Annotated in this window: 54 protein-coding genes (2 of these 54 running past the window's edge); 15 read left to right on the top strand and 39 right to left on the bottom strand. The window is 70.8% G+C overall.

All coding sequences use genetic code 11. The features are described from left to right. Both IEY12_RS09580 and metX read left to right on the top strand, forming a co-directional pair. Positions 1-77: the 3' end of an O-acetylhomoserine aminocarboxypropyltransferase/cysteine synthase family protein gene (locus IEY12_RS09580; protein ID WP_188883212.1), read on the top strand. Its footprint begins 1216 nt before the window's first position; the window shows 77 of its 1293 coding nt (coding positions 1217-1293); its start codon lies off the left edge, out of view; the stop codon is at positions 75-77. Then, a complete protein-coding gene (gene metX / locus IEY12_RS09575; protein WP_188883210.1) occupies positions 74-1261 on the top strand; it encodes a homoserine O-acetyltransferase MetX in 1188 nt (395 codons plus the stop codon). Before IEY12_RS09580 ends, metX begins: the two co-directional genes overlap by 4 nt. Before the next feature lie 12 nt (positions 1262-1273). On the opposite strand, the gene IEY12_RS09570 is transcribed toward metX, so the two are convergent. Both IEY12_RS09570 and IEY12_RS09565 read right to left on the bottom strand, forming a co-directional pair. Further along, on the bottom strand, positions 1274-1468 hold the full coding sequence (locus tag IEY12_RS09570) for a hypothetical protein (RefSeq protein WP_188883208.1): 195 nt from the start codon (positions 1466-1468) through the stop codon (positions 1274-1276). Positions 1469-1512: 44 nt separating this feature from the next. Beyond that, the gene (locus tag IEY12_RS09565; protein ID WP_188883206.1) at positions 1513-3381 is read right to left on the bottom strand and encodes a PAS domain-containing protein; all 1869 of its coding nucleotides are present in this window, start codon (positions 3379-3381) and stop codon (positions 1513-1515) included. Between the two features lie 136 nt (positions 3382-3517). Between IEY12_RS09565 and thrC the strand changes: the two genes are divergently transcribed. Further along, positions 3518-4765 carry a threonine synthase gene (gene thrC / locus IEY12_RS09560; RefSeq protein ID WP_188883201.1) on the top strand — a complete coding sequence of 416 codons (1248 nt, stop codon included), beginning with the start codon at positions 3518-3520 and terminating at the stop codon, positions 4763-4765. A 39-nt stretch (positions 4766-4804) separates the two neighbouring features. Here thrC and serA read toward each other — a convergent pair whose 3' ends face one another. Further along, positions 4805-6388 (bottom strand): phosphoglycerate dehydrogenase, encoded by a 1584-nt coding sequence (gene serA, locus IEY12_RS09555; RefSeq protein ID WP_188883198.1) that lies wholly within the window; start codon positions 6386-6388, stop codon positions 4805-4807. Between the two features lie 220 nt (positions 6389-6608). Between serA and serB the strand changes: the two genes are divergently transcribed. Continuing rightward, positions 6609-7244 carry a phosphoserine phosphatase SerB gene (gene serB, locus IEY12_RS09550; protein ID WP_188883196.1) on the top strand — a complete coding sequence of 212 codons (636 nt, stop codon included), beginning with the start codon at positions 6609-6611 and terminating at the stop codon, positions 7242-7244. 3 nt (positions 7245-7247) lie between these two features. Here serB and IEY12_RS09545 read toward each other — a convergent pair whose 3' ends face one another. The 9 genes from IEY12_RS09545 to IEY12_RS09505 all read right to left on the bottom strand — a co-directional run bounded on the left by IEY12_RS09545 (position 7248) and on the right by IEY12_RS09505 (position 17570). Then, entirely contained in the window at positions 7248-9452 is a 2205-nt protein-coding gene (locus IEY12_RS09545) for a PAS domain-containing protein (protein ID WP_188883194.1), read from the bottom strand. A gap of 44 nt (positions 9453-9496) precedes the next feature. Next, positions 9497-10384, bottom strand: coding sequence for an ornithine carbamoyltransferase (argF, locus tag IEY12_RS09540; RefSeq protein ID WP_188883190.1), 888 nt, complete (start codon positions 10382-10384; stop codon positions 9497-9499). Next, entirely contained in the window at positions 10381-11415 is a 1035-nt protein-coding gene (locus tag IEY12_RS09535; RefSeq protein ID WP_188883182.1) for a [LysW]-lysine hydrolase, read from the bottom strand. Before IEY12_RS09535 ends, argF begins: the two co-directional genes overlap by 4 nt. Then, positions 11412-12548 carry an aspartate aminotransferase family protein gene (locus IEY12_RS09530; RefSeq protein WP_188883179.1) on the bottom strand — a complete coding sequence of 379 codons (1137 nt, stop codon included), beginning with the start codon at positions 12546-12548 and terminating at the stop codon, positions 11412-11414. Before IEY12_RS09530 ends, IEY12_RS09535 begins: the two co-directional genes overlap by 4 nt. Further along, entirely contained in the window at positions 12549-13583 is a 1035-nt protein-coding gene (argC, locus tag IEY12_RS09525) for an N-acetyl-gamma-glutamyl-phosphate reductase (RefSeq protein WP_188883177.1), read from the bottom strand. Beyond that, positions 13580-14458, bottom strand: a complete 879-nt coding sequence (gene lysX / locus IEY12_RS09520; protein WP_188883175.1) for a lysine biosynthesis protein LysX — start codon at positions 14456-14458, stop codon at positions 13580-13582. The genes argC and lysX overlap by 4 nt, the downstream gene beginning before the upstream one ends. A 33-nt stretch (positions 14459-14491) precedes the next feature. Then, entirely contained in the window at positions 14492-14656 is a 165-nt protein-coding gene (gene lysW / locus IEY12_RS09515; RefSeq protein ID WP_123074471.1) for a lysine biosynthesis protein LysW, read from the bottom strand. A gap of 222 nt (positions 14657-14878) precedes the next feature. After that, positions 14879-16330, bottom strand: coding sequence for an argininosuccinate lyase (gene argH, locus IEY12_RS09510; RefSeq protein ID WP_188883173.1), 1452 nt, complete (start codon positions 16328-16330; stop codon positions 14879-14881). A gap of 4 nt (positions 16331-16334) precedes the next feature. Further along, the gene (locus IEY12_RS09505) at positions 16335-17570 is read right to left on the bottom strand and encodes an argininosuccinate synthase (protein ID WP_188883171.1); all 1236 of its coding nucleotides are present in this window, start codon (positions 17568-17570) and stop codon (positions 16335-16337) included. A 354-nt stretch (positions 17571-17924) separates the two neighbouring features. Between IEY12_RS09505 and IEY12_RS09500 the strand changes: the two genes are divergently transcribed. Together IEY12_RS09500 and IEY12_RS09495 are read left to right on the top strand one after the other, a co-directional pair. After that, entirely contained in the window at positions 17925-18437 is a 513-nt protein-coding gene (locus IEY12_RS09500; RefSeq protein WP_188883168.1) for a 2'-5' RNA ligase family protein, read from the top strand. A gap of 41 nt (positions 18438-18478) precedes the next feature. Further along, entirely contained in the window at positions 18479-19372 is an 894-nt protein-coding gene (locus IEY12_RS09495; RefSeq protein WP_188883166.1) for an NAD(P)-dependent oxidoreductase, read from the top strand. A 52-nt stretch (positions 19373-19424) separates the two neighbouring features. On the opposite strand, the gene IEY12_RS09490 is transcribed toward IEY12_RS09495, so the two are convergent. The 11 genes from IEY12_RS09490 to IEY12_RS09440 all read right to left on the bottom strand — a co-directional run bounded on the left by IEY12_RS09490 (position 19425) and on the right by IEY12_RS09440 (position 32926). Next, positions 19425-21635, bottom strand: coding sequence for an ATP-dependent DNA helicase (locus IEY12_RS09490; protein ID WP_229871082.1), 2211 nt, complete (start codon positions 21633-21635; stop codon positions 19425-19427). A gap of 75 nt (positions 21636-21710) precedes the next feature. Next, positions 21711-22271 (bottom strand): dolichol kinase, encoded by a 561-nt coding sequence (locus IEY12_RS09485; RefSeq protein WP_188883163.1) that lies wholly within the window; start codon positions 22269-22271, stop codon positions 21711-21713. A gap of 2 nt (positions 22272-22273) precedes the next feature. Next, positions 22274-24013, bottom strand: coding sequence for a glycine--tRNA ligase (glyS, locus tag IEY12_RS09480; protein ID WP_188883161.1), 1740 nt, complete (start codon positions 24011-24013; stop codon positions 22274-22276). Next, the gene (locus IEY12_RS09475; RefSeq protein ID WP_188883159.1) at positions 24010-24858 is read right to left on the bottom strand and encodes a CBS domain-containing protein; all 849 of its coding nucleotides are present in this window, start codon (positions 24856-24858) and stop codon (positions 24010-24012) included. Before IEY12_RS09475 ends, glyS begins: the two co-directional genes overlap by 4 nt. Before the next feature lie 144 nt (positions 24859-25002). Next, complete coding sequence (locus tag IEY12_RS09470) at positions 25003-25572, bottom strand: DUF7529 family protein (protein ID WP_188883151.1); 570 nt, start codon at positions 25570-25572, stop codon at positions 25003-25005. A 42-nt stretch (positions 25573-25614) separates the two neighbouring features. Next, a complete protein-coding gene (locus IEY12_RS09465) occupies positions 25615-26019 on the bottom strand; it encodes a DUF7555 family protein (protein ID WP_188883149.1) in 405 nt (134 codons plus the stop codon). After that, complete coding sequence (locus IEY12_RS09460; protein ID WP_188883147.1) at positions 26016-27362, bottom strand: ABC transporter ATP-binding protein; 1347 nt, start codon at positions 27360-27362, stop codon at positions 26016-26018. The genes IEY12_RS09465 and IEY12_RS09460 overlap by 4 nt, the downstream gene beginning before the upstream one ends. Then, a complete protein-coding gene (locus IEY12_RS09455; RefSeq protein WP_188883144.1) occupies positions 27359-28447 on the bottom strand; it encodes an ABC transporter ATP-binding protein in 1089 nt (362 codons plus the stop codon). Before IEY12_RS09455 ends, IEY12_RS09460 begins: the two co-directional genes overlap by 4 nt. Continuing rightward, positions 28447-29883 (bottom strand): ABC transporter permease, encoded by a 1437-nt coding sequence (locus IEY12_RS09450; protein WP_188883142.1) that lies wholly within the window; start codon positions 29881-29883, stop codon positions 28447-28449. The genes IEY12_RS09455 and IEY12_RS09450 overlap by 1 nt, the downstream gene beginning before the upstream one ends. Positions 29884-29886: 3 nt before the next feature. Beyond that, a complete protein-coding gene (locus IEY12_RS09445) occupies positions 29887-30924 on the bottom strand; it encodes an ABC transporter permease (RefSeq protein WP_188883134.1) in 1038 nt (345 codons plus the stop codon). A 145-nt stretch (positions 30925-31069) separates the two neighbouring features. Next, complete coding sequence (locus IEY12_RS09440; protein WP_188883132.1) at positions 31070-32926, bottom strand: ABC transporter substrate-binding protein; 1857 nt, start codon at positions 32924-32926, stop codon at positions 31070-31072. Positions 32927-33081: 155 nt separating this feature from the next. Here IEY12_RS09440 and IEY12_RS09435 point away from each other — a divergent pair, with 155 nt between their 5' ends. The 5 genes from IEY12_RS09435 (at position 33082) to IEY12_RS09415 (ending at position 38278) form a co-directional block, all read left to right on the top strand. Then, positions 33082-33252, top strand: coding sequence for a DUF7556 family protein (locus tag IEY12_RS09435; protein WP_176969834.1), 171 nt, complete (start codon positions 33082-33084; stop codon positions 33250-33252). Positions 33253-33291: 39 nt separating this feature from the next. Then, positions 33292-33714 carry a PPC domain-containing DNA-binding protein gene (locus IEY12_RS09430; protein ID WP_188883130.1) on the top strand — a complete coding sequence of 141 codons (423 nt, stop codon included), beginning with the start codon at positions 33292-33294 and terminating at the stop codon, positions 33712-33714. A 155-nt stretch (positions 33715-33869) separates the two neighbouring features. Then, positions 33870-37379 carry a DNA polymerase II large subunit gene (locus IEY12_RS09425; RefSeq protein WP_188883128.1) on the top strand — a complete coding sequence of 1170 codons (3510 nt, stop codon included), beginning with the start codon at positions 33870-33872 and terminating at the stop codon, positions 37377-37379. 277 nt (positions 37380-37656) lie between these two features. Then, positions 37657-37926 carry a DUF7571 family protein gene (locus IEY12_RS09420; RefSeq protein WP_188883118.1) on the top strand — a complete coding sequence of 90 codons (270 nt, stop codon included), beginning with the start codon at positions 37657-37659 and terminating at the stop codon, positions 37924-37926. Between the two features lie 64 nt (positions 37927-37990). After that, positions 37991-38278, top strand: a complete 288-nt coding sequence (locus tag IEY12_RS09415) for a DUF7130 family rubredoxin-like protein (protein ID WP_188883111.1) — start codon at positions 37991-37993, stop codon at positions 38276-38278. Between the two features lie 60 nt (positions 38279-38338). Here the strand turns inward: IEY12_RS09415 and IEY12_RS09410 are convergent, their stop codons facing one another. From IEY12_RS09410 to hemB, 11 genes are all read right to left on the bottom strand, one after another. Continuing rightward, a complete protein-coding gene (locus IEY12_RS09410) occupies positions 38339-38698 on the bottom strand; it encodes a NifU family protein (protein WP_188883109.1) in 360 nt (119 codons plus the stop codon). Between the two features lie 54 nt (positions 38699-38752). After that, a complete protein-coding gene (locus IEY12_RS09405) occupies positions 38753-39079 on the bottom strand; it encodes a DUF5783 family protein (RefSeq protein WP_188883107.1) in 327 nt (108 codons plus the stop codon). A gap of 68 nt (positions 39080-39147) precedes the next feature. After that, entirely contained in the window at positions 39148-39666 is a 519-nt protein-coding gene (locus IEY12_RS09400) for a GNAT family N-acetyltransferase (protein WP_188883101.1), read from the bottom strand. A gap of 143 nt (positions 39667-39809) precedes the next feature. Further along, positions 39810-41246 carry a RecJ family nuclease gene (gene recJ, locus IEY12_RS09395; RefSeq protein WP_188883099.1) on the bottom strand — a complete coding sequence of 479 codons (1437 nt, stop codon included), beginning with the start codon at positions 41244-41246 and terminating at the stop codon, positions 39810-39812. Positions 41247-41296: 50 nt separating this feature from the next. Next, positions 41297-42043 carry a uroporphyrinogen-III synthase gene (locus tag IEY12_RS09390; RefSeq protein ID WP_188883090.1) on the bottom strand — a complete coding sequence of 249 codons (747 nt, stop codon included), beginning with the start codon at positions 42041-42043 and terminating at the stop codon, positions 41297-41299. Then, positions 42040-42795: a uroporphyrinogen-III C-methyltransferase gene (cobA, locus tag IEY12_RS09385; protein WP_188883088.1), complete on the bottom strand. Its 756-nt coding sequence runs from the start codon at positions 42793-42795 to the stop codon at positions 42040-42042. The genes IEY12_RS09390 and cobA overlap by 4 nt, the downstream gene beginning before the upstream one ends. Then, positions 42792-43904 (bottom strand): hydroxymethylbilane synthase, encoded by a 1113-nt coding sequence (gene hemC / locus IEY12_RS09380; protein ID WP_188883086.1) that lies wholly within the window; start codon positions 43902-43904, stop codon positions 42792-42794. The genes cobA and hemC overlap by 4 nt, the downstream gene beginning before the upstream one ends. A 45-nt stretch (positions 43905-43949) precedes the next feature. Beyond that, the gene (gene hemL, locus IEY12_RS09375; protein WP_188883084.1) at positions 43950-45224 is read right to left on the bottom strand and encodes a glutamate-1-semialdehyde 2,1-aminomutase; all 1275 of its coding nucleotides are present in this window, start codon (positions 45222-45224) and stop codon (positions 43950-43952) included. A 77-nt stretch (positions 45225-45301) separates the two neighbouring features. After that, complete coding sequence (locus IEY12_RS09370; protein WP_188883082.1) at positions 45302-46960, bottom strand: ammonium transporter; 1659 nt, start codon at positions 46958-46960, stop codon at positions 45302-45304. A 600-nt stretch (positions 46961-47560) separates the two neighbouring features. After that, the gene (locus tag IEY12_RS15705) at positions 47561-49378 is read right to left on the bottom strand and encodes an ammonium transporter (RefSeq protein ID WP_188883080.1); all 1818 of its coding nucleotides are present in this window, start codon (positions 49376-49378) and stop codon (positions 47561-47563) included. A 314-nt stretch (positions 49379-49692) separates the two neighbouring features. Then, on the bottom strand, positions 49693-50724 hold the full coding sequence (gene hemB / locus IEY12_RS09360; protein WP_188883076.1) for a porphobilinogen synthase: 1032 nt from the start codon (positions 50722-50724) through the stop codon (positions 49693-49695). Positions 50725-50856: 132 nt separating this feature from the next. On the opposite strand from hemB, the gene IEY12_RS09355 reads away from it, so the two are divergent. Beyond that, a complete protein-coding gene (locus IEY12_RS09355) occupies positions 50857-51231 on the top strand; it encodes a hypothetical protein (protein ID WP_188883074.1) in 375 nt (124 codons plus the stop codon). Positions 51232-51293: 62 nt separating this feature from the next. Beyond that, entirely contained in the window at positions 51294-52556 is a 1263-nt protein-coding gene (locus IEY12_RS09350; RefSeq protein WP_188883073.1) for an MFS transporter, read from the top strand. Positions 52557-52718: 162 nt separating this feature from the next. Here IEY12_RS09350 and IEY12_RS09345 read toward each other — a convergent pair whose 3' ends face one another. From IEY12_RS09345 to IEY12_RS09335, 3 genes are read right to left on the bottom strand one after another with little or no spacing between them, the layout of a single operon-like run. Beyond that, positions 52719-53426 (bottom strand): energy-coupling factor transporter transmembrane component T family protein, encoded by a 708-nt coding sequence (locus tag IEY12_RS09345; RefSeq protein ID WP_188883069.1) that lies wholly within the window; start codon positions 53424-53426, stop codon positions 52719-52721. Beyond that, the gene (locus IEY12_RS09340) at positions 53420-54121 is read right to left on the bottom strand and encodes an energy-coupling factor ABC transporter ATP-binding protein (protein ID WP_188883065.1); all 702 of its coding nucleotides are present in this window, start codon (positions 54119-54121) and stop codon (positions 53420-53422) included. Before IEY12_RS09340 ends, IEY12_RS09345 begins: the two co-directional genes overlap by 7 nt. 12 nt (positions 54122-54133) lie before the next feature. Beyond that, on the bottom strand, positions 54134-54715 hold the full coding sequence (locus tag IEY12_RS09335) for a biotin transporter BioY (RefSeq protein ID WP_188883058.1): 582 nt from the start codon (positions 54713-54715) through the stop codon (positions 54134-54136). 101 nt (positions 54716-54816) lie between these two features. Between IEY12_RS09335 and IEY12_RS09330 the strand changes: the two genes are divergently transcribed. After that, positions 54817-55416, top strand: coding sequence for a conditioned medium-induced protein 4 (locus tag IEY12_RS09330; RefSeq protein ID WP_188883055.1), 600 nt, complete (start codon positions 54817-54819; stop codon positions 55414-55416). A gap of 64 nt (positions 55417-55480) precedes the next feature. Here the strand turns inward: IEY12_RS09330 and IEY12_RS09325 are convergent, their stop codons facing one another. After that, positions 55481-55687 (bottom strand): hypothetical protein, encoded by a 207-nt coding sequence (locus tag IEY12_RS09325; protein WP_188883053.1) that lies wholly within the window; start codon positions 55685-55687, stop codon positions 55481-55483. 75 nt (positions 55688-55762) lie between these two features. On the opposite strand from IEY12_RS09325, the gene IEY12_RS09320 reads away from it, so the two are divergent. Continuing rightward, positions 55763-56410 carry a CRISPR-associated protein Cas4 gene (locus IEY12_RS09320; RefSeq protein ID WP_188883052.1) on the top strand — a complete coding sequence of 216 codons (648 nt, stop codon included), beginning with the start codon at positions 55763-55765 and terminating at the stop codon, positions 56408-56410. On the opposite strand, the gene IEY12_RS09315 is transcribed toward IEY12_RS09320, so the two are convergent. Beyond that, a protein-coding gene (locus IEY12_RS09315) for an L-threonylcarbamoyladenylate synthase (protein WP_188883048.1) crosses the window boundary here: on the bottom strand, positions 56407-56439 show its final stretch. The gene runs 561 nt beyond the window's last position; 33 of the gene's 594 nt are visible here — the last part of the coding sequence; the start codon falls outside the window, past its right edge; it ends in the stop codon at positions 56407-56409. The genes IEY12_RS09320 and IEY12_RS09315 overlap by 4 nt on opposite strands.

Here is a 56439-nt window from a genome sequence, read left to right as displayed (position 1 = left end):
GTCTCTCCGTCGGCATCGAGGACCCCGCTGACGTCCTCGCGGACGTCGAACACGGCATCGAGGAGGCGTCGCGATGAGCTACGGCCGCCGCGACGACGTCGCGAATGTCGGCTCGTTCGCGTTCGAGCGCGGCGGCGAACTCGACCTCGACGTCGCCTACGCGGAGTACGGCGAGCGCGAGAACCCCACCGTCCTCGTCTGCCACGCGCTCACGGGGAGCCAGTACGTCGCCGGGCCCGCCCCCGAGGGCGTCAGCGGGCAGGCCGCCGGCTGGTGGGACGCCCTCGTCGGCCCCGGCAAACCCATCGACACCCGCGCCTACCACGTCGTCTGCGCGAACGTCCCCGGCTCCTGCTACGGCACCACCGGCCCCGCGAGCGAGGGGCCCGACGGCGAGCCCTACGGCCCCGACTTCCCGTCCGTCACGGTCGGCGACTGGACGCGCAGTCAGGCCCGCCTCCTCGACGAGCTCGGCGTGGAGACGCTCTACGCCGTCGTCGGCGGGAGCGTCGGCGGCATGAACGCCATCGACTGGGCGAAACGCTACCCCGAGCGCGTCGAGCGCGTCGCCGCCATCGCCACGAGCCCGCGCCTCGACGCGCAGTGTCTCGGCCTCAACACCGCCGCGCGCCGCGCCATCACGAACGACCCCGACTACGGCGACGGCGACTACTACGGCGGCCCCGAACCCAGCGGCGGCCTCGCCGTCGCGCGCCGCATCGGCCACGCGATGTACCTCTCGAAGGCCTCGATGCGCGACCGCTTCGGCCGCCGCGTCGCCGAACGCCAACCCGAGGAGCGAACCGACCCGAGCGCGAAGGGCTTCCCCTACCGGGACGTCGCCTCCTACCTCGACTACAACGCCGAGCGCTTCACCGAGCGCTTCGACGCGAACAGCTACCTCTACCTCCTGCGCGCGCTCGACGAGTACGACCTCGCCGAGGACTACAACTCGGACGCCGAGGCGCTCGCGGACTACGCGGGCGACGCGCTCGTCGTCTCCTTTACCGGCGACTGGCACTTCCCCGTCGAGGGCGGCGAGACCATCGCGGAGGCCTTCGAGGCCGGCCCCGCCGCTGTCTCCCACCGCGTCGTCGAGAGCGAGTACGGCCACGACGCCTTCCTCGTCGAACCCGACCGGGTCGGCCCGCCCGTCCGCACCCTCTTGGAGCGCGGCGCGAACGCCGTCACGACGACGCGCACCCGCGACACCACGCCCGACTACCCGCGCGTCTGCACGGGCCTCCTCCCGGACGCCTGAGCGGCCGGTCGCTCACCAGTCGGGTTTGCGCTCGCCCGCGTCCGCCGCGCGCCGGGACAGCAGGACGCCGACGAGCGCGACGAGCGCACACGCCGCGAGCGCGGCGGGACGCGCGAGCCCCGACCGTGCGTAGAGGAGGCCGGCGCCACCGAGGCCGAGCGCGACACAGCACGCGGCGGCCACTCTGACGCGACGCGTCGTCTCCATGTCAGTGCCATCGCCGCGCGCCGACATAAGCGCCCGGCACGCGCTCAGCCGTCGCGGCGCAACTCGACGGTGAAGACGCTCCCCTCGGGGTCGTTGTCCGCCACCCGGACGTCGCCGCCGTAGCGCTCGACGAGCGTCCGAACGAGGTAGAGGCCCAGTCCGCTCCCCTCGCTCTCGAGGCCCTTCTCGCCCTCCCTGAAGACCCGTTCCTTCTGGTCGTCCGGTATCCCGGGGCCGTTGTCCGCGATTCGGACCCGAACCGTCTCGTCGTCCGCGCTCGCGGAGACGGTGACCTCGGGGACGTCCTCGTCGTTGTGGACGACGGCGTTCGTCAGCACGTTCCGGAACACGGACTCGAGCATGTCGTCCGCGCGCACCTCGACGTCCGGAAGCGCGCCCTCGACGGAGACGACGGCGTGCTCGTGGCTCGCGCGCAGGTCCGCTATCTGCTCCTCGAGGACGGGCCGAACCGCCACCGGGGCGTGGCACGTCTCCGAGCGGAGTAACACCCGCGTGACGTCCCCGGCGGTCCGCGTGATGTCGATGGCCTCGCGTCCCGCTTGGACGATCCGGCGGCGGTACGCCTCCCCCTCCTCGCCGACGTGGCCGTCGAGCAGTTCGCCGTACTCGAGCACGAACTGGAGGGCGTTCCGGACGTCGTGGCGGACGATCTGGTTGAGTACCTCGAGGCTGTCGCGCTGGCGTTCGAGCGTCCGCTCGTACTGCTTCCGGTCGTCGATGTCGAGGTGGATGCCGACGGCGCGAACCGGCTCGCCGTCCGCGTCGCGCTCGACGATCTCGCCGACGTCGCGGATCCACTTCCAGTCGCCGTCCGCCGTCCGCATCCGGTGTTCTGTCTCGTAGTACTCGCTCTCGCCAGCGATATGCGCCTCGAGCGCGTCGCTCGCCGACTCGATGTCGTCCGGATGGACGCGGCTCTCCCACGCGTCGAGGTGCGGGTCGATGTCGTCGAGCGAGTGGCCGAGCATCCGCGCCCAGTTCTCGTTGAACTCCACCGCGTCGGTCTTCATGTCCCAGTCCCAGACGCCGATGTTCGCGCCCTCGACGGCGAGTTCGAAGCGCTCCGTGAGTCGCCGCAGTTCCTCCTCGCGGCGCTTTTGCGCCGTGATGTCCGTCGAGACGCCGCAGACGGCGGTGACCTCGCCGTCGTCGCCGTAGACGGGTGACTTCCGCGTGAGCCGAACCGTCTCCCCCTCGGTCGTCGGAATCCGCTCCTCGACCTCGATTCGCTCCCCCGTCTCGATGACGCGACGGTCGTCCGCTCGCGCCCGCTCTGCGGTCTCCGGCGGGAAGAGGTCCTCGTCGGTCAACTCGTCGAATGCTGTGTCCCCGACGCCGAGGAGGTCCCGGCATGCCTGATTCATCAGGCGGTACCGCCCGTTCGTGTCCTTCAGGAACGCCGCCTCCGTCATCGTCTCCAACACGGTCTCGAAGCGCCGCGCCGTCCGCTCGAACGCACGCTGCTGTGCCTTCCGCTCCGTGATGTCGCGTCCGACGCCGACGAGCTGCGTCACCCGACCGTCCGCCATGACGGGGGTGAGCTTCGTCTCCCAGTCGCTCCGTCCGCCCGGCAACTCGAGGGTCTCCTCGTACTCGATGGCTTCCTGACGCTCGACGCAGCGCCGGTAGTTCGCCGCGACGGCCGCGCCCTGCTCGTCGCCGAGGAGCCCGCGCGGGGTCTGCCCGCGTAACTCGTCCTCGGAGAGACCGGTTCGGCGCCGATGCGCGGCGTTGTTCCGACGGAAGACGAACTCGTAGCCGCCGTCCGTCCGCTCGACGTCCACGAGGAAGACGGCGTCCTCCATCTCCCGGAAGATCACCTCGTAGACGTTCGCCCCCTCCCCGCCGAGCGCCGGCCACGCTCCGTCGTCCGCCTCGGACTTCCCCGCCATCGTGTTCGATTGGTAGCATGTGTTGTACGTTGATAACTATGTTCCTCGGTGGTTGCGCCGATTCCGACCCGTCGCTCGGCCGGCCACCGAGGGAATCTCCGTCCCCTATTTGGTCGTCCGCGTGTGACCCACACGTATGGCTGACCTGACTCTCGGCGGCGAACCGCCCGCGGTCATGACGGACGGCGTCTGGCTCGCGTGTATCGAATGCGGCGAGACCGTCGCGCCCTACGACGACGTCGTCTACCGCTGCCCGGACTGCGACGGCCTCCTCGAAGTGCGCTACGAGGAGTACCCGACCTTCGAGGCGTTCGAGGGGACGGGGGTCTGGCGCTACGCGGACGCCCTCCCCCTCGCCGAAGGGGTCTCCATCAAGGAGGGGAACACGCCGCTCTACACCGTCCCGGAGATCGAGGCCGACGTCGGCGTCGCGGACGTCCGCGTGAAACACGAGGGGATGAACCCCACCGGCGCGTTCAAGGACCGCGGGATGACGGTCGGCGTGAAGGTCGCCGACCGCCTCGGCGTCGACCGCCTCGCCTGCGCGTCCACGGGGAACACGTCGGCGGCGCTCGCGTGCTACGGCGCGCGCGCCGACACCGAAGTCCTCGTCCTCCTGCCCGCAGGGAAGGTCGCCGCCGGGAAGGTCGCGCAGGCCTCCCTGCACGGCGCGCGCATCCTCGAAGTCGAGGGCAACTTCGACGCCTGCCTCGACATCGTCGCGGACCTCGCCGACCGCGGCGAGGCCTACCTCCTCAACTCGATCAATCCCTTCCGACTCGAGGGCCAGAAGACCATCGGCCTCGAGATACTCGAGCAATCGCTCGCCGAGACCGGCGAGTGGCCGGACCGCATCGTCCTCCCCGTCGGGAACGCCGGGAACACGGCGGCGCTCTACAAGTGCTTCCGCGAGCTCGTCGAGGCCGGCGCGATGGAGGAGGAGGAGATGCCGGCGCTCACGGGCGTGCAGGCCGAGGGCGCGGCGCCGATGGTCGAGGCCGTCCGCGAGGGCAATGACGAAGTGCGGCGCTGGGAGGACGTCGAGACCATCGCGACCGCGATCCGCATCGGCAACCCCGTGAACGCGCCGAAGGCGCTCCCGGGCGTGAAAGCCACCGGCGGCACCGCCGTCGCCGTGTCGGACGAGGAGATCACGGACGCCCAGCGCGCCCTCGCGCGCGACGGCGTCGGCGTCGAACCCGCGTCCGCCGCCTCGGTCGCGGGCCTGCGGAAACTCCGCGCCGAGGGCGAGATCGAGGCGGACGAGCAGGTCGTCTGCCTCACGACCGGCCACCTGCTGAAGGACCCGGACGCCGCGGCCGCCGCCGGCGGCGACATGACGTCCGTGCCCGCCGACACCGAGGGCGTGCTCGACGTCCTCTAAGGGCGCGAAAAACGAGTCATTCGGGGCGCGACGCGCGCCTCAGTCGCCGTTCAGCTCGATCTCCTTGATCTCGGTGATGCGCGAGTCGGATTCGAGGTCCGCGCGCGCCGCGTCCGGGAGGTCGTCGTCGAGGTTGTAGACGGTGAGCGCCTCGCCGCCGTCGGTCTCGCGGGCGTTGAACATGCCGGCGATGTTCACGTCGTACTCGCCGAGCACCGTCCCGATGTAGCCGATGACGCCGGGTTCGTCGCGGTTGCGCGCGATGAGCATGTGGCCGTGCGGGATGGCGTCGACGCGGTAGCCGTCGATGGAGACGAGACGCGGGTCGTCGCCCGCGAAGAGCGTCCCGGAGACCGAGAGCTCGTCCTCGCCGTCGCTGACGGTGACGGTGACGAGGCTCTGGAAGTCCGCGGAGGAACGGCTCTTCGTCTCCGTGACGTCGATGCCGCGCTCCTCGGCGACGCGCGGGGCGTTCACCGCGTTCACGTTCCATTCGAGGGGCTCGAAGACGCCCTTCTGCGCGCTCGCGGTGACGAGGTCGACGTCCTCGCCGGCGATGTCGCCCGCGTAGGAGACCTCGATGGAGTCGATGCGCTCGTCGAAGAGCTGCGCGGCGACCTTCCCCGCCGTCTCGGCGAGGCCGATGTACGGCTGGATGCGGGGGAACGCGGACTCGTCGACGGAGGGCGCGTTCAGCGCGTTCAGCACGGGCTCGTCGTTGAACGCCGCGACGACCTGCTCGGCCGTCGAGACGGCGACGTGCTCCTGGGCGGCCTCCGTGGAGGCGCCGAGGTGCGGGGTGACGACGATGTCGTCGACGTCGAGGACCTTCGCGTCCTCCGGGAGGGGCTCCTCCGCGAAGACGTCGATGGCTGCGCCCTTCATGACGCCGTCCTCAACGGCGTCGGCGAGCGCGTCCTCGTCGACGACGCCGCCGCGCGCGCAGTTCACGAGGTAGCCGCCCTCGAGGTTCGCGAGCGCGTCCTCGTCGATGAGGTTCTCCGTCTCCGGGGTGAGCGGGACGTGGACGGTGAGGAAGTCCGCGCGCTCGAGGCACTCGTCGATGTCGACGAGCTCCGCGCCGAGCTGTTCGGCGCGCTCCTCGCCGATGTAGGGGTCGTAGGCGACGAGGTCCATGCCGAGCGCTCCGAGCTTCTTCGCGACCTCTTGGCCGACCCGGCCGAGGCCGACGACGCCGAGGGTCTTGCCGTTGACCTCGGTGCCGAGGTAGTCGGACTTCGCCCACTCGCCGTCCTTCAGGCGGGCGTGGGCCTGCGGGATGGAGCGCGCGGCGGCGAATGCCATCGCGACGGTGTGCTCGGCGGCCGCGCGGACGTTCCCCTCGGGGGCGTTCGCGACGATGACGCCGTGCTCGGTCGCGGCGTCGATGTCGATGTTGTCGACGCCGATGCCGGCGCGGCCGACGATGACGAGGTCGGGTGCGGCCTCGAAGACCGCGTCGGTGACCTCCGTCCCCGAGCGGACGATGAGGGCGTTGGCGTCGGAGACGGCGTCGAGGAGTGCGTCGCCCTCGACGTCGTACGCGGTCTCGACCTCGTGGCCCGCCTCGCGGAGCACGTCCAAACCGGCGTCCGCGATGGGGTCGGTTACGAGTACCTTCATGCACGACGAAAGCCCGCCCGGCGCATTAACCCTTTTCGCATAGGCGCGAATTGACGGCGCCATCGCGCAGGAAACTATACACGGATGTGGGTTAACCCGGACGGATACATATGTGAAATATGCACACTCGACGGGTCGTGAGCGGTGACCCCTTCGTTTCGGGTGGAACGTGGTGTGCGAACAGAAACCACTTGGGCGCTGGGGGGCGAACGCCCACCCGATGACACTGGTCGCGTTCGACTTCGACGGGACGCTCTCGGACTCCGAGATGATGGTGCTCCTCGGCGAACAGTACGGCGTCGCCAACGAGATCGGCGACATCACCGCGCGCGCGATGCGCGGCGAGCTCTCCTACGCCGAATCGGTCTACGAGCGCGCCGCGCTCCTCGAGGGACTCCCCGAACCCGAAGCGCAGGCCGCCTACGAGCAGGTCTTCCTCCGCCCCGGTGCCGCCGACCTCATCGCGGCGCTGAACGACGCCGGCCACACCACCGCCATCCTCACCGGCGGCTTCACGCCCGGCGTCGAGGCCGCGCTCGCGAAAGACCACACCGAGGTCGACCACGTCGTCGCGAACGACCTCCCCGTCGCGGACGGCCGCCTCACCGGCGACGCCGAAGGCCCCCTCATCGAGGGAACGAAGGACGACGCCCTCGAATCGCTCTGCGTCGAGACCGGTACCGACCTCGCGGACACGGTCGCCATCGGCGACGGCGCGAACGACCTCCCGATGCTGAAGGCCGCCGGCACCGCCATCGGATTCATCCCCAAACCCGCCGTCCGCCCGCACTGCGACGTCGTCGTCGCCACCATGTCGCGCCTCCAGCGCGTCTTCGAGGAGGACGGCCTGCTCTAGTCCTCAGTCCACGTAGACGCCGAGGAGTTTGCGCTCCGCCGCGCGCAGGTGCTGGTGGAACGTCGGCGCGGAGACGCCCATCGTCTCCGCGAGGTCCTCGGCCGTGCTGTCGCGCGGCCACTCGAAATACCCCCCGTAGTAGGCGGACTCGAACGCCGCGCGCTGGCGCTCCGTGAGGTCGCCGAACGCGTCCACCCGCTCGTCTTCGGCGTCGTCACGTGCGACCGTCTGCTGTGCGACCAACTCGACGTCGTCCGCGACCTCCCGGATCGACCCCGTCACCGTCCGCAGGTCGACGCCCTGCGGGAACTCCGCGAGCACGCGGACCTCGCCGTCGCGTACCGTCAGCGAGCGCAGGCGCCCGCCGTGACTCGCGATCGCGGCCGTGACGTGGGCGTCCGCCGTCGTCGCCTCCACGAGCACGGCGTCGCCGCGTTCACCGACGAGTCGGACGTGTCGATAGCGCTCCGCGTCCTCGAAGACCGCCACCGCCCCCTCGTCCGACAGCCCCGACACCCAGACGTAGTGGATGTACTCGCCGTCGCCCGCCGCGACCGTCCGCTCGAAACGGAACCGCCCGTCGCCGCTCGCGGGCACGCCGAGCTCCGAGGCCACCGCCTGCGAGCGGTACTCGACCTGCACGACGTGCTCGCTCAACAGCGCGGCCTTCCGGTCGAGCGCCGCGATGGCGTGCCCGAGCGTCGTCCCCAGCCGGCCCAGCACCGTCCGCTCGGCGTCGCCGAACGCGTCCCGGTGAGCGGCGCACACCACGAGCACGCCGTACGTCCCGCCCTCGTAGCTGATGGGTACCGCCACCGCCTCGCCGCCCCCGTCGCCCTCGGCGTCCGACTCGGCCGCCACCACGACCCGCTCGTCGTCGACTGCGCGCGTCGCGAGCGCCGTCCCCCGGGGCGCGTCCTCGCCGGCGCTCGCGACGCGCGTGACGTCCGTCCCCGTCGTCCGCCCGACCCACGCGCCCGTATACGGGCCGTCCGCGAGCCGGTTCGCGACCCGCCCCTCGACCGCCGACCGGTTCGTCTGCTCGATCACCGCGCTCGAGACGTCGCTCGCCGCGTCGTAGAGCGCGACGAGACTCGACAGGCGCTCGCGCTGGCGGCGCAACCGCTGGCGGCGCTCGCGCTGGCGCGACACGTCGCGCAGCACGCCGACGCGCCCGTTCTCGCGGAACGGCCCCAAGCGCGCCTCCACCGGGCGCTTCTCGCCGTCGTCGGTCTCGATCGTGAACGACAGCGTCGCCGACTCGCGCTCGTCCCGACGCATCTCCTCGGCGAACTGCCGTGCGCCCTCGGCGATGCCGTCGCCGACGACGTCCGCGGCTCGCCGCCCGAGCACGTCCTCGCGCTCGACGCCGAGCAGCTCGCAGTACGCCTCGTTCGCTACCGTGAAGCGCCCCTCGCCGTCGAGGGCGTAGACGCCGTCCCACACCGTCTCGACGATCGCCTCGTAGCGCTCGAGTCGGCGCTCGCGCTCGACGCGCTCGGTGACGTCACGGAAATAGACGGAGAGCCCGGTCTCCGAGGGGTAGGCGTTCACCTCGAAGTACGCGTCCAGCGGCTCGAAGTACTCCGTGAACGTCACCGCCTCCTGGGTCTCCATCGCGCGCTCGTACTCCGACTCGAAGTCCGTGCCGAGCGCCGCCGGGAAGGCCTCCCAGACGTTCTCGCCGACGACGCCCTCGCCGTCGATCTCGAGGTACTCGGCCGCCCGGTCGTTCACGTACGTGAAGCGCCACTCCGGGTCGAGCGCGAAGAAAGCGTCCGAGATGCGCTCGAACGTCTCGTCGAGTTCCTCGCGCAGTCGCACCTCCCGCTCCTTCAGCTCCGTCACGTCCTCGACGTAGCCCGAGAGCGTCCCGTCGCCGAGGCGCTCGCCCCGGTCGCGGACCCAGCGGACGTCCTCGTCGGCGGTGACGATGCGATACGTCACGTCGTACGTCCCGCCGTCGCCCAACGCGCGCTGGACGTCGTTCCACGCGCGCTCGCGGTCCGAGGGGTGTACGACGTCGCGCGTCCACACGACCTCGCCGTCCTCGAGCGTCGCGCGACCGTACCCCGAAACCCGGTCTGAACCGGAGCTCACGGCCGTCAGCGGTCGCTCGCGCTCCTCGGGACCTCGGTACAGCATCTCCGGTAGCCGTTCGATGGCGGGCGCGAGCGCATCGCGGAGGCTCCCCTCTTCAGTCGGCATTACCCCGCGTCTACGCGGCGGAGTGCTATAAGCGGACGGCCGCCTCAGAGCAACTCGGCGAGGATGCCCTTCTGGCCGTGCAAGCGGTTCTCGGCCTGCGCCCAGATGAGCTCGCGCTCGGACTCCATCACGTCGTCCGTGATCTCCTCGCCGCGATGGGCGGGCAGACAGTGGAGGACGCTCGGGTCGCCGGCGCGCGCGAGCAGGGCCTCGTTCAACTGGAACCCCTCGAAGTCCGCGACCTTCTCCTCGCGCTCCTCCTCCTCGCCCATGCTCACCCAGACGTCCGTGTAGACGACGTCCGCGCCTTCGACCGCACTGATCGGGTCGTGCGTCGTCGTGATGTCGCCGTCGTACGCGTCCGCGCGCTCGACGGTGTCGTCGCTGAACTCGTAGCCCTCGGGGGTGGCGGCCCGCACGTCGAGGCCGACCATCGCCGCGCCGACGAGGAAGGACGCCCCGACGTTGTTCCCGTCGCCGACCCACGCGACCGTCGTGTCCTCGAAGCCGTGGTGCTCGCGGATCGTGAGGAGGTCAGCGACCGTCTGCGCGGGATGCGCGTCGCTCGAGAGGCCGTTGATGACGGGCACCTCCGCGTACTCCGCGAGTTCGAGCATGTCGTCGTGGGACTTCACGCGCGCCATCACCGCGTCGACGTAGCCGGAGAGCGCGCGCGCCGTGTCCTTCACGGGCTCGCCGCGTCCGAGCTGGATGTCGTCCTTGCCGAGGAAGACCGCGTGGCCGCCGAGCTGGGTCATCCCCACCTCGAAGGAGACCCGCGTGCGAGTGCTCGGGCGCTCGAAGAGCATGCCGAGACTCGTCCCCGCGAGTCGCCCCGGGGGCTCCTTCTCGCCCGTCTTCATCGCGAGGGCGGTGTCGAGCACGCGGTGCAGCTGCGGGACGTCGAAGTCGTCGATGTCGATGAGATTCATTGTAATCGCTCTGCGGCCGCCGTCAGCACGGCGACGCCGCGGTCGTACTCCTCTAAGTCGATGCGTTCGTCCGGCGCGTGGTCGAGCGACGAGTCGCCCGGCCCGTAGGTCGCCATCGGGCAGTCCCACGCGCCACGGTAGACGTTCATGTCGCTGGTGCCGGTCTTGCGGAGGTGCGTCGTCTCGCCGCCCTCAGCGCGGATGCCCGCGCGCAGCGCCGCCGCGACGCCGTTGCGCGGGGACTCCATCACTGGCGGGATGGCGTCCGTCCACTCGACCGCCACGGACGCCTCCTCGCCCACGTACGTCGGGAGCGCGCCCTCGACGGTCGCACGCACCTCTTCGACGGTCAGTGACGGGGGGACGCGCAACTGCACCTCCACCGTCGCCTCGAACGCGAGGCCGTCGGCGGAGACGCCGCCGTCCATCTCGACGGGTTTCGTCGTCACCTGCTCGAAGACGGAGGACTCGCTCCCCGCCTCGAACGTCTCCTCGACGTCGTGCCACCAGTCCATCGCGTGCTCGAGGGCGTTCGGCCCCGGGCGCGAGGTGTGCGCGGACGGCGTCTCGCCGGCGAAGCGCCCCTTCACGAATCCCCGGTAGCCGAGCGTCACCGCGTCCCACCCGGAGGGCTCGCCGTTGATGACGGCCTCCGGCTGGTCGCGCGTCTCCACGAGGTGGCGCGCGCCCCGCGAGCTCGTCTCCTCGCCGACGACGCCGACGAAGGAGACGCCAGCGCGCGCGGCCGCGACCGCCATCGCGGCGAGCGGGCCCTTCGCGTCGCAGGCGCCGCGTCCCCAGAGTTCGCCGCTCGCCTCGCGGACCGGGATGTCGCCCGGAACCGTGTCCATGTGGCTCGTCAGGAGGACGCCGTCGTCGGCGGGTGCCCGAACGTTCCCGACGTCGTCGAGGTAGGCCTCGCGGCCGTGCGCCTCGAAGTACGAGACGAGGCGCTCGGCGACCGCGCGCTCCTCGCCCGAGACGGACGGCGTCTCCACGAGGTCGCGCAGGAGTTCGCGCGCGTCCGTCATAGCGTCGATTCGAGCGCGTCGACGACGCGCTGGCAGTGCTCTTCGGTCACCGTCAGCGGCGGCAGGAACCGCACGACGGTGCGCCCCGCCGGGAGCGCGAGGATGCCGTGATTCATCGCCATCCCGCCGATGACGGGGTTCGCGCCCGTCTTCACTTCGACGCCGACCATGAGGCCGCGCCCGCGGACGTCGCGGATGGCGTCCGTCTCCGCCGCGATGCCCTCGAGGCTCTCGCGGAACGCCGCGCCGACCTCGCGGGCATGCCCGGGGAGGTCCTCCGCGACGAGCGTCTCGAGCGTCGCGTTCGCCGCCGCGCAGGGCACGGGCCCGCCGGAGAACGTCGAGCCGTGGTTCCCGGCGTTCTCCGCGATCCACGGCCGCACCATCGTCGCGCCCATCGGCAGGCCGTTCGCGATGCCCTTCGCGGCCGTGACGACGTCGGGCGTGACGCCCTCGCCCTCGACCGCCCAGAGGTCGCCGGTGCGCCCGACGCCGGTCTGGATCTCGTCGGCGATGAACGCCGCGCCCGCGTCGGCCGTGACGTCGCGGACGTGCCCGAGGTAGCCCTCGGGCGCGGGGTTGACGCCGCCCTCGCCCTGGATGGGCTCGAGGATGACGGCGGCCGTCTCCTCGTCGACGGCCTCGCTCATCGCTTCCCGATCACCGTAGGGGACGAACTCGACGTCGCCCGCGAGCGGGCCGAAGCCCTCCTTGTACTCGTCCTTCCACGTCGCCGCGAGCGCGCCCATCGTCCGGCCGTGGAACGCCTGCATCGTCGCGACGATCTTCGAGCGGCCGGTCGCGTGTCGGGCGAACTTCAGCGCCGCCTCGTTCGCTTCCGTGCCGGAGTTGCAGAGCCAGACCTTCTCGCAGTCGCCGGGCGCGAGCGCGGCGAGCCGGTCGTAGAGCTCCGAGCGGACGTCCACAGGATATGAACCCTGGACGTAGGTGAGCTCCGCCGCCTGCTCCTGGACGGCCTCGGTGACCGTCGGGTGCGAGTGGCCGAGCGGCGTGCAGGCGTAGGACGCCCCGAAGTCGAGGTAGTCGTTCCCCGAGTCGTCCGTGACCGTGACGCCCTGCCCGGAGTCGATTCCGATGGGCTTCTCGCCGAAGACGAAGGATGCCTCCGACATCTACGGACTCCCCACGGGGTGGAGGCCCGTGAACTCGAGGCCCGCCGTCTCCTCGAAGCCGAGCGCGACGTTCGCCGCGTGGACCGCCTGCCCGGCCGAGCCCTTCATCATGTTGTCGATGGCGCTGAAGACGACGATGCGGTCGTTGCGCTCGTCGAGTTCGAAGCCGACCTCCGCGTAGTTCGACCCCGCGACCGCCTTCGGCTCCGGATACCGGTAGACGCCGCCGCCGCCCGCGACGAGGCGGACGAACGGCTCGTCGCCGTACTGCTCGCGGAACGCGCTCCACATGTCCTTCGTCGCCGGCAGCTCCGACGGGTAGACGTGGCAGGTCGCGGCCGAGCCGCGAATCATCTCCACCGCGTGCACGGTGAAGGAGACCTGGAGGTCGAGGTAGGCCTCGATCTCGGCCTCGTGGCGGTGGGTCGTGGGCGCGTACGGCCGGACGACGCCGGAGCGCTCGGGGTGGCTGGACGCCACGCCGCCGCCCGCGCCGCCCTCCGAGGAGCCGACCTTGACGTCCGCGACCACTCGGTCGTCCGGGGTGAGGAGCCCGGCCTCGACGAGCGGGAGGAGGCCGAGCATCGTCGAGGTGGCGTTACACCCGCCCGACGCGATGAGGTCCGCCCCGGGGAGGTTCTCGCGGTTCAGCTCGGGGAGCGCGTACTCCGCATCCGCGAGGTGCTCGGGCGCGACGTGGCCGTCGTACCAGGTATCGTACAGCTCCGCGTCCGGGAGGCGGAAGTCCGCCGAGAGGTCGACGACGGTGTCCGCGAGGTCGCGGTACTCCGCGATGTGCTCCATCGTCACGCCGTGCGGGACGCAGACGAAGAGGACGTCCACCGGATCCAGCGAATCGGGCGCGACGAAGCGCAGGTCGAGGCCGCGCAGGTTCGGGTGGACGGAGCCGACCGTCTTGTTCGCGTACTCGCGGCTCGTCGTCTGCTGAATCTCGAACTCGGGATGGCCGGCGAGCAGGCGGAGGAGCTCACCACCGGTAAAGCCGCTGCCGCCGACGACGCTCGCCGACGTCATAGGCCGACCTCCGCGTCGGCGTCGCTCGCCTGTTCGGCCTTCGCTTCGAGCCAGTCGACGACCGTCCCGGGGACGTCCGCCTCGACGGCGTCGTTCAGCGCCTTGAACTCGACGGTGTGGTTCACCTCGGGGACCGTGTAGCCGTCGCCGGTCTCCATGATGTCCACGCCGAGCAGCCCGCCGCCGACGGCCTCGCTGGCCTCGCGGGCGAGCGCACGGACCTCCTCATCGAGCTCGAACTCGGTCGTCTCCGCGCCCTTCGCGGCGTTCGTCAGCCAGTGCTCGGAGGAGCGCGCCATCGCGGCGACGGGTTCGCCGTCCACCGTGAGCACGCGCAGGTCGCGTCCCGGCTTCTCGACGAACTCCTGGACGTAGAAGACGGAGTGCTCGTAGTGGCCGAGCGTCTTCTTGTGCTCGAGGACGGCTTCGGCGGCGCTCTCCGATTCGATCTTCGCGAGCAGGCGCCCCCACGAGCCCACGACGGGCTTGATGACGCAGGGATAGCCGAACTCCTCGATGGCCGCCATCGCGGAGTCGACGTCGAAGGCGACGGTCGTCGCGGGCGTCGGAACGCCGGCGGCGTCGAGCTTCACGCTCGTCTTCGCCTTGTCCGCGCAGACGTCCGCCGTCGCCGCGCTGTTCACGACCGGGACGCCGTAGGACTCGCAGAACGTCGTCGCGTACTTGCTCCGCGAGGTCGCCATACACCGGTCGAGGACGACGTCACACGCGGCGAGCGCTTCGGGCGGGTCGCCGACGCCGAAGCGCTGCTTACGGACGTCCACCTTCTCGACGTCGTGACCGCGCTCGCGGAGCTCCGTGAGGAGGAGCTTCTCGTCCTTCCGGATGCGCGAGTAGAGGAGACCGATCTTCACGCGGACCACCTCGTGTGCGTCGTCCTCATCCCGTTATTCCCCCCAGTCTTCGGCGAGCTCGGGCGCCTCTTCGAGCTCCACGGGGTCGTCGTCGACGACTTCGAGCTCGGCGCCACAGGTGCCACAGTCGACGATTTCGCCGACTTCGAGGTCGGCGTGCAGGTCGAGGTCCGCACCGCACTGGATGCATTCGGTCATTACACCCGCACCTTCACCGTCCACCAACTTATACTTGGCGGACTTAACAGATAATTTACAAGAAGGCAGAGTTGCGTCTACCGGCGCGAGAAGCGCCGAAACGGCGAACCGGGAGAACCGTATTCCAATCGTGGAATTTTGATATGTTGCCCCGAACGGGGCCGCGGTGCGCGTCGTCGCACCGCTGGTCGTCGCGGGCGTCGCGGTCGTCGCATCGGGAGCTCACGCATACGACGACACCTCCGCCGCGAGCGACTCCTCGGCCACGGCGAGGGCGTCCGCGCGGCTCGCCGCCGCGTCCGCGTGCGCCGCACAGCCCTCGAGCGCCGACGCCAGCGTCTCCGCCGTCGCGCCGGGCGCCGGGCCGCCCATCGAATCGCGCGACGCCACGCTCGCCACGGGATCGAGCACCGCCTCGACGGCGTCGCGGTCCGCGAGCGAGTCGATGCCCTCGCCGACGACCTCCTCGCACGCCGCATCGAGCGCGTCGTAGTCCGCGCCGCGCTCCGCCGCCGCCGCGACGATCTCGTGCGCCGTCCGGAACGGCAGCCCGTGCATCGCGAGCAGGTCCGCGACGCCCGTCGCCGTCGAGAACCCCTCGCCCGCCGCCGCCGCCAACTCCTCGGCCGGCCAGTCGGCCGTCGACACCGCGCCCGCCGCGACGTCCGTCGCCTCCGCCACCGCGTCCGCGACGCGCCACGCGTGCGGCGAGGCGTTCTGCAGGTCGCGGTTGTACGCGCGCGGCAGGCCCTTCATCGTCGTCAGGAGTCCGTGGAGCCCACCGAACGCGTCCCCGGCCGTCGAGCGCACGAGCTCGAGCGTGTCCGGGTTCTTCTTCTGGGGCATGATCGAGGACGTCGAGGCGTAGTCGTCGTCGAGTTCGACGAGGCCCCGATTCGCGAAGACCACGAGGTCCTCCGCGAGCCCCGAGAGCGTCGTCGCGAGGCCCGCGAACGCCGCCGACCCCTCCACGAGGAAGTCCCGCGAGGAGACCGCGTCCATCGAGTTGTCGAGGACCGACTCGAAGCCCAAGAGCTCCGCCGTGCGCTCTCTGTCCACGTCGAACGGCGTCCCCGCGAACGCCGCCGACCCGAGCGGCGAGCGGTTCGTCCGGTCGAAGGCGTCCAGCAGGCGCTCGGTGTCGCGCGCGAGCGCCGCCTCGTAGGAGAGCGCCCAGTGCGCGACCGTCGTCGGCTGGGCGGGCTGGAGGTGCGTGTAGCCCGGCATCACCGTCTCGCGCTCGGCCTCCGCGACCTCGCAGAGCGCCTCGCGGGCCGCGACCGTCGTCTCGATCGCCTCGAGGAGGGTGTCGCGGTACTCGTAGCGCAGACACGCCGCCACCTCGTCGTTGCGCGAGCGCGCCGTGTGCATCCGCCCGCCGTCGGGGCCGACGCGCTCGATGACCGCCGTCTCGATGGCCTCGTGGACGTCCTCGCCCTCCGGCAGGGCGTCGAAGCCCTCCTCGGCGACGTCGTCGAGCGCGTCGAGAATGGCGCCCGCGTCGGCCGCGTCGACGATGCCCTGCTCGGCGAGCATCACGACGTGCGCGCGGTCGACGGCGAGGTCCGCCTCGAAGAGCCGGTCGTCGAACGCCATCGAGGAGAGGAACTCCCGGGCGGGACCGCCCGCGAAGCGCTCGCGGCGCACCACCGTCTCCGAGCCCTCGCCGTCCATCCGTCTACTCCTCCGTCCCCTCGCCCGCGCCGTCCGTCGCGAGCTCCGGCTTCGCCTTCTTCTCCGCGTCGCGCGCGAGGCGCGCCTGGAAGCCGTGGTACTTCGCGACGCCGGTCGCGTCGGCCTGCTCGATGCCCATCACCGTCTCCGTGTTGAAGGAGGCCGCCTGCTCGGAGTAGACCGCGTACTCGCTCTCGCGGGCGACCGGGCGGGCCTGCCCGCCCTCGAACTTGATGGTGACCGTCCCGGTGACCTTCTCGTTCGACTGCATGAGGAAGGCGTCGAGCGAGTCCATCAGCGGCGAGTCAAGCAAGCCCTCGTAGGCCTGCTGGGACCACTCCTCGTCCACCGTCTGCTTGAAGTCGCGCTCGTCCTTCGTCAGCACGAGGCCTTCGAGGGCCTCGTGTGCGTTCAGGAGCGTCGTCGCCGCCGGATGCTCGTAGTTCTCGCGCACTTTGAGCCCGAGGATGCGGTCCTCCATCAGGTCGGAGCGCCCGACGCCGTAGGCGCCCGCGAGCTCGTTCAGGTGCTCGATGAGCTCGACGGGCGCCATCGACTCGCCGTCGACGGCGACCGGCACGCCCGCGTCGAACTCGATCTCGACGAGCTCCGTCTCATCGGACGGCTCGCTCGTCCACTCGTAGATGTCCGCCGGCGGGACGTAGCCGGGGTCCTCGAGCTGGCCGCCCTCGATGGAGCGACTCCAGAGGTTCGTGTCGATGCTCCACGTGCCCCCGTCGCCCGCCTCCACTGGGAGGTCCTTCTCGTCGGCGTACTCGATCTCCCATTCGCGCGTCAGGCCCATCTCGCGGACCGGCGCGATGACCTCCATGTCGGTGGCGCGCCAGACGGCCTCGAAGCGCAGCTGGTCGTTGCCCTTCCCCGTACAGCCGTGGGCGAGGCCCGTGCAGTCGTGCTCCTCGGCGACGTCGAGGATGGCGTTCGCGATGACGGGGCGGGCGAGCGCCGTCCCGAGCGGGTAGCCCTCGTAGTCGGCGTTCGCGGCGACCGCGTCCATGCAGACCTCCGCGAACTCCTCGGTCGCGTCGACGACGTAGTGCTCGAGGCCGAGCGCTTCGGCGGTCTCGTAGGCCTCCTCGAACTCCTCCTCGGGCTGACCGACGTCGACGGTGACGCCGATGACGTCGTCGTAGCCGTACTCTTCTTTCAGCAGCGGGACGCAGACTGTCGTGTCGAGCCCGCCGGAGAAGGCGAGCGCGACGGTTTCGTTCTCGGACATTGTGGTGATGTTGTGGTAGGGGTCGGTTGACGACGATACGCGGGGGTTCGCGGGTCGAACCTCGAAGCCGGGGTAGTAGGTAAAGTGGGGTCTAAGGGGACCCCGGTCGTCGTCGGACGGTCGCGCCGCTCTCGGAGAAAGCGGACGTGGTGTCGGCGGACCGTTCCATGATTACTCCCACCTTGCGCGGACGGCGTATTAAGCACTTTCGACCCTGCAAGACTTGTCTGGCACGGGACGACACACCACGAAACGCCGTCGGCCCCGTCTCGCGCCGTCGCGACCGCCGTGGCCGCCCTGGTCCGCCTCGCGGCCGACGAAAAGGTAGTTAGGCGCCCACGGCCTAGAGCGCGCGTGTACAGCGTCAGCGTTCCCGTACCGCCCGTGGTGCGCGAACTCATCCGCGAGTTCCGCCCGCTCCTCACCGGCTTCGACCGCGTCCGCGGCCAGCGAACCGCGACGCTCGTCGTGAAACGCCTCGACGCCGACGACCGCCGCGAGTACCTCCGCGCCGCCCGCGAAGCAAAGCGCGCCCTCCGCGGCGCGCCCTCCTTCGACGCCCGCATCAGCGACGTCGGCGTCTTCGAGGAGCCAACCGGCGGCACCGCGCCCGTCGTCTACCTCGCCGTCGAGAGCCCCGGCCTCTGGGAGGTCCATCGCCAGCTCGTCGCCGAACTCGGCCGCGTCCCCGGTCTCGAAGGCGACGACTACACGCCGCACGTCACGCTCGCGCGCGACGGCCCGCCCGACGCCGTCGAGCGGGTCCGCGACTACGACTTCGACCCCGTGACGTGGACCGTCGACGAACTCGAGTTCTACGACGCCGAGCACAAGGAGCGCATCGAGACCGTCCCCCTCCCGGCGTAACGACCCGACCGCTTTTCACACCGCCTGCCGATTGGCCGCGTATGTCACGAACGATCGGATTCGTCGGTCTCGGAATCATGGGTCTCCCGATGGCGACAAACCTCATCGACGCCGGTTACGACGTCGTCGGGCACAACCGCTCCGAGGAACCCGTCGCGGCGCTCGTCGAGCACGGCGGCGAGGCCGCCGACACCCCGAGGGAGGTCGCCGAGCGCAGCGAAGTCATCCTCTCCTGTCTCCCCGACACCGCCGTCGTCGAGGACGTCGTGCGCGGCGAGGACGGCCTCGCCGAGGGCTTCAGCGAGGGCGACATCTACGTCGACCACTCCACGATCAACCCCGTCCAAACGGAGGAACTCGCCGCCGACCTCGCCGAGATGGGCGTCGACATGCTCGACGCGCCCATCAGCGGCGGCGAGGAGGGCGCCATCGAGGGCACGCTCTCCATCATGGTCGGCGGCGACACGGCCGTCTTCGAGGCCTGTACGGACCTCTTCGAGGTGCTCGGCGAGACCGTCACCCACTGCGGGCCGAGCGGCGCCGGCCAGACCACGAAGGCCTGCAACCAGATCGTCGTCGCCGCCCAGATGGTCAGCGTCAGCGAAGCCCTCGTCTTCGCCGAGAAAGCCGGCGCCGACCTCGAAGCCGTCGTCGACGCCATCTCCGGGGGCGCCGCGGGCTGCTGGGCGCTCGACAACCGCGCTCCCGACATGATTCGCGGCGACTTCGACCCCGGTTTCTTCGCCGCCTACCAGTACAAGGACCTCCGCATCGCCACCGACGCCGGCGAAGCCTACGGCTCGCCGATGCCCGTCACCGAACTTGCGCACGAGCTCTACAAGAGCATGGAGCAGAACGGCATGGGTCGCGACGACAACTCCGGCGTCATGCAAGTGATAGAAATGCTCGCCGGCGAGGAAGCGCGCGTCGAGTAGGTCGCGCGACGCGCGACCGACGTAGGCGAGCGGTGTAACCGCGAGCGACTGATCAGGGCTGAGGCGGCCCCTCGGGGCCCCACGCGTCCACGTCGCCGTAGAAGTTCAGCGTCGCGAACTTCAGCTTCCCCGGGTCGATGTCGACCATCTCCCGGCGCTCCCCGGCGGGGAAACTCCCGTTCACGCTGTACTTGCGCATCTGCGAGCGCGACGCCTTCGTGTAGCGCCGGTCGACGAGCATCCGGACGCCGTAGTCGTCGGGCGAGCGAATGACGCGCCCGAGCGCCTGCCGGGTCTTCCTGACCGTCGGGATCTCGACGGCGTACTTCCAGCCCGCTCCCGAGGAGCCGAAGGCCTCGTCGTAGGCGTCCTGGACCGCTTCGGCGCGCGCGTCGAGGCGGGGATAGGGGACGCCGACGACGGCGACCGTGCGCGCGTCGTCGCCCTCGAAGCTCACGCCCTCCGCGAGCGTCCCCCAGAGCGACGTGAACAGCACCGCGTCCTCGTCGGCGACGAAGCGCTCGCGCAGCTCCTCGACGGGCGTCCCGGCCTCGTCGAGATAGCGCGCCCCTTCGATTTCGTCGGCGAGCAGGTCGTGGTAGCGCTCGGCCTCGCCGTAGCTCGGGAAGAAGAACAGCGAACTCCCGGCGGTGAAGCGCGCGGCGTCCGCGAGCACGCCCGCGACCTCCTCCTGTACCTCGGGGTCGTCCCGTTGTGAGGCGAACAGCGGCTCGGTGTCGACGGTGAACGTCCGGCGGCGCTCCTCCGAGAACTCCAGCCCGTAGGCCATCGTCACCGGGTCATCGAGGCCGAGAATCTCCCCGGTCACGTCGAACGGTCGGAGCGTCGCCGACATCAGCACGCTCGCGTGGACGGCGTCGAAGAGGTCGGCGGTCACGTCGCGCGGGATGCACGTGTAGAGCTCCGCGCGCCCGTACACCTCGCCGGTGCCCGCGTCCCGCCGGACGGCCGCCGTCGGATACTGCCCGAGCGCGTCGCCGTCCGTCAGGTAGGCGTCGACGAACTCGGCGGCCTGCAGGGTCTGGGCTTCCTCGCGCGTCGCGGCCTCGCCGTTCCGGTAGGCGTCCTCGTAGGCCTCCTCCAGATCCTCGCCGAGCGAGAGCGCGGCGTCGAGGTCCTTCGAGATGCCCCGCCCCTCGTAGGCCTGCAGGAACGCGAGCGTCAGGTCGTCGCGCTTCCCGTCGTTCGCGACCGGGACGTCCGCCCAGTTCTCCCCGACCGCCTCGAACGACGCGGGGCCGTCCCCGCCGGGGCCGACGCCCGCCTCGTACGTCTCCACGAGCGCGTCCCGGAACGCCCCGAGGACGTTCTCCGCGTACTCCGCGCGGGCGTCCGTCTCCGTCTCACCCGCGAGCTCGGACATCGCCTCGTCGAGCGTGTTCTCCGTGAGCGCCCGCGAGGCGTGGTCACGCGCCGCGTCCTCGACGTTGTGCGCCTCGTCGAAGACGACGACGACGTCCTCCGGGTCCCGGTCCAGCCACCGGAAGAACTGCGCGCGGATGCCCGGGTCGAGCAGGTGGTGGTAGTTGCAGACCGCGAGGTCGACGCCCTCCATCGACTCCTTGAGGAGCTCGTAGCCACAGAGGTCGTTCTCCTCCGCGTAGTCGTAGACGTCGTCGGGCGTCCGCACGTCGTCGTAGAGCCACGAGACGAACTCGTCCGACTCCTCGGTGAGGTTGTTGTAGTAGCGCTCGCAGACGTTCTGCTCGCGCAGCTCCTCGAGTTCCTCGTCGAGCGACTCCAGTTCGTCCATCACGGCGCTCCGGGCGTCGGCGGCGTCGTCGTCGCCCTCGCGCGCCGCGTCCAGCAACTCCTCCTGCTGGCGCTCTAGCTGGCGTTTGTCGCGCTCGGTGTCCGCGACCTCGTACGTGTTGTCCCGGAGCACCTGACACTCCTGATAGTCGACGTCGATGTGGCACATCGACCCCTTCCCGCGGAAGACGACGGCGCGAATCGGCTCGCCGGCGTGTATCTCGCGGGCGTCGCGGACGAACTGGCGCATCTGCTGGTGGACGTTCGTCGTGATGACGACCGTCTTGTCCTCCTCGCGCGCGTACTCGAGCGCCGGCGCGAGCGACGCCAGCGTCTTCCCCGTCCCGCACGCGCCCTCGAAGAGGACGTCGCGCTCGTCCGCGATGGCGTCCCGAATCCGGTCCATCGCCTCGCGCTGGTTCTCGTACGGCGACGGCTTCGGGAAGAAGCGCAGGTAGTCCGCGTCGGCGTCCCGGTCGCTGGCAGCCACGGGAGACGTGTAGTCGCGTCACGCTATAAAGTCCCGCGGTCGGGTTGACTCGCGGCCGCCGGCGTCGCTCGGGGCCTACGTGAGGTGAATGCCCACCCACATCGCGGCGGCGGCGACGGTCGGCATCGTGAGGTTGTCGTCGACCACGTACCCGGCGACGACGGGCTTGAGGCCGTCCGCGAGCGTCGCGCCGAGCGCGCCGCACGCCGCCGCGAGGAGCGGGACGCCCGCCGTGACGGCGAGCACGAGGCAGAGCGCGAACGTCGCCGCCATCACGGGTACGGGCTTGCGGGAGAGGCCGCCCGAGTGGAGCAGTCCACTAAATGGGTCGCCGAACGTGAGCATCAGCATCGCGGGCGCGGCGACCTGCGGGTCGAAGACGAGGCCGGTCGCGGCGAACCCGAGCGCGTAGAGGAAGTAGCCGGCGGGGTTGTCCTGCTCGTACTCGCGGGTGAGTTCGTCGAACACCCACCACTCGACGCGCCCCGTGAGCCGGCCGGCCTCGAGGGCGCTCGCGGACACCAGACCGGCGGCGAGCACGGCCTCGATCCAGAGCCACGGGACGACGCCGAGGAGCCACGCGAGCGGTAGCACGGCCCCCGACACGTGGACCGCTCGCCGCCGGAGTTCGGCCACCGTCAGAGGTCGTCGAACGTCGTCTCGCCCGCGCGGAGGTCGGCGAGCACCGACGCGAGGTCGTCCGTCGGTACCCGCACCTGTTCGGTGCTGTCGCGCTCGCGGAGCGTCACCGTCTCCGGGTCCTCCTCGACGCTCTCGTAGTCGACGGTGACGCAGAAGGGCGTCCCGACCTCGTCCTGTCGGCGGTAGCGCCGCCCGATGTTCCCGGAGTCGTCGTAGGTGACCGCGTACCCCTCCGAGCGGAGGGTTCGAGCGAGCTCGCGGGCGCGCTCGCCCATCCCGTCCTTGTCCATGAGCGGGAAGACGGCGACGCCGGTCGGCGCGACGCTCGGGTCGAGTCGGAGGACGGTGCGCTCGCCCTCGTCGACCTCGTCCTCCTCGTAGGCGTGCGCGAGCACCGTGTAGACGGTGCGGTCGATACCGATGGAGGGCTCGACGACGTGGGGCATCATGTGACGGCCCGCCTCCGTTTCCTCCTCGACCGCGTAGCCCGTCTTCTCGACGGGAATCTCGTACTCCTCGCCGTCCACGGTGACCGTCACGCTCTCACCGTCGAAGGCGGCGCGGTCGCGCTTCGCGAGCGCGTCGAGTTCGTCCGCGATGGCGCCCGCGTTCCCGCCGTACTCCGGTCCCAAGTACGACATGTCGGGGTCGACGCTCGCGCGCTCGACGGTCTTCGGCTCGTCGTACTGCTTGAACACGGTGAACGACTCGCCGCTGTGCTCGTCGTGCTTCGAGAGGTCGTAGTCGCCCCGGTAGGCGTAGCCCGCGATCTCGATCCATTCGGGGTCCGCGCCCGGCGCGGAGACGTCCGCTTCGGCGTCCCAGCAATCACTGGCGTAGTGGGCGCGCTCGCCCGCCTGATGCTGGCGGAAACGGAAGCGCTCGAAGTCCACGCCGATCTCCGCGTACCACTCGGCGGCGACGCCGAGGTAGTAGGCGACCCACGGCTCGACGACGCCGTCGTCGACGGCCGCCTCGACCGTCGTCTCGACGTAGTCGCCGTCCGGCTGGTTCGCGGCCGGGTAGAGGGTGAGCTCGACGTCCGCGACCGACGCGACGTCCGGGCCCTCGCCCTCGGGGTCGACGAACAGCTCGAGCTCGGCCTGCGTGAACTCGCGCGTCCGCACGAGCGCGTTCCGCGGACTAATCTCGTTCCTATACGACTTCCCGATCTGCGTGACGCCGAACGGGAGCTGGCCGCGCGCGTACTCCTTGAGGCGCGGGAACTCCACGAAGATGCCCTGAGCGGTCTCCGGGCGGAGGTAGCCGGTCTGGCTCGTCCCCGGCCCGATGTTCGTCTCGAACATCAGGTTGAACTCCTCGACCGGCTGGTCGGCCAGCGGCGCGCCACAGCTCGGGCACTCGATGTCGTGGGCGTCGATGAGCGCGGCGACCTCCTCGGTGGGGAGGCTCTCGGCCTCCTCGACGTCCGTCGCGCCCTCGATGAGGTGGTCGGCGCGGTGGCTCGCGCCACAGCCCGCACACTCGACGAGCATGTCGTCGAAGCCGTCGAGGTGGCCGGAGGCCTCGAAGACGGGTTCGGGCATGACGGTGGGCGCGTCGACCTCCATGTGGCCCTCCGCGACGGAGAAGCGCTCGCGCCACGTGTCCTCGACGTGCTCCTTCAGCGTCGCGCCCTGCGGGCCGTAGGTGTAGAAGCCGGAGACGCCGCCGTAGGCCTCGCTCGACTGGAAGAAGAACCCGCGTCGCTTCGCGAGCTCGGTCAGCGCCTTCATAGCGCGGCGATGAGGTCGACGTCCCGGACGATGCCGGCGAGGTCGTCACCCGCGACGAGCGGGAGCTGTTCGACGTCCGTCTCCAGCATCCGCTGGGCGGCCTCCTTCGCGGTGCGGCGCTTCGTCAGCGTCACCGGGTCGGCGGTCATGAACTCGCGGACGGGCTCGCCGGGAATCTCGACGTTCCGCGTCGGGAAGTAGCGGTTGCCGGTGGCCTTGATGCCCTCCCACATCCACTCGTCGTCTTGCCCGGCGACGCTCGCGCCGACGTCGTCCTCGCCCTCGACGACGCGCGCGACGTCGATGACGTCGACCTCGGTGAGGATGCCGGTCATGTCGGCGTCCTCGTCGAGCACGACCGCGTAGGGGACGTCCGCGTACGCGATTTCGCGCTCCGCGACCGGGAGCGGCGTCTCGACGTACGTCGTGTTCACGTCGCGGCGCGCGAGCTCGCCGACCGTCCGCTCGCCGTCCACGTCGCCGTCCGCGATGGCGCGCACGACGTCGGTGATGGTGACGATGCCGTCGAGGGCGTCGCCGTCGACGACGGGGACGCGCCGGGCGCCCTCCGACACCATCAGGCGGGCGGCCTCGACGACGTCCGTCGAACCGGTCGTCGTCGGCACGTCGCGCATCAGGAGCGCGAGCTGGTCCTCGTCGGGGTCCTCGATGAGGTCCTCGCGCGAGACGAGGCCGCGGTAGACTTCGTCCTCGCCCTCGCCCTTCACGACGGGGACGGCGGAGAAGCGTCGCTCTTGGAGGTACCCCAGCACGTCGTCGCGGGTGCCCGGGAGCGAGACGGTCACGACGTCGTCGCGGGGCGTCATCACGTCGGCGACTTTCATGGCGCGCCCTATGATGGCGGCCCATTTGTAGGCTACGACCCGCTTCCGGCCCGCACGTGGCGCGGACGGCCGGCGAGTCCCCCTCGCGGCGTGGCACTCACGGTCGGCAGTCGCGTGCGCGGGGCGGGCGAACGGCGAACGCGGCTACTCGCCGGCGTCCGCGACGGTCTCGACCGCCGGGAAGAACTTCGTGTGGTCCTCGTGCTGGAAGCTCCCGAGGTGGGTGCGGTCGAGCGTCTCGACGTGCGTGTACATCTCCTCGGTCTCCGCGACCGTCCGGACGAGTCGGCTCGCGTCGCGCTTCAGGTAGGTCGCGGCGGCGAGGATGCACGTCTCCGACTCCGGGTCGAAGTAGGAGACGACGAGGAAGACGCGGCCGTCGCGCTCGGCGCGATAGACCTCGTAGGCGGGGAACCCGCCCTCCTCGAAGACGTCGGCGAACGCCTCGGCGTCGCCCTTCGGGACGACGAAGACGAGGCCGTAGCGCCCCTCATCGTCGGCCTCCGGGCCGGTCGCGCGCGCCTCGATGCGGACGTCGCCGGCGGTCAGCGTCACGACGTCCCACCCCCCCTCGCGGCGCTCTTCGGCGAGTGCCGCCATGTCGTCGCGCGTCGCCTCCCACGCGGCGTCGTGGGCGTCGGTGCCCGTGACGTCCTCGACGCGTTCGCCCGGATCCCCGCCGTCGCCCTCGCCGGGCGCGTCTCGCTCGTCCATGCGTGGGGGTGTGCGACCCAGACGAAAGTGTCTTTCGCGCCCTCAGCCGCCGACGCCGGCGACGGCTTCGAGGAGGAAGGACGCCGCGAGCATCGCGACCCCGGACGCGACGAGGAGCACGCCCGACGGGACGCGCTCGGTGCCGGCGAGTTCGAAGCGGTCGGCTGGCGGGAGCGAGAGGACGGCGCGCCGGTAGCGCGTTCGCCCGCGCGCCGCGGTGGCCCGCTCGCCTGCCGCCTCGCTCGTCCGGCGTGTGCGCGGCCGGAGCAGCCACGTCCCGTAGCCGACGGCGAGCCACCCGCAGACGAACAGCCCGTACTTCGCGGCGACGAGCGGCCCGCCGAGGACGATGCCGACGGCGAGCGACGCACACCAGACGAGCGCGAGCGTGACGGCGGCGTACGTCGCCGCGTGGACCAGTCGGCCGACCCGGACACGTCCCCTCATCGTCGGTCGTGGTCGGCGAAGTACTCGCTCGGCGACTGGACGCCCGGCTCGTGGCGGTGACAGCGGCTGATTCGCCCCGACTCGCCGACGGCGTGCTCGGTCGGCGGGGCGCGCTCGCACTCGCTCCCGAACTCGTCGGCGAGCAGTCGCTCGGCGCCCTCGACGTCGCCGCTCGCCGCCCGCCCCGCCGCCGCATCGACGGTCCGCTCGACGCCGGCGGGCACGTCGAGGCCGGCGAACGCGTCAGAGATTACTTCCTCGACGTCCGCGTGCGGGTCGGCGAGTCCCGCGTACTGCGCGAGGCGTTCGAGCGCCCCGACTTCGGCGTTCGCGCGCTGGCGGAGCACGTCGCGGACGGCCTCCACGGCGTCCCAGACGTCGTCGTCGAGGCCTTCGTACGCCTCCGGCCGGATCTTCGCCGGACAGCGCGTGCTGAACCGACATCCCGAGGGTGGGTCGCGCGCGCTCGGCGGCGTTCCTCGGAGGGTGATGCGCGCCGTCTCCGTCGTGGGATCGGGGTCGGGGATCGCGGAGAGCAACGCGTGCGTGTAGGGGTTCGCGGGGTCGTCGAAGACGTCCGCGACGGGGCCGACCTCGAGCAACTGCCCGAGGTACAGCACGGCCACCCGGTCGCAGACGTGCTCGACGACGGAGAGGTCGTGCGCGATGAGGAGGTAGGTGAGGCCGAGATCGTCTTGGAGGTCCCCGAGGAGATTGAGGATCTTCGCCTGCACGGACGCGTCGAGCGCGCTCACCGGCTCGTCGAGCACGACGAACTCCGGTTCGAGGGCGAGGGCGCGCGCGATGCCGACGCGCTGGCGCTGGCCTCCGGAGAACTGGTGGGGGTAGCGGTAGTAGTGCTCCTCCGCGAGGCCGACGCGTTCGAGGAGGTCACGAACGCGCTCGCGGCGCTCGCGCGGCGTCCGCCAGCCGTGGACGTCGAGCGGCTCCTTCACGAGCTCGCCGACGGGCAGCCGCTCGTTCAGGCTCGACTCGGGGTCCTGAAACACCATCTGGGCGTTCCGCCGCCACGCCCGCAACTCGTCGCCCGAGAGCGCCGTCACGTCCGTTCCCGCGTACTCGACGCGGCCGCCGGTCGCCTGTTCGAGGCGCACGAGCGTCCGGCCGAGCGTCGTCTTCCCCGACCCCGACTCGCCGACCAGCCCGAGCGTCTCGCCCTTCTCGATGTCGAGGCTGACGCCGTCGACGGCCTTCACGGGCGTCCCGCCGAACCGCCCCGTCTCGCCGTAGTACGTCCGCAGGTCCGCGACGCGGACGAGCGTCTCGCCCGCCTCGACGTCGCTGTGGTGTTCGGGGGTTCCCGCGCCGAACGCGTCGGTCATTCGGTATCGCCCTCCGCGCCCGTGCGAGTGTCGCGCTCGCGGTGGCGCTCGACCGCTTCGTCCCGCGTGGCGTCCGCCGGGTAGTGGAGGCAGGCGGCGGTGTGGTCGTCCGCGTCCGCGCTCACGGCGACGCCGGTCGGGTGGACGCTGTGGCAGGCGTCGAACGCCCGCGGACAGCGCGGCGCGAACCGACAGGCCGTCGCGGGCTCGGTCGGCGTCGGCACCTCGCCCTCGATGGCCGCGAGGCGCTCGCCGCGCGCCGTCCGCGCCGGAACCGCGTCGAGCAGCCCCTGCGTGTAGGGGTGTTTCGGGCGCTCGAAGAGGTCGACGACGCCCGCGCGCTCGACGATCTCGCCCGCGTACATGACGTTCACGCGGTCGCAGACCTCCGCGACGACGCCCATGTCGTGCGTGATGAAGAGGACGGCGAGGTCGCGCTCCGCCCGGAGGTCGTCGAGGAGGTCGAGGATCTGGGCTTGGGTGGTGACGTCGAGCGCGGTCGTCGGTTCGTCGCAGACGAGGAGGTCGGGGTCGCAGGCGAGCGCGATCGCGATGACCGCGCGCTGGCACATCCCCCCGGAGAACTCGTGGGGGTACGCCTCGGCGCGACGCGCCGCGTCCGGGATGCCGACGTCCTCGAGGAGCTCGACGGCTTTCTCCCGCGCCGCCGCCCCGCGCAGGCCCCGGTGGATGCGCAGCGCCTCCTCGATCTGGTTCCCGACCGTGTAGACGGGGTTCAGCCGCGAGAGCGGGTCCTGAAACACCATCGCGATGCGGCCGCCGCGCACGTCGCGCCACTCCGACTCGGTGTTGTCCGTGAGTTCCGCGCCGTCGAGACGGACGGAGCCGCCGACGACCCGGCCCGGGTCCTCGACCAGCCCCACGAGCGAGCGCGCCGTCACGGACTTCCCGGCGCCCGACTCACCGACGAGGCCGACCGTCTCCCCGCGCTCGACGTCGAAGGAGACGCCGTCGACCGCGCGCACCGTCCCCGTCTCCGTGGCGAACGTCGTCCGGAGGTTCTCGACGCGGAGCAGGGGGTCGTCGTCGCGTGCGCCGCCCGCCGTCGTCCCGTCCTCACGCATTATCGGGTCCCTCCGGTCGCCGCCGCTTCCGCGGATGCGTCGCCCTCGCTCCGGGGGTCGATGGCGTCCCGAACGCCGTCGCCGAGCGCGTTGAACCCGACGACGACGAGCGTGATGGCCAGCCCCGGGAGCACCGAGATGTGCCACGACGGCGAGACGACGTACTGCTGGCCGATGGCGACGGCGCGCCCCCACTCCGGCGTCGGCGCGTGGATGCCGAGGCCGAGGTAGGAGAGCCCCGCCGTGCCGATCATGATGCCGCCGATGCCCATGGAGGCGTAGACGAGGAGGTAGCCGACGACGAACGGCGCGACGTGCCTGCCGAGGAGCGTCGGCACGCCCTCGCCGAACGACCGCGCGGCGTCCACCCAGTCGCTCTCGACCGCCTGCAACGCCGGTCCGCGCACGGCGCGCCAGAGCCCCGGCCACCCCCAGAAGCCGAAGACGAGCGCGAGCACGAGCGCGCCGCTGTACACCCCCGCGATCCACGTCCCTGAGAGGACGACGCCGAGCATGATGACGACGAGCAGGCGCGGCATCGCCTGCACGGAGTCGCTCGCCAGCACGGTCACGAGGTCGAAGACGCCCCGGTAGTAGGCGCTGAGGAGCGCGAGCGCGAGCGCGACGACGGCGCTGATGGCGGTCGCGAGCAGGCCGACGAACAGCGAGACGCGCGCGCCCGCCGCCATGAACGTGAAGAGGTCCTTTCCCGAGGGGAGCGTCCCGACCGGGTGGAAGCGCCCGAAGCGGTCGTAGGCGCCGATACCGACGTTCTGCCCCGCGCCCCGGGAGGCCGACCGGAGGTTCGCCAGCCCGACGCTCGTCGTCTGCACGCCGCCGTCGTAGTACGCTATCTGGTGGTCGTAGGGGTTCGCGATGTTCCGGTCGACGGTCGTCGGGCCGAGCGTCGGCGCGAACACCGCGAGGACGACGAACGCGAGGACGACGACCAGCCCGAAGCGCCCCCAGTCGTGGCCCCGGAAGCGGTCGACGGCGTCGTCGGTCGGCGTCCACGCCGCGTAGCGGTAGCGCTCGCGGAAGACGAGGTAGCCCCGCCAGCACCACCCGATGACGGCGGCGGCGTACGCGTAGACGAGGGCGACGCGGAGCGCCCAGACGACGGCGGGCGCGAGTCCCATGAACGTCCCGTGCCACGCGCCGTCCGGCGTCCGATACCCCCGGTTGTCGAGCCACGCCCGCGAGAGGAGCGTCGGGAGGTCGGCGAGGGCGTTTCCGGCGGCCGCGACGGCGTGACAGACGCCGCCGAGCCAGCCGAAGGCGGCCGCCCACGGCCAACTCGTGACGAAGCTCGCGAGCGCGCCGGCCTCCACGGCGAGGAGGCACGCGAGGACGAGCGCCCAGCGCGCGGCCGGCCACGGGTCGGCGCGGACGCGCTCACGGAGGCCTTCTCCCTCGACGGTCTCGTGTTCACTCATGAGTCAGTCGTAGCCGACACGCGGGTCGACGAGCGTGTAGAGCAGGTCCTGTACGACGTTCATCCCGACGACGATGACGATGAAGACGAACATGAGCGCGCCGGCGAGCGGGATGTCGCCCTGCGTCATCGCGCGGAAGAAGAGGTAGCCGATGCCGTTGATGCCGAAGACGTACTCGACGAGGACGCTCCCGCCGACGAGGAGGAACGCCTCCGCGCTGATGACGGGGATGAGCGGGACGAGCGCGTTCCGGAAGACGTGTTTCCAGACGATCGCGCGCCCGGAGACGCCCTTCGCGCGCGCCAGCTCGACGTAGTTCGCGTGCGTCGCCTCCAGCATCGCCGTCCGCGCGATGCGCATCTCGTTGCCCATGCTCGCGGAGCCGAGGACGACGGAGGCGGGGAGCGTCATCTTCAGCGCGACGAGGAACTGGTGGGCGTCCACGCTCGGGACGAGGCCGGTCCACGTCACGAGCCCGTCGAGCGGCGGCGCGCCGACGACCGTCGTCTCGACGAGCCACGTCCCCCACGCGAACGCGCCGCCCGTGATGGCTCCGGAGCGCGAGAGGGCGGTCATCAGGACGACGGCGAGCCAGAAGTTCGGCATCGCGCGCCAGACGATTCCGCCGAGGCTCGCGACGTAGTCGGCGGGCGTGTTCGGGTTCAGCCCGGCGTAGAAGCCCAGCGGGATGCCGACGAACAGCGGGAGGAGGACCGCCCAGAACCCCATCCAGAGCGTGCGGGGCGCGTAGTCGAGGATGACCGCGTAGACGTCCGTGTTCGGGCTGATGACGTAGGACTCCCCGAGGCCGAACGTCAGCACGCCCGTCATGAACTCGAGGTACTGACTCCAGAGCGGCTCGTTCAGGCCGAGCCGGGCTTCGAGACGCGCTATCTCCGCGGGCGTCGCGCCCTGCCCGAGTATCGACGCGGCCGGATTGACGGGCCCGGCGTAGAGGAGGAGGAACGTCAGCGACGTCCCGAACAGCACGACCGGCACCGCGAGGACGAGGCGCTTCGCGAGGTACGCCCACCGCCTCACGGGTCGACACCTCGGCCTCCGGCGGGCGCGGTCATCGGTACGCGTGAGCTAACCCGCTTGCGGTAATTATTCCTTCCGCTCGGGGGAGCGCGACGTGACGGGAGGCCGTCTACCCGGCGGAACGCGGCCGCTCGGCCGCGCTCGACTACCGGTACTGGCTCCGGTCGCCGACGCTGAGCTCGTCGAAGCGCATGTTCGACGACCCCATCGCGCCCGTGCGCTCCTTCTCGAGCCACGGGTAGTCCATGTGGTGGGCGACGGAGAAGAACAGCGGGACGATGACCGCGTCCTCCATCCACGCGCGCTCCATCGTCCGATAGGCCTCCGAGCGCGTCTCTGCGGCCGCCTCCGACGGCCCGAGGCTGTCCTGAATCCGGTCCCACGCGTTCGCGGCGCGCTCGGCGGCCGCCGTCCCGAACCAGTCGTAGTAGGACGTCGCGGAGGGGTCGCTCGTCCGCGTGGACGGCGGGTTGACCAACTGGAGGAAGTTCGTCGCGGCGGGGTAGTCCGCGCTCCACCCGGACGAGACCACGTCGACGTTGCCGTTCCGGAGGCGGGTGAGCATCGTCGACTGCTGTGGTTGCTCGATGGTGACGTCCATGTGCGCGGAGCTGAGCAGGTCGCGTACGAGCGTACCGAGCTGTCGGTAGGTGTCGCCCTGATAGAGCGTGAGCGTCAGATCGAACGTCTCCGAGTCGTCGTAGCCCGCGTCCGCCATGACGCGGCGCGCCTCGTCGAGGCGGGTCTCGGTGTCGACGCCGTAGGGGTAGTGCTCGGCCGCGAAGGCGGACTGGGCGTCGGGGCCGCCGGGGAAGAGGCCGGGCGGCGTGAGCGTGTGCGCGGGGTTGTAGCGGTCCTTGAACAGCTCCGAGACGACCGTCTGCTGGCTGACCGCGTAGGAGACGGCTCGCCGGACGGGCTTCGGGACGTTCTGACAGTTGAACGCGAGCCAGTACGTGCTGAGTTCGTCCACCGCGTAGTAGGGGACGGTCAGGCCGTTCTCGAGCGGGCCGTACTCGCCGTATCGCCGCCCGCGCTCGTCCGTGCCCTCGATGGTGCGCTTCGACGCGTCCCACTTGGACGGCGGGACGTAGGGGTTGTCGGCGTTCATGTTGAGCGTCGCGTACGCGTATCGCGCGCTCGTTCGCTCGAGGACCTGCATGTGGACGCCGTCCACCGCGGGGCCGTCCCCCCAGTAGTCGTCGCGCGCGGCGAGGTCGATGGAGACGGAGCGCCGCCACGCGTCGAGGGTGAACGGGCCGGAGCCGACCGGGTTCTCGGTGGCGAACGCCGACTGACTCAGCTCCCCCTCGTAGCCGTCGATGTCGCCGACGATTCCCTCCGGAACCGCCGCGAACCCCCGGTAGGCGAGGATTCGCAGCGCCGCGAAGTTCGGCTGCGCGAGCGTGACTTCGAGCGTGTGCTCGTCGACGGCCGTCACGGCCATCGAGTCCGGCACGTAGCGCTCGACCTCGCGGCCGTCGTCGGTCGTCGCCGTCGTCGTCTCGTGCTCGATGCCGAGGTTGTCGAGGAGGAAGCCCGCGCGCTTCGAGTTGGGGGAGGCGGCGAGGCGCTCCCACGCGTAGACGAAGTCGCCCGCGGTGACGGGGTCGCCGGTGCTGTACGTGGCGTCTTCGGCGAGGTGGAACGTGTAGGTCCGCCCGTCGTCGGAGACCTCGTAGTCGGTCGCGAGGAGGGTCTCGACGTCGACTTCGCCGTTCGGGTAGTCGGTGAGTGTCTCGAAGAGCTGCTGAATGACGTAGCCGGAGGCCTCGTCGACGAACGCGACGGGGTCGAACGTCGAGACGGAGCTGTTGATCATCGAGAACGTATTCTCCCCGACGTCCCCGCCGGACGCCGTCGCGTCCGTCGTCCGGGTAGCGGCCGTCGTCGTGGCGGTCTCACCCTCGTTTCCGCCACAGCCCGCAAGCGCGGCGGCCGTCGCCGCCCCCCCGGTCGCCTGCAGGAACCGACGGCGTGAAAGATTGCCAGAAATTGTCATCCGGCAACTTTTTACTGTCGGTTGTGCTTAAATTTGCCGCTCGATATATTTTTAAATTTATCTACCATTCGGCGCCCGTCCGGCGCTCCCCGCGAGGGGCGCTGTCCTCCGCATCAATGAATTTAAGTACACCGTGGCACGTGGTACTAATTGACATGGCATCCGATACGACCGTCGTGCCGAGCGCGTCCAGCGCCGGTGAGGTCATGGCCGCCGTCGACGACGACGGCGGGGTGGAGCGCTTCGTCATCGCCGACGTCTCCGCGGAGGAGGCGTGGCTCGCCGCACCCACCGGGGAGGCGAAGCCGCTCGCATCGATGCGTTAACCCGGTCCTTTTTCTCGCCCGCCGCCGACCCCTCCGAGTATGGACGCACGGGAAGTCACGGGCGAGCGCGAGTTCGCCGTCCGCTTCGACCACGGCGAGGAGTGGATCGCGGAGATCGAGTCGTTCGCCACCGCCGCCGACGTCGACGCCGGGTGGTTCAGCGCCACCGGCGCCGTCGTCGACGCCGAAATCGCCGTCTACGATCAGGACGACTTCGCGTACGAGACCGTCACCTACGACGAACCGCTCGAGGTCGCCGCCTGCACCGGCACCATCGCGCTCGACGACGACGGCGACGTCGGCGTCGACGCGCACGTCGTCCTCTCGCGGCCCTCCGGGCAGACCGTCTCCGGCGCGCTCGTCCGCGCCACCGTCTTCGACGCCGAACTCTACTGTCGCACCTTCGAGGACGCGCTCACTCGCGAGCGCGACACCGCGAGCGGCCGGGAGCTGTGGGAGTGACCGCGGCGCCTCGCTAGCGAGGCGCCGCGAAAAGGCGAGCGTCGAGCGAAGTGAGGCGCGAGCGACCCGCCGCCGAGTGAGGGGTCGCGACGACGCGGGTCCGAACGAACACAACCCTCAATAGCCTCAGCGCTGTACCCTTTGTGGACCACCGAATGCGCCCGGAAGACGACGCCTACTTCGAGGGACTCGAGTCGCGACTTGACGAGGCGTTCGCCGTCGCGGAGGAGGCGAAGACTCGCGGGGAGGACCCCGTCCCCGAGGTCGAGATTCCGGTCGCGAAGGACATGGCGGACCGCGTCGAGAACATCCTCGGCATCGAGGGCGTCGCCGAGCGCGTGCGCGACCTCGAGGGCGAGATGGGCCGCGAGGAGGCGGCGCTCGCGCTCGTCGAGGACTTCGTCGAGGGCACCGTCGGCGACTACGACACGCGCGCCGGGAAGATCGAGGGCGCGGTCCGGACCGCCGTCGCCCTCCTGACCGAGGGCGTCGTCGCGGCGCCCATCGAGGGCATCGACCGCGTCGAGTTGCTGCAGAACGACGACGGCACGGAGTTCGTGAACGTCTACTACGCGGGGCCGATCCGCTCCGCCGGCGGCACCGCCCAAGCCCTCAGCGTGCTCGTCGCCGACTATGCGCGCTCCCTGCTGGGTATCGAGGAGTACGGCGCTCGCGCCGACGAGGTGGAGCGCTACGCCGAGGAGGTCTCGCTCTACGACGACGAGACGGGCCTCCAGTACTCGCCGAAGGACGAGGAGACGAGGTTCATCGCCGAGCACATGCCCATCATGCTCGACGGTGAGGCGACGGGCGACGAGGAGGTGTCGGGCTTTCGCGACCTCGAGCGCGTCGACACGAACTCCGCGCGCGGCGGGATGTGTCTCGTGCTCGCGGAGGGCATCGCCCTGAAGGCCCCGAAGATACAGCGCTACACGCGCCAACTCGACGAGGTGGAGTGGCCGTGGCTGCAGGACCTCATCGACGGCACGTACTACGACGGGGGCGACGACGCGGCCGACGCGGACGAGGACGAGGGCGACGACGGCGAGGACGAGGCGACCCCCGAGGAACCCGACGACGCCCCGGACGGCCCGCCGCGCGTCGACCCCGACAGCAAATTCCTCCGCGACCTCATCGCCGGCCGCCCGGTCTTCGGCCACCCCTCCGAAGCGGGGGGCTTCCGCCTGCGATACGGCCGCGCGCGCAACCACGGCTTCGCGACGGCGGGCGTCCACCCCGCGACGATGCACGTCGTCGACGACTTCCTCGCGACCGGCACGCAGATCAAGACCGAGCGCCCGGGGAAGGCGGGCGGCGTCGTCCCCGTCGACTCCATCGAGGGGCCGACCGTGAAGCTCGCGAACGGCGACGTCCGGCGCATCGACGACCCCGAGGAGGCGCTCGAAGTCCGGAACGGCGTCGTCGAGATCCTCGACTTGGGCGAGTACCTCGTCAACTACGGCGAGTTCGTCGAGAACAATCACCCGCTCGCGCCCGCGGGCTGGACGGTGGAGTGGTGGGAACAGGCACTCAAAGCGGACGGCGCGGACGTGCAGGCCCTCCGGGATTCGCCGTACGTCGACCTCGCGGACCCGGACGCCGAACAGGCCCTGTCGTGGGCTGCCGACTACGACACGCCGCTCCACCCCCAGTACACCTACTGCTGGCACGACCTCACGCTTGAGGACTTCCTCGCGCTCGCGGACGCCGTCGACGGCGCCGCCGTGCAGGCCGACACCCTCCGGGTCCCGAACACCGAGGGCGCGCGCGACGCCCTCGAACGCCTCCTCGTCGAGCACTCGCAGAGCGACGCGACGCTCACCGTCGCGGACTGGCGCCCGCTCGTCCGCACGATGGGCTTCGACGACGACCTCGAGCGCGAGTGGGCGCCCGACGACCTCCCCGAGGCGGCCCGCGAGTGGCCGAACGCGATGCGGGCCGTCGAGGCCGTCGCGCCCTTCGCCGTCCGGGAGCGCGCCCCGACGCGCATCGGGAACCGGATGGGTCGCCCGGAGAAATCCGAATCGCGCGACCTCTCGCCCGCCGTCCACACGCTCTTCCCCATCGGCGACGCCGGCGGCAGTCAGCGCTCCTTCCGCGAGGCCGCCGACTACGCGCCCGACATGCGCGCCGAGCAGGGCCTCGTCGACGTCCAACTCGGCGAGCGCGCGTGCCCGGACTGCGGGGAGCACACCTACAAGCCCCGCTGTGAGTCCTGTGGCGCGTGGACCGACCCCCACTACGAGTGCGAGGACTGCGGCATCGTCGCCGAACCCGACGAGTCCGGCCGCGTCGAGTGCCCGCGCTGCGAGCGCGAACTCGACAACGTCGAGCGCCAAACGGTGGACGTTCGCGACGCCTACCGCGAGGCGCTGCAGGCCGTCGGCGAGCGCGAGAGCGCCTACGACATCCTGAAGGGCGTGAAGGGGCTCACCTCCACGGAGAAGGTCCCCGAGCCCATCGAGAAGGGCGTCCTCCGCGCGAAACACGGCGTCACCACGTTCAAGGACGGCACCGTCCGCTACGACATGACGGACCTCCCCGTCACCTCGGTGCGGCCCGCCGAACTCGACGTCACCGTCGAGGACTTCCGCGAACTCGGCTACACGGCGGACGTCAACGGCGACCCCCTCCAGCACGACGACCAACTCGTCGAGTTACGGGTGCAGGACATCGTCCTCCCCGACGGCGCCGCCGAGCACATGCTCAAGACCGCGGACTTCGTCGACGAGCTCTTGGAGGACTACTACGGCCTCGAGCCCTTCTACGACGTCGCGGAGCGCCAGGACCTCGTCGGCGAACTCGTCTTCGGGATGGCGCCCCACACGTCGGCCGCCGTCGTCGGCCGCGTCGTCGGCTTCACGTCTGCGGCTGTCGGCTACGCGCATCCGTACTTTCACGCCGCGAAGCGCCGCAACTGCGACGGTGACGAGGACTGCGTGATGCTCCTCATGGACGGCCTCCTCAACTTCTCGAAGTCCTACTTGCCCGACAAGCGCGGCGGGCAGATGGACGCGCCGCTCGTGATGTCCTCGCGCATCGACCCGACGGAGATCGACGACGAGGCGCACAACATGGACGTCGTCGAGCGCTACCCCCTCGAGTTCTACGAGGCGACCCGCGAGATGGCGGACCCCGAGGACGTCGACATCACCATCGCCGAGGAGTCGCTCGGCACGGACGAGGAGTACACGGGTTTCGCGCACACGCACGACACGACCGACATCGCGCTCGGGCCCGACCTCTCGGCGTACAAGACGCTCGGGTCGATGATGGAGAAGATGGACGCCCAACTCGAGTTAGCCAGAAAGCTCCGCGCCGTCGACGAGACGGACGTCGCCGAGCGCGTCATCGAGGGCCACTTCCTCCCGGACCTCATCGGGAACCTCCGAGCGTTCAGCCGGCAGGAGACGCGCTGTCTCGACTGCGGGGAGAAGTATCGCCGAATGCCTCTCTCTGGTGACTGCCGGGAGTGCGGCGGCCGCGTCAACCTCACCGTCCACGAGGGCTCCGTGAACAAGTACATGGACACCGCGATTCAGGTCGCCGAGGAGTACGACTGTCGCGAGTACACGAAACAGCGCCTCGAAGTCCTCGAGGCCTCCCTCGAATCCGTCTTCGAGGACGACCACAACAAGCAGTCCGGCATCGCGGACTTCATGTAGGACTTTTTGCCGTGAGCGGTCGCGCGGAGCGCGACCCGAACGGCAAAGACCTCCACTAAAATGGCCGCGAGCGCCGTCGCCGTCGCGGTGGTCGCGCTCGGTCGCGCCGTGTACCGCCGGTCAACCTCTCGACGGTCTCCGTCCCGTTCTACACCGTCGGGGCGCTCCGAGCCGGCGTCGGCGACCGTCCCGCCGTCTCGCCCGTCGGGTTCACGACCGCGACGCCGTCGGGCGGTATCTATATGTGCATCGGTCACACACCCCAGTACGTACCGCTATGCAACCGTGTCAGAACTGTCAGTCGGTCATCGACGAGTACGTCCTGGACAAACATCTCGACGGCTTGCGAGACCTCACGGTCGACGATTTCAACGTCTGTGCGGACTGTGCGACCGTGGTCGCTGATGCGTGCGTGGAGTGCGGCGGTGCGGTCTACGTTCCCCGGAGCGAGACGGCGACGCCCGACTACTGTCCGGCGTGCCGTGCGGACCTCATCGAGCGGACCGGCCACGACCCCGGCTGGAACCGCGAGCCCGCCCGGCTCTGAGCGGGCGCGCGACCCCCCTCGCCGGCGGTTGCTTTTAACTCCCGGGCCGGCGAACCACCGGCGTATGAGTGAGGAGAACCCGGTCAAACTCGGTACTGCGGTCTACGACGAGGACGGCGACGAGATCGGCGTCGTTCGCGGCTTCAACGAGGACGGCTTCTTCGTGACGACCCGCGAGGGCGCGGCGTCCTTCAGCGTCGAACACGAGCACACGCCCCACGATCTCGGCGAGGCCGAGCTCCTCTGGCGCTGTTCGGACTGCGGGGAGGTCGGCGACATCGAGGAGCTCCCCGAGTCCTGTCCGTCCTGCGACGCCCCGAAGGAACACCTCTACTACTGGACGGAGGACTGACGGACGCGACGCTCGTCGGCGCTCGAAAAAACGAACTCGAATCGCCGCGAGAAGCGCGCCTTAGAAGGGGGCCTGCGGGCCTTCGTCACCCTCGGCGTCCTCGTCGGTGGTCTCGCCGGGGAAGGAGGGGCTCATGCCGCCGCCGTGGCCGCCGTCGCCGCCCATGCCGGTGTCGGCGTTGACCTTCTCGACTTCGGGAATCTCCTGCGTCATCCGGGCCTTGATGGCCTGAATCGTCATCGGGGAGATCCCGCATCCGGAACACGCACCGCTGAGCTGGATGTCGACCTCACCGGTCTCGCGGTCGATGTTCGTGATGGAGGCGCTCCCACCGTGCATCTGGATCTGCGGGAAGTTCCGTCGGAGGAAACTCGTGACGCGGTCCTCTAGGTCGTCCCCGGACTGGCCCTCGGTGCTCATGTGTGCGAGTAGGTGATTCGCGGCCTTATGCTTTTGGTTGGTTGCCGTTCCGGCCTACTCCGCCTCGAAGTCGAAGACGACGCGGAGCTGGTGTTTGATGCCGTCGACGTAGAGGTCGAGGAGCTCGCTCGCCTTCTCCTCGCTCGCGACGACGTCCTTGAGGCGTGTGATGGGGTTCTCTGGGAGCTCGACGCTGAACTCGCCGTCGCCCTCGTAGTGGGGCTCGCTCTCGTTGAGCACCTGCTGGTCGAGCGCGTGGACGAGCGTGCTGTCGTACTCGGCGTTCAGGTCGTTGAACGCGCGCTTGTATGCGGTCTGGAGCTGCGGGAAGTAGTCGGTGTACTTCTTCTCCTCGAACTCCTCGGGCGTGAACTCGGCCATAACCGGGTCTTCCGCCCGTGGCGATAAAAGCCGGACGGTCCACCGCCGATAAACTCCACTACGCTATATCAAACCTGCCTCGTCATGGTGATTTCGAAGCGCCCGCGCTCGGCGACGTCGAAGCCGAAGCGCCGGTAGAGCGCGCGCGCACACCGATTCGACGGCTCGACGGCCAGCCAGACCCGACCGCCGCCCGCGCTCCGGTGCGCACCGAGCAGCCCACGGAGGAGGCCGGTACCGACGCCGACGCCGCGCGCGTCCGGGGCGACGAAGACGGCGAGCTCGTGGCCGTCGCCGCTTTCGAGGAGTGCGGCGTGGCCGACCGTTCGGCCGTCGCGTCGGGCGACGACGCTCCGTCCCGCGAGGAGCGTGTCGACCCACTCGTTGCGCTCCTCGCGGCGCGCGGGTGGGAGGCCCTGCGCTCGGTCCGTCGGGTCGAAGCGGCCGTACATCGCGCGGAGCGCGGCGGCGTCGCTCGCCGTGGCGGTGTCGATGGTGACGCGCTCGCCGTCGGCGTCGAGGAAACTGTGGGACGGTTCGCGGAGTCGTTCGTCGGGCGTCGTTGTCCGTGTCGTGCTCTGGGTCATGTGGGTGGCGTGCTCGGGTCCGGGGGTCGCTGGTCGCGGCGGCGGCGCTGGCTTCGGGTGTGGGTCGCGTCGTGTGCTCCTACTGCTGGTGCTGCCATACTCGCGCCAACGAACTACCGCCACAAAACTATAACGGTCTTTAATTACGTTTCGAGTTGGTCGCCGACGGCGGCGTCCGCCGCCGCGACGAACGCCTCCTCCCGGCCCTTCGGCACCGTCGCGCCCGCGGCGACCTCGTGTCCGCCCCCGTCGCCGCCGACCGCGCGCGACGCCTCCCGCGCCACCGCAGAGAGGTCGAGGCCGCGTTCCACGAGGCGTGGCGTCCCGCGCATCGACACCTTCACCGCCTCGCCCTCCACGTCCTCCGCGTCGGCCGCCTCCTTGTTCGCGAACGCGATGACCGGCACGCCCGCGTCCACGTCGTCCTCGCCCATCGCCATTCCCGCGACGATTCCCACGACCGTCTCCGGGAGCCGATCACCGACGTGGAACCACTGGACGTGCTCCGCCCTCGTGACGCCGACCTCGCGGACGACGTTCACGCCCGTCGCGAGCGTCCGCCGGTGCTCGCGGAGCAGTTCGTGCGCCTCCCGGAGCGCCTCCCCCCGGTCGCCCGTACAGACCGCGAGACCGACGTCCGCGCGCTCGTAGCGCGCCGTCGCGTTCAACAGCGTCGAGAACTCGCTCGCGTCGCGCAGCTCCGTCCCGGGTTCCTCCTCGGTGAGCGTGTACGTCGTTCCGACGAGCGACTCCACCTCCTCGGGGTCGACGCCCGTCCGTATCGCGCGCTGGACGAGCGCGCTCACCACCGTCCGGCGGTCCTCGACCGTCAACTCCGCCCACGTCTTCCACTCGCCGTCCTCCCTGCAGTCGGCGTCGAGGCCGTCGAGGAAGCGCAGCGCGCCGTTCCGGTCGCCCGTGATGCCGGGGATGGGCACGTCGCTCGCGTACGCGAGGAGCTTCGGGAGCGCGCGCGTCTGCGTCCCGAACACCGCGAGGTCCTTCCCGACCGCCAGCACACCCGCGTCGACGCCCTCCTCGACGATGCCGGCGTTCGCGCCGACGAGCTCTCCTTCGACGGTCTGCATGTCGCCCACCGCGCCGACGACGGCGAGCGCCGCCAGGTCGCGGTTGTCCACGCGCTCGTCCTCGGCGCCGAGCGCGCGCGCGACGCAGTAGGCCGCGCCCGCCCCGGAGAGCTCGCTCCCGCCGTCGAGCCCCTCCAAGAGGGGGTTCACGTGGTACTCGGTCTCGGCGTCCGCCGGCTGGTGGTGGTCGGCGACGACGGGGTCGAAGGCGTCGTACTCGGTGATGACGTCCAGCTGGCCGCTCCCGTAGTCCGTGAAGAAGACCGTGTCGTACCCCGCCTCTGCGTAGCGCTCGATGGCGCTCCGGTCGAGTTGCTTCTCGAAGGCGACGTCGTGTGCGATGCCGGCGCGTTCTAAAGCGGTGGTGGCGACGCCGGCGCTCGTCAGGCCGTCCGCGTCGATGTGCGACGTGAGGAGGAGGTCGTCGGCCTCGCGGAGGCGCGCGGCGCACCGCGCGGCCCGCGCTTCGAGTTCGGGGACGGGCGCGTTCATCACCCCGAAGTAGGCCGCTCGCGCGGATAAACTCCCGTACTCGCGACGACCTACTCGTGATAGCTCGGCGCGGCGTCCTCGACGACAGCGGTCGCGAGCGCGTCGAAGGAGGCCTCTGCGGGGACGATGTCCACCTCGATGCCGTGGCGCTCGGCCGTCCGGCGCGTCGGGTCGCCGATACAGCCCACGACGGCGTCGTTCAGTCCCGCGATGGCGGCCTCGCGGACGCCGCGCGCCGTCGCCGCCTCGAGGAAGTGCTCGACGGTGAGCGAGGACGTGAACAGCGCGGCCTCCAGTTCGCCGGCGGCCGCCCGCTCCGTCGACGCGCCCGCCGCGTTCGGGCGGACGAGCCGATACAGCACCGTCTCGTGGACGTACGCGCCCGCGTCCTCGAGGCCGTCGGTGAGCACGTCGGAGCCGTGGTCGGAGCGCGCTACCTCGACGCGCGCGCCGTCGACGTCGGCTTCGAGCGCGTCCACGAGGCCCGCGCTCGAGTACTCCTCGGGGACGCGGTCAACGGCGTAACCCGCCTCGCGCAGCGCCTCGGCGGTGCTCTCGCCGATGGCGCAGACGGCCGTCCCGCCCGCGTCCCATCCGGCGTCCGCCGCGAGTTCGACGCCGGTCTTGCTCGTCAGAACCGCGTAGTCGGCGTCCTCACGGGGCGTTCTGTCGGTGGGTTCGACGGCCAGCATCGCGTCCGGCACCGGTTCGGCGCCGAGCGATTCGAGCAACTCGGCGGCGTCCGCGAGCCGCCCGTCGTCCGGCCGGAAGACGGCCGCCCGGACACGCTGGCTCATCGGAGGTACGCCTCCAGCCGGTCGCGGACGGCCGCGACGTCGCCGATGACGGTTATCGCCGGCGGCTCGATGCCGACCTCGTCGCGGACGTCGACGATGGTGTCGAGGGTGCCGGCCGCGACGCGCTGGCCGGGCCGCGTCCCCTTCTCGATGAGCGCGACCGGCGTCTCGGGGGCCATGCCGGCCTCGCGGAGCTCGCGCGTGTAGTCCGGGAGTTTGCCGACGCCCATCAGGACGACGATGGTCCCGCCGGTCTCGGCGAGCGCGCCCCAGTCGACGCTCGACTCCGCCTTCGTCGGGTCCTCGTGGCCGGTGACGAACGTCACGGAGGAGGCGTGTTCGCGGTGTGTGACGGGGATGCCGGCGACGCCCGGCGCGGCGACCGGCGACGTCACGCCCGGCACCACCTCGAAGGGGACGCCGTGCTCGGCGAGGTACTCGGCTTCCTCGCCGCCGCGTCCGAAGACGAACGGGTCGCCGCCCTTCAGTCGCACCACGCTCTTCCCCGCCTCCGCGTACGCGACGAGCCGCTCGTTGATCTCGGCTTGCGAGGTGCGCTCGCCGCCCGCGCGCTTCCCGACGTCCTCGCCGCGCTCCTCCGGGATGCGCTCGAGTATCTCCGGGCCGGGGAGCTTGTCGTGGAGGACGACGTCCGCGCTCTCCAAGAGGTCGCGGGCCTTCACGGTGAGGAGGTCGGGGTCGCCGGGGCCGCTCCCGACGAGGTAGACCGTCCCGGGCTCGGCGTCCGTCATCGCTTCGCCTCCGCGATGAGGTCGGCGGCGCCCGCCTCCGCGAGGTCGTCGGCGAACGTCCGCGCCTCGCGCGCGTAGTCGTCGAGGCCGAGTTCGCGCGTCTCCGTCACGGCCTCCGACCCGTCCGCCGAGTAGACTTGGACGTCCGTGCGGACGACCTCGCCCTTCAGGAAGGCGTGGACGCCGATCGGCGCGATGCAGCCGCCGCCGAGTTCCTCGAGGACGATGCGCTCGGCCGTCGTCTCGACGCGCGAGCGCGGGTGGTCGAGCGCCTTCTGGATGCGCTCGGCCACCTCGGTCCCCTCGCGCGCCGTCACCGCGAGCGCGCCCTGCCCGGGCGCGGGGACGTGCTCGTTCGTCGCGAGGTCGACGAGGTCGACGCTGTGCGCGAGCCCGGAGCGCTCGAGGCCGGCGCGCGCGAGCACGATCGCGTCGTACGCCGTCTCGGCCTCGCGACCCATCGCCTGCTTCTCGAGTTCGGAGCGGTCCGCGAACCACTCCTCGACGGTGCGCTCGTACTCGCGGGTCGCCTCGTCGGGGTCCGCGTCCGGCTGGTTCTCGTAGCGCGCGCGCTGCTCCTGGTAGGCCTCCTCGGCCTCGGTGCGCGCCTCGTGCTCGGCCTGCAGGTGGACGGCGAGCAGTTTCTCGATGCGGGTGTCGACGTTCCCGCGGAGGTCGGCCACCTCGAGGTCGGGGCGACGCGACTTCACCTGCGCGCGCCGGCGCAGACTCGACGTGCCGACGACCGCACCCGCCTCGAGCTCGTCGAGGGTCGTCCCCTCGGGCGTCACGAGGACGTCGCCCGCGCTCGCGCGCCGAGGCACGGCGGCGACCACGAGGTCGTCGGGCATCTCCGTCGGGACGTCCTTCATCGAGTGGACGGCGGCGTCGACGTCGCCCTCGAGCACGCGCTCGTCGAGCGCGCGGACGAACGCACCGGTCTTCCCGAGGTCGGCGATGCGCTCGTCGGTGATGCGGTCGCCCTCGGTTTCGACCTCCACGAGGTCGACGTCGTGGCGGCGTTCCTCGAGCGCGGCCTGGATCTCGCCCGCCTGCCGAAGGGCCAGCGACGACCCCCGCGTCGCCAGCCTGATGGACTCGTCTCGCATACCGTACCCTCGGTATCGCGACTTGAAACCCCCTTCGGACCCAGTCTAGAGGGCGTCGCGGTAGGCCTCGATGGTCTCCTCGACGTCGGCCGTCGTGTGCGCGTGGGAGACGAACTGGGACTCGAACTGGTTCTGCGAGAGCATGACGCCCGCCTCGAGCATCTGCGGGCGGAAGACGCGGTTCCAGCGCGCGACGTTCGCGCGCCCGACGTCCGCGCCGTTGCGCGGTTTCCGGCCGTCGCGCGTGAAGACGACCTTGAACAGCGAGTCCGTCCCGACGACGCTGTACTCGGGCGCGCGCTCGGCGACGACGTCGCGCAGGCCGTCGCGCAACCGCTCGCCAAGGTCGTTCACGTGCTCGTAGACGTCGTTCTCGGCGGCGTAGGTGAGCGTCTCGAGGCCGGCCGCCATCGTGACCGGATGCCCGGAGAACGTCCCGGATTGGAAGACGTCCCCGGCGGGCGTGAGCTCCTCCATGATCTCGGTCCTCCCGCCGATGGCGCCGACGGGGAAGCCGCCGCCGACGACCTTCCCGAACGTCGTCAGGTCGGGGTCGATGCCGTACTTCCCCTGCGCGCAGGAGAGCCCGCCGACCCGGAAGCCCGTGATGACCTCGTCGAAGACGAGGAGGGCGCCGTGGTCCTCCGTGAGGTCGCGCAGCGTCTCGTGGTAGCCCTCGCGCGGTTCGACGATGCCCTTGTTCGCGAGGATGGGCTCGACGAGCACCGCCGCGATCTCGTCGCCGTGCTCCTCGAAGACCTCCGTGACCGCCGCCTCGTCGTTGAACGGCACGGGGATGGTGTGCTCGGCGAACGACGCGGGGATGCCCGGCGAGGACGGCGAGGCGTCGTCGGCGTCGCCCTCGACGAGCGTGGACTCCTGTGCGCCGTGGTAGCCGCCCTGCATGACGACGACCTTGTCGCGGCCCGTGTAGCCGCGCGCGAGGCGCACCGCCGAGACGGTGGCTTCGGTGCCGGAGTTGACGAAGCGCACCATCTCGACGCTCGGGACGTGGCGCGCGATGAACTCGGCGTGCTCGACCTCGACTTCGGTCGGCATCCCGTACATCGGGCCCTCGCTCACGCGTCGCTGGACGGCGGACTCGACGGGCTCCGGGAGGTCGTGGCCGAGGAGGAGCGGGCCGAGCCCCATCACCCAGTCCACGTACTTGTTCCCGTCCGCGTCGACGACTCGGCCCGCGTCGCCCTTCCGCACGAACGTCGGATACGGCTGTGGGGCCGCCCGGACGGAGGAGTTCACGCCGCCCGGGAGCACGCCGAGCGCCCGGTCGTAGAGGTCACGCGAGGTGTCGCGGTTCATACTCCGAGTTCCCGCCGCCAGCGGGAAAGTAGTTACTGAGCCGGCGTATCGGTGGCAGACGGCGGACGGATCGCCGTCTAGACGGCCTCGGTGCCGGTCTTCCCGGTGCGGATCTGCGTGGCCTCGGAGACCGGGAGGACGAACACCTTCCCGTCGCCCTTCTTGCCGGTCTTCGCGCCGTGACGGATGGCGTCAATGACGTCCCGCGTGGGCGTGTCCGCGACGACGCACTCGACCTTCACCTTCTGGTGGAGGTCGACGACGTACTCCTCGCCGCGCCACTGGCCGGTCGTCGAGGGCTGACTCCCCCGTCCGGAGACGTCCGTGACGGTGAGCGACGGCGCGCCGACCTCGGCGAGCTCCTGCTTCACCTCGCCGAGACGGTCCGGGCGGATGTACGCCATCACGAGCTCGATGTCGCTCGCCGGGCGTCCGCCGTCCGGGACGGTGCCGCCGTCGGGGAGGCTCGCGCGGTCGCTGTCGCCGAACTCGGGGTAGGTCTCGACGCCGTGCGCGGCGACGTCGAGGCCGGTCCGCTCGGTGTCCGCGTCGACGCGCGCCCAGTTCACGGCCTTTGCGACCGTGAAGAGCGCGGCGGTGATGGCGGCGCTCACGGCGACGATGACGGCGACGCCGAAGACCTGCACGCCGAGCGTGCGAAGCGAGAACGCGTTCACCGTGACGAACGGCAGGCCGAACGCGACCGTCCCGAGCATCCCGGCGGTGCCGTGGACGGGGAAGACCGCGCAGACGTCGTCGACCTTGAGGCGGTGCTCGACGAACGAGAAGACGACGGGGAGCTGTGCACCGGCGACGAGGCCGACGAGCACGGCGCCCGGCCACGTTGCGGCGTCCGCGATGGGCGTGACGCCGACGAGGCCGGCGAGCAGGCCGTTCGCGAGGAAGAGTGTGTCGAGCTTCTCCGTCCGGTACCACGCGACGAGGCCGGCGCCGACGCCGCCGAGCGCCATGCCGAGCGTGGTGTTGAGCGCGACGCGCCCGACGGTCGCGAAGTTCGCGAGCACGAGCTGGCCGTCCTGCACCGCGAACACCTTCACGGCGGTGCCGACATTGAAGCCGTACCAGCCGAAGCAGAGGATGAGCGTGCCGAGGACGGCGAGCGTGATGGAGTGGCCGGGCATCACGTTCGGCGTGCCGTCCGGGCCGTAGCGGTCGCGGCGCGGGCCGATGAGGTAGGCGCCGACGAGCGCGGAGATGCCGCCGAGCGCGTGGATGACGGCGCCGCCCGCGAAGTCGTGAAAGCCCATACCGGCGAGCCAGCCGCCCGACCAGACGAGGCCGTCGGCGACCGGGTAGACGAGGCCCGCGATGACGGCGGTGTAGAGGACGTACATCCGGGGGCGGGTGCGGCCGGCGACGGCGCCGGAAACGACGTTCGCGGCGGCGATGGCGAAGACGCCGCCGAAGAGCCAGTTCACCCACGCGTTCGGGTCGCTCGGCGCGTAGACGCTCGCGAACGCCCCGCCGACGTCGAGCCCCCCGGCGCCGGTGAGTTCGCCGACGACGGTGGCGACGGCGGCGCCGACGGCGAAGTAGACGAGGATGCCGACGACGAGCGTGATGATCGTCTGCGTGAGCTGGTTCGCGACGTTCTTCGCGCGGACCTGCCCGGCTTCGAGCATGGCGAAGCCGGCCTTCATGAAGAAGATGAGGAACGTCACGAGGAGCAACCAGACGAGGTTGACCCCGGTGGCGATGGTGGTCAGTTCGCTCATACGCCTCCCTCCGTGTCGGTGTTCCCGGTCGGTTCGTACTCAGTCACGACAGGTGGCAAGGAATCCTCCGATAAAAGCCCTAGCTTAAAAGTCCCCCTCCATACTCGAATCTGTTGTACGAACGTCCGATACGACAGGATATATAGTGTGTATAAGGACGTAATTCGTCGAGAAGAGAGCGCAAGCGTTGCCCGATCGGTTGACGAACGTCTACCGGTCTCGGGCGCCACAGCGAACCGAAACGCGGCGCGCGCCGGGCGCGCGCCACGCACCACACGGATGGCCAGCGGTAGTGACTGAGTACGACGGACGGTGGTCGCCGGCCGGAACCACGAACGACTCAGGACGCGACTACCACCCCCCGGGCACGCGCTCGCTCGCGCCGCCGCGCGGCGGGCGCTCGCGTCTCCGCGGCCCCGACATCCGCTCGGGTCCGCGTCGTCTGGCCGTGGCCCGTACCGACACCGCGGCGGTCGGCGACGCTCGCGGCGGTCGCGCTCCGGGCGCCGGTCGAGCGGTCGGTCGCCACCGCGACGTCGGGGGTCACGCTCAGACCCCGTCGGACGGTCACCGGCCGATGCGTCCGTACGCGCACGGTCCTCAGACCGCCTCCGGGCCGGTCTTGCCGGTGCGGATCTGGAGGGCGTCCTCGACGTCGATGATGAACACCTTCCCGTCACCGGGCTCGCCGGTCTGTGCGCCCTCTTGGATGGCTTCCGCGACGTCGTGCGCGTCGATGTCGGCGACGACGCACTCGATCTTCACCTTCTGGTGGAGGTCGACGACGTACTCCTCGCCGCGCCACTGCTCCGTCGTCGAGGGCTGACTGCCGCGCCCCGAGACGTTCGTGACGGTGAGCGAGGGCGCGCCGACCTCGGCGAGCGTCTGCTTCACCTCACCGAGGCGGTCCGGGCGGATGACCGCCATGACCATCTTGATGTCGCCGTCCTCGATTTCCAGCCCCTCTTCGCCACCGTCCGTGCGAATCTCGTGCGTGTCCATGTCCTCGCCACCGTCCGTGCGAACCTCGTGGTCGTCGACGTCGACGCCGCCGTCGGTGCGGACCTCGCGGTCCTCGCCGCCGTCCGTGCGGACGCCGTAGGTCTGGTCCCGCCCGCCGTCCGCGACGACGCCCTCGTCGACGAACTCGGGGTAGGCTTCGATGCCGTGCTCGCCGCGGTCGAGGCCGAGTTCCTCCTCGTCCTCGTCGACGCGGAGGCCCCAGATGCCGTCCGCGATCTTCAGCGCGACGTAGGTCGTCACGACCGTCCAGACGGTGATGACGAGGACGCCGGCGATCTGCATGACGAGTTGGCTGGCGCCGAAGCCGTCAGCGGCGAACACGGGGATGAGGATGGTGCCGAGCGCACCCGCGCTCCCGTGGACCGCGAAGACGCCACAGACGTCGTCGATCTTGAGGTTCTCGACGATCCAGTGGTAGACGAGCGGCGCCTGAATGCCGCCGAGCAGGCCGATGATGACCGCACCCCACCAGGTGACGTGCGCGCAGGCGCCCGTGATGGCGACGAGGCCGGCGAGCAGGCCGTTCGCCGCGAACAGCGGGTCCGGCTTGCCTTCGCGGAGGGTCGTGACGATGGTCGACCCGATCGCGCCGACGCCCATCGCGAGCGTCGTGTTCAGCGCGACGCGGCCGAGTGCGGCGCTGTTGAACGTCACGCCCTCGAGCGTCGTCGCGTTCGCGGACACCGAGAGGATGCCCTGCGTCCCGACGTTGAAGCCGTACCAGCCGAACGCGAGGATGAACGTCCCGATGACGGCGAAGACGACCGAGTGTCCGGGTATCGGGCGCGGGTTGCCCTCGCTGTCGAAGCGCCCGCGACGCGGGCCGACCATGTACGCCGCGACGAGGCCGGCGACGCCGCCGAGCATGTGGACGACGGTCGCGCCCGCGAAGTCCTCGTAGCCGGCGCCGATGAGCTGTCCGAGGAACCCGCCCGCGGAGAGCAGGCCGCCGCTCCACGCGAACCCGCCGATGACCGGGTAGATGACCGCGGTCAGGCAGATGGCGAGGAAGACGTACGCGGAGAACTTGATGCGCTCCGCGACGGCGCCGGAGACGATGGTCGCCGCCGTCATGGCGAAGACGGCGCCGAAGAGCCAGCCGACCGCGCTCCCCGGGTCACCGATGTACGCGAACGCGTCGGCGATGCTGAGGGGCGTGCTCGCGTTCGTCAGCTGGCCGGCGATGGCGTAGACGCCCTGCCCGACGACGAAGAACACGAAGACGCCGAGCGCCCAGTCCATCATGTTCTTCATTACGACGTTCCCGGCGTTCTTCGCGCGGACCTGTCCGGCTTCGAGGAGCGCGAAGCCCGGCTGCATGAAGAAGATCAGGAAGCAGACGACGAGCGTCCAGACCGTGTTGACGCTGTTGACGAGGTCGATGATGCTGGCCATTTACGACACCTCCACCTCGGAACCGCACTCAATTAGACGTTCGTTTACCGAAATTGCTGGATTGCGTGAAACCATCGTGGTGATCTACGAGAGAAGTGCATGCAACGGCTATACATAATCCTTTGGTTTACAAAAGTCTAATACTGTGTGTTTAGTTGGTCGTATGGCCACTATACATTCGTATACTACGTGTTTAAGGTCGTAATATGCCCAGACGGTTGGTGAATATTTCCACCAAACCGTCCGGATGTAGTGTCGGGAAACCGCCACTACTGCCGGTTCGAGGGCGCGCGACGTATCGCGTGGGGCGGTCCCTAGAGGCGCGGCGCCAGATCCTCCGCGAAGTAAGTGAGGATCAGGTCGGCGCCCGCGCGCTTGATCGAGAGCAGCGACTCGTGGGCGGCCGCCTCGACGTCGAGCCATCCCTTCTCGTCCGCCGCGTGGAGCATCGCGTACTCCCCGGAGACGTTGTACGCCGCCACCGGCAGGTCGAACTCCCGGCGGACGTCGGCCACGACGTCGAGGTAGGGGAGCGCCGGCTTCACCATCAGCACGTCCGCGCCCTCCTCGACGTCGAGACCCGCCTCCGTCATCGCCTCCCGTCGGTTCGCCGGGTCCATCTGGTAGTGCCGCCGGTCGCCGAACGACGGCGCGCCGTCCGCGGCGTCCCTGAACGGCCCGTAGAACGCCGACTCGTACTTCACCGCGTACGCCATGACCGGGAGGTCCCCGTATCCCGCGTCGTCGAGCGCCCCGCGAATCGCGCCGACCTGCCCGTCCGCCATCGCCGACGGCGCCACCATGTCGGCGCCCGCCTCCGCGTGCGAGACCGCCGTGCGCGCGAGCAGTTCGAGCGTCTCGTCGTTCTGCACCGTCAGCCCCTCGCCCGCGCCCGCGTCGCCCTCGGGACTCGGGTCGGAGCCCAGCGCCTCCCAGCGCTCCCGCGCGTCGCTCGTGAGCACCCCGCAGTGGCCGTGCTCGGTGTACTCGCAGAGACAGACGTCCGTGATGACGTAGGCGTCCGTCTCCGCCGTGATCCGCCGGACGGCCTCCTGTACGACGCCGTCGCTCGCCCACGCGCGGGACCCGCGCTCGTCCTTCGACTCGGGAATCCCGAACACCATCACCGCTTCGACGCCCGTCGCGAGTACTTCCTCGACGCGCGCCACCGCCTCCGAGAGCGGCACGCGCTCGTGGCCGGGCATCGACTCGATGGCCACGCGCTCCTCCGCCGTCGCGTCCACGAAGACGGGCGCGATGAGGTCCGACGGGTCCAGCGACGTCTCGCTCACGAGTCCCCGCACACCGTCCCGGCGGAGTCGCCGGGGCCGTCGCGTCTGCTCCATACGCACGGCTTGGGCGGCCGCTCGCTTAGGACTCCCGGAGGCGGCACGAGCCGGTTCTATATCGCGATATTCGATTTATGTTGCCGCGTCGAGCGGGCAACCTTATATGCTACAGACTCACACGCATTCGTGATGACCGCCATCGCGCTCGACGTCACGGGCGACTGGGGTGAGGGCCTCCTGCACGCGTACTACGCGAGCCAGCAGGAGAAGAAACGGCGTCTGCGCCCCGACGAGGAGTGGCGTGACCCCGCGGCCACACCGGGCTTCCTCCTCGCCCTCGAGTACCTCGGGGAGCGCCCGTACGTCGAGGCGCTCGTCCCCGCGTGTGTCGACGCCTGCCTCGACGCGTACGACGGCACCGTCACCGGCGACGCCCTCGACGACCTCGCGGCCGACCTCCGCGCGGCCGCCCCCGACGGGGACGCCTTCGACGTCGAGACCGGTCCCCTCGCCGTCTGCGAGTTCGCTCGCGAAGAAGGGCACGCCGTCGAGCTCCGCGACTAGGTCGCGGTAGCCCACGGGGGGAGGCGAAACCCGTTTTACCCCGCTCGTGATGGGAGTGAGACGTGACCGACCCCACCACGGAGCGACGCGACCAGTTCCTCGCGCTCTACCTCGTTCGGTTCGCGGGGAGTTTCGGCCTCGCGACGCTCGCGATCCTCCTCCCGCAGTACGTCAACCAACTGAACCCATCCGGGCTGATGACCGGCCTCTTCTACACGGGGTTCACCGCCGCCCAGTTCGTCGCCGTCGTCCCGCTCGCGTGGGCGGGCGACCGCTACGACAAACGCCTCGTCCTCCTCGGCTGCCTCGGACTCGGCGTCGCCGTCTACGCGCTCTTCACACTGGTCGCGACGCCTCCCGCCCTTGTCGGCGTCCGCGCCCTCCAAGGCGTCGCCGCCACCGGCATCGGCCTCCTGACGCTCTCGCTCGTCGGCGAACTCGCGACGCCCGAGACACGTGCCTCCCTCATCGGGAAGTCGAACGCCGCGCGCTTCGCCGCCGCCATCGCCGCCTACCTCAGCGCCGGCGGCCTCTACCAGCTCTTCGGCTTCGAGCCCGTCTTCTGGCTGCTCGTCGCGCTCTACGCCGTCACCTTCCTCGCCGTCGCGCTCGTCCTCACCCCCGACACCACCGTCGTCCGGGGCTTCCCGTTCTCCGGACTCGCGCTCAATCGACGCATCCTCACGCTCACCTCCTTTCGCGCCCAGTACGCCGTCGCCGTCACCCTCGTCCGCTCGTGGGTGCCGCTGTTCGCCGGCGTCACCGCCGCACAGGGTGGTCTCGGGATGGCGACGCTCGCGGTCAGCTTCGTCCTCATCGCGGAGAAACTCGCGAACCTCGTCTTCCAGCCCTACACCGGTCGGCTCTCCGACGCACACGGTCGCGCGCGCTTCGTCTTCGTCGGCGGCGGCGTCTACGGCCTCGTCGCGCTCGCCGTCCCGTTCACGCCCGGTGTCGGCGCCGCGCTCGGCCTCCCCGAGACGATCCCCTACGTCGGCTACGTGTCCGCCGCGTTCGTCCCGCTCGTCCTCCTGAACGGCCTGCTCGGCGTCGCGGACGCCTTCCGAGAGCCCGCGAGCATGGCGCTCTTCGCCGACGAGGGCAGCAGCGACGATTCGGGTGGCGTGGCCTCGAGCTTCGGCATCCGGGACCTCGTCTGGCGTCCCGGAAGCGTCCTCGCGCCCGTCGTCGGCGGCTGGCTCATGGGCGCCTACGGGATGGACGCCGTCTTCTACCTCGGCGGGGCCGCCGCCGTCTCCGGCGTCCTCACCTTCGTCGCCATCCTCGTGCGCGCCCACGGTCGCGGGGCGCTCGCGGAGTGGTAACCGCGGCAACGAGCGACAGCGAGGCGCCGCGACGACGCGAGCGGCGTCAGCCGCGAACAACCGCGGCAACGAGCGACAGCGAGGCGCCGCGACGACGCGAGCGGCGTCAGCCGCGAACAACCGCGGCAACGAGCGACAGCGAGGCGCCGCGACCGAACGACCTCACCAGACGACGCCCGCCGCGACGAGCGCGCCCGCGACACAGAGGACGCCGTAATCGCCCCGAGCGAACGCGAGTGCGGGCGCCGTCGCGTTCCACGAGAGACAGCGCGCCCGCATCGCGAGCGAGAGCGCGTCCGCCCGGTCGAACGCGCGCTCGAGACTCCCGACCGCGAGGTGCGCGACGCGCTCGTCCACGCGGCGCTCGTCGCCGAGTCGCGCCCACGCCGCCTCGCGGAGCCGCCGGACGTCCGCCTGTAAGAGGGGCAGATAGCGGAAGACGAGTGCCACCCCGAGCCCGAGATAGCGCCCGGGCTTCCCGGGCACCACCGAAACGACGGCCGCGCGCGACTCCCGTGGCGACGTCGTCTTCACGTACGCCGCCGCGAGCGCGAGCAGGAGGAGGCTCCGATAGAGCGCGAGCGCCGGGTCGACGGCGGCCCCGAGCTCGAGCCACGGCGGGCCGACGCGGAGCGCTTCGAGGAGCGGCGCGACGACGAGGAACGGGAGGACGCCGCGATACTCCGCCAGCGTCTCGCGCGCGGCGAGCCGACAGCCGGCGAGCGCGGCCCAGCAGACGGCGGTGAGCGCGAGGAGCCACGCCGGCGTCGTGTGCGCGAGCGCGACGCCCGCGACGACCGCCTGAAACGCGAGCTTCGTCCGGGGGTCGAGGCGATGACCGAGCGACTCGCCCGGCGAATAGCTCAGCACGGCCGCCGAACCGGAACGCCATCGAGTCGCTCGACGGCGCGCGTGGGGGTATCGTCCACGATCACGTCGCCGTCCGCGAGCACGCAGAGGCGGTCGGCGCGCGCGAGCAGGTCGCGCAGGTCGTGCGTCACGACGACGACGCTCGTCCCCGACTCGTGGAGCGCGTCCAGCCTGTCGAGGACGCTCTCGCGAGCGGGCTGATCGAGGCCGGTGAACGGTTCGTCGAGCACGAGGTGGTCGGGGCGCATCGCGAGCGCGCCCGCGATGGCGACGCGCTCGCGCTCGCCACCGGAGAGCTCGTCGATGCGCTCGCTCTCCCGGCCCGCGAGGTTCACGGCGGCGAGCGCGTCGCGGACGCGGGCGTCGATATCCTCGCGTTCGAGGCCGAGGTTCTCCGGGCCGAACGCGACGTCCTCGCCGACCGTCGCCGCGACGAAGCCGTCGCGTGGCTCCTGAAAGACCATCCCGACCGCCGTCCGCGCCGCGACGAGGTCCGCCTGCACCCGCGTGCCGTTCACGCGCACCTCGCCGTCGTCGGCGTCGAGGAGGCCGTTCCAGTGGCGGACGAGCGTCGTCTTCCCGGATCCGTTCGCGCCCGCGAGCACGACGAACTCGCCGTCCGCGACGTCGAGGTCGACCTCGTCGAGCACCCGCACGTCGCCGTAGCGGTGGACGAGGCCGCGGGTCTCGATCATCGACGCGCCACCTCAGGCCGCCCGGAGCCGGTCGCTGCGCGCGGCGAGCACGGCGACGACGCCCTTCAGTATCTCGCCGGGAACGAACGGGACGGCGGCCGCCGTGACGGCCGCGACGAGGCCGACGCCGCCGAAGACGGCGTAGCCGACGGTGCCGAAGGCGTAGATGACGAGCGTCGCCGCGGCGAGGCCGACGGCGAGCCGCGAGAGCGGTATCTCATCCGTCGGCGTCAGACCGCCTCTCCCGTGCGCGACGTAGCCGAGGAGGCCGGCGGCGATCGGGTACGACCAGAGATAGCCTCCGAAGGGGCTGACGAGCGACCCGACGCCGCTCGCGCCGTACGCGTAGACGGGCGCGCCGACCGCGCCCGCGACGACGTAGAGCGCCATCGCCGCGAACCCCCACGTCGGCCCGAGGAAGACGCCCGCGAGGAAGACGCCGAGCACCTGCAGGGTGTAGGGGACGGGCGAGAGGGGTAGTTGGAAGCTCACGTACGCGAGCGCACCGGTCAGCGCGGCGAAGAGCGCCGAGCGGGCGACGTTCGTCACGACCTCGTCGCCCACGAGGGCGACGGATTCCGTGTCCGTGCTCATGTTCTGCCCTCTCCCGTCAACCACCTTCAAGACTAGTGGTTTACGAGCGTGTCAATCTTCCCAACAAGCCTATATGCGTCGGGGGGCCATGGCGGGACAATATGGACGAGAAGACCCAAGAACTCCGGGATATATTCATCGACGTCACGGACGGCGACACCGTGACCGAGACCCAAGAGGCCGGCCACGGGTCGCTCGCCACCGACGCCGAGATCGACGAGCGACTCCACGACGTCGTCGCGACGATGCGCGAGAAGCTCGACTTCGAGAGCGACCTCGACACGGAGACGCTCGTCCGCGTCGTTCGCGGGTTTTACGCCGGCGACACCGACGCCGAAATCGCCGCCGACCTCGACCGCCCCACCGAGGCCGTCACCGAGGCCCGCCGCGACCTCCACCTCGTGCAGGCCGACGTCGAGGACGCCCCCCTCGACCTCGACGCCCTCCGGCGCGCGATCGAGACCGGCGACCCGAGCGACGCCGACCTCGCCGACGAACTCGACGCCGACCCCGACACCGTCGCCGACTACCGCCGCGTCGCGCGCGTGCAGTCCGAGATCCGCGCCGTCAACGACCAGTACCGCAGCGAGTTCGAGGCCGTCCTCCAAGACCGCGAACTCGCCGAACGACTCACCACCGCCGCCCGAGAGGACGGCCTCGAAGACGCCACCGAGGGCCAGGAGACGAACACCAACCTCTAAGCCCTCGCGTCAGCCGGTCGCTCGCGCTTCGCCTTCTACCGGTCGACCGTGCCGCCCGACCGAATCACGACCCCGGTCCTCCGCTCCCGTCCTCGTCGGCCGCCGCCCGCCTCCACGTCGCGTAGAGACCGCCGCCGACGAGCAGTGCGACGGCGCCCGCGAGGCCCGCAGCGAGCAGCCCGGTCGGGTCCGGGGCGAACAGCGGCCCGAGCGCCGCGCCCGCGAACAGGCCGACGACGACGCAGACGACCGTCCGCACCGTTCCGTTCATACGCACACGTCCGTGGGCACCCGCCATAGTCCTTTACGCGAGCCTTCATCTAGGAGCGCGGGCCCACCCCGGTGCGTGCCCGACTACGTCACGTTCTCCGACCTCGCGACCGCCGCCTACTGCCCGCGCCAACTCTACTACCGGCGACGGGAGGACGCTCGCGGCCTCCCCGACTCCGTCGAGCGCGTCCGCGACCTCGCCGCCGAGTACCCGACGCTCGTCGAGGCGAGCGACACCGCCCTCGAGAGCATCGTTGCCCCCGACCCGGCCGAGTACCGCGCGCGCCTCGGCGCCGCCCTCGCGCGGTGGCCCGGCCTCGCCGCGCCCGCCGAGACGGACGTCCTCCTCACCGGGAAAGACTGCCGGGGCCGGGTCGCCAAGGTCCTCGCCGACCCGCTCGCGCCGACGCTCGTCTCGCCCGGTGACCCGCCGGAGCAGGGCGTCTGGGAGCCACAGAAAGTCCGCGCGGTCGCCGCCGCGAAAGCGCTCGCGTGGCGCGAACAGGCGCCGGTCGAGCGCGCGTACGTCGAGTACCCGCGCCACGGCGTCGTCCGCGCCGTGTCGATCACGACGCGCGCGAAAGCCGCCTATCGGCGCGTCCTCCGAACCGTCCGAACCATGGACGGGCCGCCCTCGCGCCTCGGTGACGACGCGCGCTGTCGGAACTGCGACTACCGCAGCGAGTGCGGCGTCCGCACGCGGACGCTCTCCTCGCTCCTCTAAGTGCTCGCCAGCCAGTCCTCGATGGCCTC

This window comes from Halarchaeum grantii, assembly GCF_014647455.2.
Lineage (GTDB): Archaea > Halobacteriota > Halobacteria > Halobacteriales > Halobacteriaceae > Halarchaeum > Halarchaeum grantii.
This window is presented reverse-complemented; position numbering and strand designations above follow the sequence as displayed.

Bases quoted from the DNA above. Each gene is read 5' to 3' on its own strand.
- metX (WP_188883210.1), top strand. From the start codon at position 74: ATGAGCTACGGCCGCCGCGACGACGTCGCGAATGTCGGCTCGTTCGCG.
- IEY12_RS09570 (WP_188883208.1), bottom strand. From the start codon at position 1,468: ATGGAGACGACGCGTCGCGTCAGAGTGGCCGCCGCGTGCTGTGTCGCG.
- IEY12_RS09565 (WP_188883206.1), bottom strand. From the start codon at position 3,381: ATGGCGGGGAAGTCCGAGGCGGACGACGGAGCGTGGCCGGCGCTCGGC.
- thrC (WP_188883201.1), top strand. From the start codon at position 3,518: ATGGCTGACCTGACTCTCGGCGGCGAACCGCCCGCGGTCATGACGGAC.
- serA (WP_188883198.1), bottom strand. From the start codon at position 6,388: ATGAAGGTACTCGTAACCGACCCCATCGCGGACGCCGGTTTGGACGTG.
- serB (WP_188883196.1), top strand. From the start codon at position 6,609: ATGACACTGGTCGCGTTCGACTTCGACGGGACGCTCTCGGACTCCGAG.
- IEY12_RS09545 (WP_188883194.1), bottom strand. From the start codon at position 9,452: ATGCCGACTGAAGAGGGGAGCCTCCGCGATGCGCTCGCGCCCGCCATC.
- argF (WP_188883190.1), bottom strand. From the start codon at position 10,384: ATGAATCTCATCGACATCGACGACTTCGACGTCCCGCAGCTGCACCGC.
- IEY12_RS09535 (WP_188883182.1), bottom strand. From the start codon at position 11,415: ATGACGGACGCGCGCGAACTCCTGCGCGACCTCGTGGAGACGCCGTCC.
- IEY12_RS09530 (WP_188883179.1), bottom strand. From the start codon at position 12,548: ATGTCGGAGGCATCCTTCGTCTTCGGCGAGAAGCCCATCGGAATCGAC.
- argC (WP_188883177.1), bottom strand. From the start codon at position 13,583: ATGACGTCGGCGAGCGTCGTCGGCGGCAGCGGCTTTACCGGTGGTGAG.
- lysW (WP_123074471.1), bottom strand. From the start codon at position 14,656: ATGACCGAATGCATCCAGTGCGGTGCGGACCTCGACCTGCACGCCGAC.
- argH (WP_188883173.1), bottom strand. From the start codon at position 16,330: ATGGACGGCGAGGGCTCGGAGACGGTGGTGCGCCGCGAGCGCTTCGCG.
- IEY12_RS09505 (WP_188883171.1), bottom strand. From the start codon at position 17,570: ATGTCCGAGAACGAAACCGTCGCGCTCGCCTTCTCCGGCGGGCTCGAC.
- IEY12_RS09495 (WP_188883166.1), top strand. From the start codon at position 18,479: ATGTCACGAACGATCGGATTCGTCGGTCTCGGAATCATGGGTCTCCCG.
- glyS (WP_188883161.1), bottom strand. From the start codon at position 24,013: ATGAAGGCGCTGACCGAGCTCGCGAAGCGACGCGGGTTCTTCTTCCAG.
- IEY12_RS09475 (WP_188883159.1), bottom strand. From the start codon at position 24,858: ATGAAAGTCGCCGACGTGATGACGCCCCGCGACGACGTCGTGACCGTC.
- IEY12_RS09470 (WP_188883151.1), bottom strand. From the start codon at position 25,572: ATGGACGAGCGAGACGCGCCCGGCGAGGGCGACGGCGGGGATCCGGGC.
- IEY12_RS09465 (WP_188883149.1), bottom strand. From the start codon at position 26,019: ATGAGGGGACGTGTCCGGGTCGGCCGACTGGTCCACGCGGCGACGTAC.
- IEY12_RS09460 (WP_188883147.1), bottom strand. From the start codon at position 27,362: ATGACCGACGCGTTCGGCGCGGGAACCCCCGAACACCACAGCGACGTC.
- IEY12_RS09455 (WP_188883144.1), bottom strand. From the start codon at position 28,447: ATGCGTGAGGACGGGACGACGGCGGGCGGCGCACGCGACGACGACCCC.
- IEY12_RS09450 (WP_188883142.1), bottom strand. From the start codon at position 29,883: ATGAGTGAACACGAGACCGTCGAGGGAGAAGGCCTCCGTGAGCGCGTC.
- IEY12_RS09440 (WP_188883132.1), bottom strand. From the start codon at position 32,926: ATGACAATTTCTGGCAATCTTTCACGCCGTCGGTTCCTGCAGGCGACC.
- IEY12_RS09435 (WP_176969834.1), top strand. From the start codon at position 33,082: ATGGCATCCGATACGACCGTCGTGCCGAGCGCGTCCAGCGCCGGTGAG.
- IEY12_RS09430 (WP_188883130.1), top strand. From the start codon at position 33,292: ATGGACGCACGGGAAGTCACGGGCGAGCGCGAGTTCGCCGTCCGCTTC.
- IEY12_RS09425 (WP_188883128.1), top strand. From the start codon at position 33,870: ATGCGCCCGGAAGACGACGCCTACTTCGAGGGACTCGAGTCGCGACTT.
- IEY12_RS09420 (WP_188883118.1), top strand. From the start codon at position 37,657: ATGCAACCGTGTCAGAACTGTCAGTCGGTCATCGACGAGTACGTCCTG.
- IEY12_RS09415 (WP_188883111.1), top strand. From the start codon at position 37,991: ATGAGTGAGGAGAACCCGGTCAAACTCGGTACTGCGGTCTACGACGAG.
- IEY12_RS09410 (WP_188883109.1), bottom strand. From the start codon at position 38,698: ATGAGCACCGAGGGCCAGTCCGGGGACGACCTAGAGGACCGCGTCACG.
- IEY12_RS09405 (WP_188883107.1), bottom strand. From the start codon at position 39,079: ATGGCCGAGTTCACGCCCGAGGAGTTCGAGGAGAAGAAGTACACCGAC.
- IEY12_RS09400 (WP_188883101.1), bottom strand. From the start codon at position 39,666: ATGACCCAGAGCACGACACGGACAACGACGCCCGACGAACGACTCCGC.
- recJ (WP_188883099.1), bottom strand. From the start codon at position 41,246: ATGAACGCGCCCGTCCCCGAACTCGAAGCGCGGGCCGCGCGGTGCGCC.
- IEY12_RS09390 (WP_188883090.1), bottom strand. From the start codon at position 42,043: ATGAGCCAGCGTGTCCGGGCGGCCGTCTTCCGGCCGGACGACGGGCGG.
- cobA (WP_188883088.1), bottom strand. From the start codon at position 42,795: ATGACGGACGCCGAGCCCGGGACGGTCTACCTCGTCGGGAGCGGCCCC.
- hemC (WP_188883086.1), bottom strand. From the start codon at position 43,904: ATGCGAGACGAGTCCATCAGGCTGGCGACGCGGGGGTCGTCGCTGGCC.
- hemL (WP_188883084.1), bottom strand. From the start codon at position 45,224: ATGAACCGCGACACCTCGCGTGACCTCTACGACCGGGCGCTCGGCGTG.
- IEY12_RS09370 (WP_188883082.1), bottom strand. From the start codon at position 46,960: ATGAGCGAACTGACCACCATCGCCACCGGGGTCAACCTCGTCTGGTTG.
- IEY12_RS15705 (WP_188883080.1), bottom strand. From the start codon at position 49,378: ATGGCCAGCATCATCGACCTCGTCAACAGCGTCAACACGGTCTGGACG.
- hemB (WP_188883076.1), bottom strand. From the start codon at position 50,724: ATGGAGCAGACGCGACGGCCCCGGCGACTCCGCCGGGACGGTGTGCGG.
- IEY12_RS09355 (WP_188883074.1), top strand. From the start codon at position 50,857: ATGACCGCCATCGCGCTCGACGTCACGGGCGACTGGGGTGAGGGCCTC.
- IEY12_RS09340 (WP_188883065.1), bottom strand. From the start codon at position 54,121: ATGATCGAGACCCGCGGCCTCGTCCACCGCTACGGCGACGTGCGGGTG.
- IEY12_RS09335 (WP_188883058.1), bottom strand. From the start codon at position 54,715: ATGAGCACGGACACGGAATCCGTCGCCCTCGTGGGCGACGAGGTCGTG.
- IEY12_RS09330 (WP_188883055.1), top strand. From the start codon at position 54,817: ATGGACGAGAAGACCCAAGAACTCCGGGATATATTCATCGACGTCACG.
- IEY12_RS09325 (WP_188883053.1), bottom strand. From the start codon at position 55,687: ATGAACGGAACGGTGCGGACGGTCGTCTGCGTCGTCGTCGGCCTGTTC.